At 66.6% G+C, this 55,339-nt stretch carries 52 protein-coding genes and 2 pseudogenes; 20 read left to right on the top strand and 34 right to left on the bottom strand.

What is annotated here, in order from left to right:
• Positions 1–27 precede the first annotated feature (27 nt).
• The gene (locus tag OEJ37_RS27505; RefSeq protein ID WP_263347458.1) at positions 28–513 is read right to left on the bottom strand and encodes a GNAT family N-acetyltransferase; all 486 of its coding nucleotides are present in this window, start codon (positions 511–513) and stop codon (positions 28–30) included.
• A 232-nt stretch (positions 514–745) separates the two neighbouring features.
• Entirely contained in the window at positions 746–1,396 is a 651-nt protein-coding gene (gene ribA, locus OEJ37_RS27500) for a GTP cyclohydrolase II (protein WP_152857376.1), read from the bottom strand.
• 176 nt (positions 1,397–1,572) lie between these two features.
• Here ribA and OEJ37_RS27495 point away from each other — a divergent pair, with 176 nt between their 5' ends.
• The gene (locus OEJ37_RS27495; RefSeq protein WP_152857377.1) at positions 1,573–2,034 is read left to right on the top strand and encodes a CBS domain-containing protein; all 462 of its coding nucleotides are present in this window, start codon (positions 1,573–1,575) and stop codon (positions 2,032–2,034) included.
• Between the two features lie 157 nt (positions 2,035–2,191).
• Here the strand turns inward: OEJ37_RS27495 and OEJ37_RS27490 are convergent, their stop codons facing one another.
• Positions 2,192–2,521, bottom strand: a complete 330-nt coding sequence (locus OEJ37_RS27490; protein ID WP_174421126.1) for a DUF4148 domain-containing protein — start codon at positions 2,519–2,521, stop codon at positions 2,192–2,194.
• A 512-nt stretch (positions 2,522–3,033) separates the two neighbouring features.
• Here OEJ37_RS27490 and OEJ37_RS27485 point away from each other — a divergent pair.
• Positions 3,034–3,432, top strand: coding sequence for a GreA/GreB family elongation factor (locus OEJ37_RS27485; protein WP_006486027.1), 399 nt, complete (start codon positions 3,034–3,036; stop codon positions 3,430–3,432).
• A gap of 175 nt (positions 3,433–3,607) precedes the next feature.
• Here OEJ37_RS27485 and OEJ37_RS27480 read toward each other — a convergent pair whose 3' ends face one another.
• Positions 3,608–4,726: a porin gene (locus OEJ37_RS27480; protein WP_174421127.1), complete on the bottom strand. Its 1,119-nt coding sequence runs from the start codon at positions 4,724–4,726 to the stop codon at positions 3,608–3,610.
• A 611-nt stretch (positions 4,727–5,337) separates the two neighbouring features.
• Here OEJ37_RS27480 and OEJ37_RS27475 point away from each other — a divergent pair.
• On the top strand, positions 5,338–5,709 hold the full coding sequence (locus tag OEJ37_RS27475; RefSeq protein ID WP_263347445.1) for a hypothetical protein: 372 nt from the start codon (positions 5,338–5,340) through the stop codon (positions 5,707–5,709).
• A 516-nt stretch (positions 5,710–6,225) separates the two neighbouring features.
• Here the strand turns inward: OEJ37_RS27475 and OEJ37_RS27470 are convergent.
• Positions 6,226–6,522 (bottom strand): annotated as a pseudogene (locus tag OEJ37_RS27470) (winged helix-turn-helix transcriptional regulator); the annotation flags it as partial.
• Positions 6,523–6,540: 18 nt separating this feature from the next.
• On the opposite strand from OEJ37_RS27470, the gene OEJ37_RS27465 reads away from it, so the two are divergent.
• Positions 6,541–7,035: an amidohydrolase family protein gene (locus OEJ37_RS27465; RefSeq protein ID WP_411859291.1), complete on the top strand. Its 495-nt coding sequence runs from the start codon at positions 6,541–6,543 to the stop codon at positions 7,033–7,035.
• A 19-nt stretch (positions 7,036–7,054) separates the two neighbouring features.
• Here OEJ37_RS27465 and OEJ37_RS27460 read toward each other — a convergent pair whose 3' ends face one another.
• The 7 genes and pseudogenes from OEJ37_RS27460 to OEJ37_RS27435 form a co-directional block, all read right to left on the bottom strand.
• Positions 7,055–7,666, bottom strand: a complete 612-nt coding sequence (locus OEJ37_RS27460) for a cysteine hydrolase family protein (RefSeq protein ID WP_263347442.1) — start codon at positions 7,664–7,666, stop codon at positions 7,055–7,057.
• Between the two features lie 247 nt (positions 7,667–7,913).
• Positions 7,914–8,130 (bottom strand): annotated as a pseudogene (locus OEJ37_RS34960) (MFS transporter); the annotation flags it as partial.
• A gap of 391 nt (positions 8,131–8,521) precedes the next feature.
• The gene (locus OEJ37_RS27455) at positions 8,522–9,169 is read right to left on the bottom strand and encodes a glutathione S-transferase family protein (protein ID WP_263347439.1); all 648 of its coding nucleotides are present in this window, start codon (positions 9,167–9,169) and stop codon (positions 8,522–8,524) included.
• A 226-nt stretch (positions 9,170–9,395) separates the two neighbouring features.
• Positions 9,396–9,851 (bottom strand): MarR family winged helix-turn-helix transcriptional regulator, encoded by a 456-nt coding sequence (locus OEJ37_RS27450; protein WP_175918209.1) that lies wholly within the window; start codon positions 9,849–9,851, stop codon positions 9,396–9,398.
• 129 nt (positions 9,852–9,980) lie between these two features.
• Complete coding sequence (locus OEJ37_RS27445; protein ID WP_263347435.1) at positions 9,981–11,480, bottom strand: efflux transporter outer membrane subunit; 1,500 nt, start codon at positions 11,478–11,480, stop codon at positions 9,981–9,983.
• A complete protein-coding gene (locus tag OEJ37_RS27440) occupies positions 11,477–14,650 on the bottom strand; it encodes an efflux RND transporter permease subunit (RefSeq protein WP_263347433.1) in 3,174 nt (1,057 codons plus the stop codon). The genes OEJ37_RS27445 and OEJ37_RS27440 overlap by 4 nt, the downstream gene beginning before the upstream one ends.
• A 13-nt stretch (positions 14,651–14,663) precedes the next feature.
• Positions 14,664–15,890: an efflux RND transporter periplasmic adaptor subunit gene (locus OEJ37_RS27435; RefSeq protein ID WP_263347430.1), complete on the bottom strand. Its 1,227-nt coding sequence runs from the start codon at positions 15,888–15,890 to the stop codon at positions 14,664–14,666.
• Between the two features lie 80 nt (positions 15,891–15,970).
• Here OEJ37_RS27435 and soxR point away from each other — a divergent pair, with 80 nt between their 5' ends.
• Entirely contained in the window at positions 15,971–16,450 is a 480-nt protein-coding gene (gene soxR, locus OEJ37_RS27430; RefSeq protein ID WP_096473925.1) for a redox-sensitive transcriptional activator SoxR, read from the top strand.
• Between the two features lie 98 nt (positions 16,451–16,548).
• On the opposite strand, the gene OEJ37_RS27425 is transcribed toward soxR, so the two are convergent.
• Entirely contained in the window at positions 16,549–17,202 is a 654-nt protein-coding gene (locus tag OEJ37_RS27425; RefSeq protein ID WP_174421136.1) for a TetR/AcrR family transcriptional regulator, read from the bottom strand.
• 149 nt (positions 17,203–17,351) lie between these two features.
• Between OEJ37_RS27425 and OEJ37_RS27420 the strand changes: the two genes are divergently transcribed.
• Together OEJ37_RS27420 and OEJ37_RS27415 are read left to right on the top strand one after the other, a co-directional pair.
• Entirely contained in the window at positions 17,352–18,644 is a 1,293-nt protein-coding gene (locus OEJ37_RS27420; RefSeq protein WP_263347426.1) for an NAD(P)/FAD-dependent oxidoreductase, read from the top strand.
• Between the two features lie 44 nt (positions 18,645–18,688).
• Positions 18,689–19,078 (top strand): DUF3331 domain-containing protein, encoded by a 390-nt coding sequence (locus tag OEJ37_RS27415; RefSeq protein WP_174421138.1) that lies wholly within the window; start codon positions 18,689–18,691, stop codon positions 19,076–19,078.
• 2 nt (positions 19,079–19,080) lie between these two features.
• Here OEJ37_RS27415 and OEJ37_RS27410 read toward each other — a convergent pair whose 3' ends face one another.
• Together OEJ37_RS27410 and ggt are read right to left on the bottom strand one after the other, a co-directional pair.
• Entirely contained in the window at positions 19,081–20,409 is a 1,329-nt protein-coding gene (locus OEJ37_RS27410; protein ID WP_174421139.1) for a dicarboxylate/amino acid:cation symporter, read from the bottom strand.
• Between the two features lie 203 nt (positions 20,410–20,612).
• The gene (gene ggt, locus OEJ37_RS27405) at positions 20,613–22,364 is read right to left on the bottom strand and encodes a gamma-glutamyltransferase (protein ID WP_175918217.1); all 1,752 of its coding nucleotides are present in this window, start codon (positions 22,362–22,364) and stop codon (positions 20,613–20,615) included.
• Between the two features lie 361 nt (positions 22,365–22,725).
• Here ggt and OEJ37_RS27400 point away from each other — a divergent pair, with 361 nt between their 5' ends.
• On the top strand, positions 22,726–23,604 hold the full coding sequence (locus OEJ37_RS27400) for a MurR/RpiR family transcriptional regulator (RefSeq protein WP_263347419.1): 879 nt from the start codon (positions 22,726–22,728) through the stop codon (positions 23,602–23,604).
• Between the two features lie 27 nt (positions 23,605–23,631).
• On the opposite strand, the gene OEJ37_RS27395 is transcribed toward OEJ37_RS27400, so the two are convergent.
• From OEJ37_RS27395 to OEJ37_RS27385, 3 genes are all read right to left on the bottom strand, one after another.
• Positions 23,632–24,978 (bottom strand): nitrate/sulfonate/bicarbonate ABC transporter ATP-binding protein, encoded by a 1,347-nt coding sequence (locus tag OEJ37_RS27395; protein WP_263347417.1) that lies wholly within the window; start codon positions 24,976–24,978, stop codon positions 23,632–23,634.
• 11 nt (positions 24,979–24,989) lie between these two features.
• The gene (locus OEJ37_RS27390; protein ID WP_263347413.1) at positions 24,990–26,744 is read right to left on the bottom strand and encodes an ABC transporter permease; all 1,755 of its coding nucleotides are present in this window, start codon (positions 26,742–26,744) and stop codon (positions 24,990–24,992) included.
• 81 nt (positions 26,745–26,825) lie between these two features.
• Positions 26,826–28,415 carry an inorganic phosphate transporter gene (locus OEJ37_RS27385; protein WP_263347408.1) on the bottom strand — a complete coding sequence of 530 codons (1,590 nt, stop codon included), beginning with the start codon at positions 28,413–28,415 and terminating at the stop codon, positions 26,826–26,828.
• A gap of 257 nt (positions 28,416–28,672) precedes the next feature.
• On the opposite strand from OEJ37_RS27385, the gene OEJ37_RS27380 reads away from it, so the two are divergent.
• The 4 genes from OEJ37_RS27380 to OEJ37_RS27365 all read left to right on the top strand — a co-directional run bounded on the left by OEJ37_RS27380 (position 28,673) and on the right by OEJ37_RS27365 (position 31,795).
• Entirely contained in the window at positions 28,673–29,617 is a 945-nt protein-coding gene (locus OEJ37_RS27380; protein WP_174420779.1) for a metallophosphoesterase family protein, read from the top strand.
• A 19-nt stretch (positions 29,618–29,636) separates the two neighbouring features.
• The gene (locus OEJ37_RS27375) at positions 29,637–29,978 is read left to right on the top strand and encodes a cupredoxin domain-containing protein (RefSeq protein WP_174420778.1); all 342 of its coding nucleotides are present in this window, start codon (positions 29,637–29,639) and stop codon (positions 29,976–29,978) included.
• 94 nt (positions 29,979–30,072) lie between these two features.
• On the top strand, positions 30,073–30,534 hold the full coding sequence (locus OEJ37_RS27370) for a cupin domain-containing protein (protein WP_174420777.1): 462 nt from the start codon (positions 30,073–30,075) through the stop codon (positions 30,532–30,534).
• A 121-nt stretch (positions 30,535–30,655) separates the two neighbouring features.
• Entirely contained in the window at positions 30,656–31,795 is a 1,140-nt protein-coding gene (locus OEJ37_RS27365; RefSeq protein ID WP_263347405.1) for a patatin-like phospholipase family protein, read from the top strand.
• Between the two features lie 39 nt (positions 31,796–31,834).
• Here the strand turns inward: OEJ37_RS27365 and OEJ37_RS27360 are convergent, their stop codons facing one another.
• Positions 31,835–32,989 (bottom strand): alpha/beta hydrolase, encoded by a 1,155-nt coding sequence (locus tag OEJ37_RS27360; RefSeq protein WP_263347403.1) that lies wholly within the window; start codon positions 32,987–32,989, stop codon positions 31,835–31,837.
• Between the two features lie 85 nt (positions 32,990–33,074).
• Positions 33,075–33,785, bottom strand: coding sequence for an HAD family hydrolase (locus OEJ37_RS27355; RefSeq protein ID WP_263347400.1), 711 nt, complete (start codon positions 33,783–33,785; stop codon positions 33,075–33,077).
• Positions 33,786–34,340: 555 nt separating this feature from the next.
• Here OEJ37_RS27355 and OEJ37_RS27350 point away from each other — a divergent pair.
• The 3 genes from OEJ37_RS27350 to OEJ37_RS27340 all read left to right on the top strand — a co-directional run bounded on the left by OEJ37_RS27350 (position 34,341) and on the right by OEJ37_RS27340 (position 37,317).
• On the top strand, positions 34,341–34,934 hold the full coding sequence (locus OEJ37_RS27350; protein ID WP_174420772.1) for a pyridoxamine 5'-phosphate oxidase family protein: 594 nt from the start codon (positions 34,341–34,343) through the stop codon (positions 34,932–34,934).
• A gap of 152 nt (positions 34,935–35,086) precedes the next feature.
• A complete protein-coding gene (locus tag OEJ37_RS27345; protein ID WP_263347398.1) occupies positions 35,087–36,613 on the top strand; it encodes a phytoene desaturase family protein in 1,527 nt (508 codons plus the stop codon).
• Between the two features lie 245 nt (positions 36,614–36,858).
• Positions 36,859–37,317, top strand: a complete 459-nt coding sequence (locus tag OEJ37_RS27340) for an MEKHLA domain-containing protein (RefSeq protein WP_263347396.1) — start codon at positions 36,859–36,861, stop codon at positions 37,315–37,317.
• 5 nt (positions 37,318–37,322) lie between these two features.
• Here OEJ37_RS27340 and OEJ37_RS27335 read toward each other — a convergent pair whose 3' ends face one another.
• On the bottom strand, positions 37,323–37,622 hold the full coding sequence (locus OEJ37_RS27335; protein ID WP_263347393.1) for a hypothetical protein: 300 nt from the start codon (positions 37,620–37,622) through the stop codon (positions 37,323–37,325).
• Here OEJ37_RS27335 and OEJ37_RS27330 point away from each other — a divergent pair.
• Together OEJ37_RS27330 and OEJ37_RS27325 are read left to right on the top strand one after the other, a co-directional pair.
• Positions 37,603–37,911 carry an ArsR/SmtB family transcription factor gene (locus OEJ37_RS27330; protein WP_034180436.1) on the top strand — a complete coding sequence of 103 codons (309 nt, stop codon included), beginning with the start codon at positions 37,603–37,605 and terminating at the stop codon, positions 37,909–37,911. The two genes, OEJ37_RS27335 and OEJ37_RS27330, sit on opposite strands and share 20 nt — an antisense overlap.
• An 81-nt stretch (positions 37,912–37,992) precedes the next feature.
• The gene (locus tag OEJ37_RS27325) at positions 37,993–39,054 is read left to right on the top strand and encodes an alkene reductase (RefSeq protein WP_263347390.1); all 1,062 of its coding nucleotides are present in this window, start codon (positions 37,993–37,995) and stop codon (positions 39,052–39,054) included.
• A gap of 18 nt (positions 39,055–39,072) precedes the next feature.
• Here OEJ37_RS27325 and OEJ37_RS27320 read toward each other — a convergent pair whose 3' ends face one another.
• Positions 39,073–39,600, bottom strand: a complete 528-nt coding sequence (locus OEJ37_RS27320) for a GNAT family N-acetyltransferase (RefSeq protein ID WP_263347387.1) — start codon at positions 39,598–39,600, stop codon at positions 39,073–39,075.
• Between the two features lie 87 nt (positions 39,601–39,687).
• On the opposite strand from OEJ37_RS27320, the gene OEJ37_RS27315 reads away from it, so the two are divergent.
• The gene (locus OEJ37_RS27315; RefSeq protein ID WP_174420767.1) at positions 39,688–40,299 is read left to right on the top strand and encodes a LysE family translocator; all 612 of its coding nucleotides are present in this window, start codon (positions 39,688–39,690) and stop codon (positions 40,297–40,299) included.
• Positions 40,300–40,338: 39 nt separating this feature from the next.
• Entirely contained in the window at positions 40,339–40,677 is a 339-nt protein-coding gene (locus tag OEJ37_RS27310) for a hypothetical protein (RefSeq protein WP_263347383.1), read from the top strand.
• A gap of 58 nt (positions 40,678–40,735) precedes the next feature.
• Here the strand turns inward: OEJ37_RS27310 and OEJ37_RS27305 are convergent, their stop codons facing one another.
• Positions 40,736–41,653: a phosphatidylinositol-specific phospholipase C gene (locus OEJ37_RS27305; protein ID WP_263347381.1), complete on the bottom strand. Its 918-nt coding sequence runs from the start codon at positions 41,651–41,653 to the stop codon at positions 40,736–40,738.
• Between the two features lie 6 nt (positions 41,654–41,659).
• On the opposite strand from OEJ37_RS27305, the gene OEJ37_RS27300 reads away from it, so the two are divergent.
• Entirely contained in the window at positions 41,660–42,682 is a 1,023-nt protein-coding gene (locus OEJ37_RS27300; RefSeq protein ID WP_263347378.1) for a LacI family DNA-binding transcriptional regulator, read from the top strand.
• A gap of 32 nt (positions 42,683–42,714) precedes the next feature.
• Here the strand turns inward: OEJ37_RS27300 and OEJ37_RS27295 are convergent, their stop codons facing one another.
• The 11 genes from OEJ37_RS27295 to OEJ37_RS27245 form a co-directional block, all read right to left on the bottom strand.
• The gene (locus tag OEJ37_RS27295; protein WP_263347376.1) at positions 42,715–43,575 is read right to left on the bottom strand and encodes a carbohydrate ABC transporter permease; all 861 of its coding nucleotides are present in this window, start codon (positions 43,573–43,575) and stop codon (positions 42,715–42,717) included.
• Positions 43,572–44,441, bottom strand: a complete 870-nt coding sequence (locus OEJ37_RS27290; protein WP_174420762.1) for a carbohydrate ABC transporter permease — start codon at positions 44,439–44,441, stop codon at positions 43,572–43,574. Before OEJ37_RS27290 ends, OEJ37_RS27295 begins: the two co-directional genes overlap by 4 nt.
• A 34-nt stretch (positions 44,442–44,475) precedes the next feature.
• The gene (locus OEJ37_RS27285; RefSeq protein WP_175918247.1) at positions 44,476–45,714 is read right to left on the bottom strand and encodes an ABC transporter substrate-binding protein; all 1,239 of its coding nucleotides are present in this window, start codon (positions 45,712–45,714) and stop codon (positions 44,476–44,478) included.
• A gap of 196 nt (positions 45,715–45,910) precedes the next feature.
• Positions 45,911–47,119, bottom strand: coding sequence for a porin (locus OEJ37_RS27280; RefSeq protein WP_174420760.1), 1,209 nt, complete (start codon positions 47,117–47,119; stop codon positions 45,911–45,913).
• A 166-nt stretch (positions 47,120–47,285) separates the two neighbouring features.
• Positions 47,286–48,224 (bottom strand): helix-turn-helix domain-containing protein, encoded by a 939-nt coding sequence (locus OEJ37_RS27275; protein ID WP_152865212.1) that lies wholly within the window; start codon positions 48,222–48,224, stop codon positions 47,286–47,288.
• A 68-nt stretch (positions 48,225–48,292) separates the two neighbouring features.
• On the bottom strand, positions 48,293–48,880 hold the full coding sequence (locus OEJ37_RS27270; RefSeq protein ID WP_263347371.1) for a DUF3156 family protein: 588 nt from the start codon (positions 48,878–48,880) through the stop codon (positions 48,293–48,295).
• Positions 48,877–50,379, bottom strand: coding sequence for an APC family permease (locus OEJ37_RS27265; protein WP_263347369.1), 1,503 nt, complete (start codon positions 50,377–50,379; stop codon positions 48,877–48,879). Before OEJ37_RS27265 ends, OEJ37_RS27270 begins: the two co-directional genes overlap by 4 nt.
• Before the next feature lie 261 nt (positions 50,380–50,640).
• Positions 50,641–51,981: an aspartate aminotransferase family protein gene (locus OEJ37_RS27260; protein WP_175946861.1), complete on the bottom strand. Its 1,341-nt coding sequence runs from the start codon at positions 51,979–51,981 to the stop codon at positions 50,641–50,643.
• A 63-nt stretch (positions 51,982–52,044) separates the two neighbouring features.
• On the bottom strand, positions 52,045–53,547 hold the full coding sequence (locus tag OEJ37_RS27255; RefSeq protein ID WP_263347364.1) for an aldehyde dehydrogenase family protein: 1,503 nt from the start codon (positions 53,545–53,547) through the stop codon (positions 52,045–52,047).
• Between the two features lie 223 nt (positions 53,548–53,770).
• A complete protein-coding gene (locus OEJ37_RS27250; protein ID WP_263347362.1) occupies positions 53,771–54,433 on the bottom strand; it encodes a hypothetical protein in 663 nt (220 codons plus the stop codon).
• A gap of 51 nt (positions 54,434–54,484) precedes the next feature.
• Positions 54,485–55,225, bottom strand: a complete 741-nt coding sequence (locus OEJ37_RS27245) for a response regulator transcription factor (RefSeq protein WP_263347360.1) — start codon at positions 55,223–55,225, stop codon at positions 54,485–54,487.
• Positions 55,226–55,339 lie beyond the last annotated feature (114 nt).

The raw sequence follows: 55,339 nt of genomic DNA, 5'->3' as shown, positions 1-55,339 counted from the left end.
AGCTGACTGGCACGCGCACGTAAGCCGTTACGCGCCGGCGTCGCCACCGGGGCGCGTGACATACACGACGTGCCGCCGCAGCGCATGCCCTTCCGGTAACGCGGGATGATCGAAATCGCGCGCGGGTTGGCGCCGCATGCCGAGCCGCTGCATCACGTGTTGCGATCGCAGGTTGGTATCGGCCGTCCACGCGAAAATCTCGCCGAGCCCGATCCGGTCGAATCCGTCAGCCAATGCCGCGGCCGCCGCTTCGGCAATATAACCATGCCCCCATGCGTGACGCGCCTGCCGCCACACGATCTCGACGCGCGGCGCCATCGGATGCGTTGCGCGCGCTTCGTACGACAAGCCGCAGAGTCCGATCAGCATCGCGTCGGCGCGACGCACGACCGCCCACGCCCCGTAACCGTACGCATCGAAATGCGCTTCGAAGCGCGCGATGACGTCGTTCGCCTCGTCGACGAACATCGGGCCGCGCGCGAGCCACGCGGTCACGTCCGGATGCGCATGCATCGCCGCAGCGCGCCCGCATCCGCCGGTCGCCAGCGACGCAGCGTCAGGCGTTCGGTTTCCATCTTCAGTGGCGTGGTCATGGGTGACGCGGATCTACGGGCGGCGACGCAACGCAGGTAACGTCACGAACCCGGAGGCAGAACAGATGAAGGGGAAATCGAGATCGTCGCGTCAGCCAACGACGATCGGAAGAACGAACAACGAGAAACGGGCGCCGGTGCGCCCGCTGTGATTACTCGTTTTCCTCGAAGTAGTGCCCGAACTTCGTCTGCTTCGTGCGGATATAACGCTCGTTTTCCTCGCGCACGGGCACCGCGAGCGCCACGCGCTCACAGACGGGAATGCCGTGCTTCGCGAGCGTGTCGAACTTCTTCGGGTTGTTGCTCATCAGGCGCACCGACGTCACGCCGAGGATCCGGAGGATCGAGGCGGCCGAGTCGTATTCGCGGGCGTCGTCGGGCAGGCCGAGGTCGAGGTTCGCCTCGACGGTGTCGCGCCCCTGCTCCTGCAGCGCGTATGCGCGGATCTTGTTGCTCAGGCCGATCCCGCGCCCCTCATGGCCGCGCAAATAAAGCAGCACGCCGCGGTCTTCGGCCGCGATGTAGCGCAACGCGAGATCGAGCTGCTCGCCGCAATCGCAGCGGTACGAGCCAAACACGTCGCCGGTCAGGCATTCGGAATGCAGCCGCGTCAGCACGGACTGCTCGCCGGTCACGTCGCCCATCACGAGCGCGAGATGTTCGGCATCGCTGCCCGATACGCGGAATGCGTACGACGTGAACGTGCCGTAGCGCGTAGGCAGCGACGCGGTGGCGACGAGCGTCACGCACTCGTCGGCCCGGCCATTGCCCTGCGTGGGCGATTGGGGACGCGAAGACATCATGAATTCAATCGAAACGTTCTGGAATGTAGGAGTTGTGTGGATAGTGCGTGACCGGAGTTTACCGCTAATCTGGAAACGTCATGCGACTGCCGCCGCCGGCCCGGCTATACTGGGCCCATCGGGTGACGCGCATCACGCCTGCCTTCCCTGCATCGACCTGCACACGGAGAAAGCGAATGAGCACGACTGTCGCGCAGATTCTCAAGGCCAAGCCGGATTCGGGCCGCACCATCTATACCGTCAAGAAGACCGATCTCGTCTATGACGCCATCAAGCTGATGGCGGAAAAGGGCATCGGCGCTTTGCTGGTCGTGGAAGGCGACGACATCGCAGGCATCGTCACCGAGCGCGACTACGCGCGCAAGATCGTCCTGCAGGACCGCTCATCGAAGGCCACCCGCGTCGAGGAAATCATGACGGCGAAGGTGCGCTACGTCGAGCCGTCGCAATCCACCGACGAGTGCATGGCGCTGATGACCGAGCACCGGATGCGCCACTTGCCCGTCCTCGACGGCGGCAAGCTGATCGGCCTCATCTCGATCGGCGACCTCGTGAAGAGCGTGATTGCCGATCAGCAGTTCACGATCAGCCAGCTCGAACACTATATCCACGGCACGCCCGCGGTTACGTCCGTCTGACCCGCTCCAGCAAAAAAGGCCCAAACGCGTAAGCGTCTGGGCGGAAAGCCGCCGGAATGCGGCGACGGAGGTTCTGCTCCTGCGGGCGAACGACGCGCGCGGACGGCGCGCGTCTCGTCGATTGAGCGGTGCGCTCGGGCAGACCGGGGACGTTCGCTTAGTTGCCGAAGTAGACCGAGTTCACGGGATTCGGTGCTTCCCGCGTCATGCGACGGCCAGCTTGTCCGGCACCCGTCGCCACCGCACCGTAGCCGCTCGTATCGGCCTGCGCAAGCATCGGCTGGTTCGGCTGTATCCGTTGTTCGGCCGCCTGGATATCGCTCGGATATTGCGAATCGCTCGCCAGCGGCTTGTAGCCGTTCTGTTCGAGTTGCACCAGTTCGGCCTTGACCTGGTCGCGGGTCAGCCCTTGGTCGGACTGTGCAAAAGATGCGATCGGGGCGGCAAGGACGGATGCGGCGATGGCTGCGTAGATGATCGACTTCATGATTTACCTCCGGGTTATGTTCTCTTTTGACGTCGCCTCGGCAGGACTGTCTGAAGCGATTGAATCCAGTGTAGTTCTCGCCACCCCAAGGGGAAACCCTTAGTTTCAACATACAGCGTTGCGATTTTGGAAAATATCGCCCACTGTTTATGGACCACGGCATTGTCACTTGCTTCATCTGTACAACAATCGCTGACGAAACGCCAACAGCCGAATCACATATCCCGAAGGTTGTGTTGTAAAATCGTAAGGTTTTATTCGCCAGTCGATATTCCATCCACCATGTACGCGCTCACGCCCCTCTCGGTTTCGCCGTCCGGCCCGGCCGGCGCGCGCGCGCGCGCCGGCCATCCGGCGCATCCACTCGCTCGACGCACGGCCCAGGCGCCGCTCGCCCCTGCCCGGCGCCTGATCTGACGGCTCGGTCTCCTCCCGGAGCCAGGTCAGACAGGCTCCGGGCGATCCTCATAGGCACGCCACGCCTGCCCCTGCCGATCATTTGGAGAACTTCCATGAAACAACGCCTTTACCAGTTGACCGAACTCGACGTCGCTCGCCTCGAGAAGCACGCCGAGCACAACCCGCGATTCCAGACGATGCTCGACACGCTGCTCGAGCGCGCCGACATCGTCCAACCCGACGCCATCAAGGCGAACGTCGTCACGATGAACTCGCAGATCACACTGCTCGACGAAGCGACCCAGGAACAAGCCACCTGGACAATTGTTTATCCGGACGCCGCCAATCTCGAACTCGGCCGCCTGAACGTCTTCTCGCCCGTCGGCATGGCTCTGCTGGGTACGCAGCGCGGCCAGATGGTCAAGGTGATGCAGCCGAGCGGCGCCGAAAAGCTGATGAAGGTCGCCGCAATCGTGTTCCAGCCGGAAGCCAACGGCGAATACACGCGCTGAGCCACCTGCCGGTGGCACCGCGCCCTAACGGCCGCGCAACGAAAAAGCGAGGCACCGGCCTCGCTTTTTTGCATCCGGCCGATTTGAATCACCGACGTTACATTCCACAGACGAAAAAAAGGCGCCCGAAGGCGCCTTTTTTGATGCTGCGAAGCGGGTTACCCCGCCGTCACGCTTAGAAGCGGTGACGCAGACCAACCGTTGCTGCGGTTTGGTTGATCGACGAGCTCGGCAGGTTGTTGTTGAAGCTGTCGCCGTTGTAGATCGATGCGCCAATGCCGTTCTTCGCTGCACGCTGGTACACAGCTTGTGCGTAGACGTCCGTGCGCTTCGACAGTGCGTAGTCAGCTTGCAGGCCGAACTGGTTCCAGTGCGTGCTGCCGTTGTTGATCTTCGCGTTCGTGTACGTGTAAGCAGCACCCAGGCCGAGAGCCGGCGTCAGGTTGTACTTTGCGTTGACTTCGTAGTTGTCAGTGCGCAGCGTGCCCAGACCGACTGCATTGTTGTCGAGACGCGCTTGCGTCCATGCAGCGCCGACTTGTGCCGGACCGAATGCATAACCAGCAGCAGCACCGTACGTGCGGACGCGGCCTTGGCTAGCGATGCCACCGATCGCCGACGACGTCGCGCCGTTTGCGTTCGTACCGTCACCCAGGTTCGCTTGCGAGTATGCAGCAGCCAGCTTCAGACCTTGGAACTGGTATGCAGCACCCGCGCTGTACGCACGGTTGTTGCCGAAGTTCGTGTTGTTCGAGAACGAGTACGTGCCGCCGAATTGCAGGCCAGCGTAGTTCGCGCTCGTGAACTTGATCGTGTTGTTCGCTGCGACATCGCCAGTCGTGCTCAGACGGTCGAGGTTCAGCGGGTGCGCGAAGTACGTGCCGCCCCACGAACCCGTTGCCGTCAGCGGCGCCAGGTAGTCTTGCGTTGCGTCATACTGCTTACCCAGCGTGACCGTGCCGTACTGGCTCGACAGGCCGACGAAAGCTTGGCGGTTGAACATGCCGCCGTTGTTGCCCAGCTTGCCGTTACCGATGCCGAAGCCGCTTTCCAACGTGAAGATTGCCTTCAGGCCGCCACCCAGGTCTTCCGAGCCACGCAGGCCGAAACGGCTCTGGTCAATGCCCGAACCCATCGCCCAACGCGACTTGCCAGCTTGACCCAGTGCCGGTTGGACGTTGCTCGTGTAGGTGATGCCTGCGTCCAGCACGCCGTACAGCGTGACGCTGCTTTGCGCGTGAGCGACGGTAGCGAACGATGCTGCAGCTGCTGCAACGATCAGAGTCTTGTTCATTCGTGGAGCTCCCTTCTAAAAAGAGGCAGGTCTCGCGACCTTGTTTCATAAACGGTCTCAACCGCCCGGGAACGCCATCGGTCCTGCTGGCCGCGCCCGGATAGTTGCCCGTTTGGGAACCGTGAGTTTAGGGGTGTACCCTAGGGGCGCGATCCGCAAATAAAGAAATAAGCTTTTCCAGAACTAGAAATAATGAAACTGGGGCCGCGTTATAAGTATTTGTTTTGATGTCTTTTTTTGACTTCTTGACGAGGGCTTTTTGGAGGCTTTCATCGCACCATTCTTTCATGTCGCCGTCTTGACGGTTGCATAGAAACAACAAACTGGTTCGGTAGAGCACCCAAAATCGGCAATTTTTACCCATTTCAGCGTCGGACACTGCGCTTCGATCGTCTAAAACGTGTCAGTCGCCCAGCAAGCAGGGTGCGACACCCGTGCAGCGGACAATGTCCATCAGTCAGCCCGCGGAAACGGAAAGGTCGCTCTTCGCCGGCCGGCGGCCCAGCCGTGTGGCGTGACGCGCGGTAACAGCCTTAACCGCCCGCGTAACCCGGCCTGCGTACCGGCAGGCTAATGTAAGGCAGCCCCTCCAATACAGAACAGGACACGCCATGAATCGACGCTCATTGCTGCGCGCCATCGGATTGACCGCCGCTTTCGTCGGCACCGGCTTGCTCCGCGCGGCGTCGGCCCAGCCCGCGCCGCCCGTATACCGGCCGTCCGGCCCGAACCGCGTGCCCGGCGGGCCGCCGTATGCCGACCGCCCGGGCTTCGGGCCGCCGGCGGCACGGCACGACCGCCGCCCGCCGCCACCGCGGCCGCACGGCTATATATGGACCGACGGTTACTGGCGCTGGCAGCGCGGCCGCTATATATGGATGTCCGGCCGCTGGGTCGCACGGCGCCCCGGGCGTCGGTGGGTGCCCGGCTACTGGCGCCGCCAGGGGCAGGTGTGGGTCTACGTCGACGGTTCGTGGCGATAGGCGGCTACCCGGCTCCGGCCCGTGGCGGCCCCCAGGAGCCGGACGGCCTGCGAACCCGCGTCGTTCGGCTCCGGAATCATGGTGCCCGGCAGGCGCACGCGCGACTGCTGCGCAGCTCGCCCCTTCTCCGGAACGATCCCGACCGCCAACGCCGATGCGTGGGCGTCTATCCAATCAGGCAACGTCGCCAGGCAATATGCCCGCCGATCTCCGGCGCGTCATCGTGTATCGACCGGATTCCCGCCACGCTCTTGTCGTGCACGTCGCATGCCGCGCAACAGACGACCGAATGTTTCGGTCGCCCCGATGCCAGGCCCATCATCCGGACGCGGTGTCGCAAGCGCATCGCCGCATTCGCGACGAACGCGGCAAAGCATCGTCAAGCCGTCCATTCCGGCCAAATCATTCGGATAACGAAATCATGCAATGCCGATGCGAATGCATCGACCCTTCGTCACCCCATCGCGCTCCGTCTGCAACCTCCCGACAATCGACATAACGACGCGTGCACCCCGCTCAGCGCCCGCCGCCCTCCTGCTCCCGCGCACGACGGCGCGCGGTGCAGATCGCGCGATGATGTTCGTCGGCCCACCGGATCATCGCCTGCATCGGTGTCAGGAACGAACGCCCGAGGTCGGTCAGCGGATATTCGACCCGCGGCGGCACTTCGGCGAACAGTGTGCGATTGACGAAGCCATCCTGCTCGAGCCGCTTGGGCGTGCGCGACAGCATCTGGTTCGACACATCGCCGATCGCGCGGCCGAGTTCGTTGAAACGCATTGTCCCGCCGGACAGCGCCTCGAGCACCCGCAGCTCGTCGATCCGGCCGACATGGGCCGCTTCAACCGGCTCGGCGCGATCGCGAACGTGCGGACACTGTGGCCGGCCGCACGCGAAGAGCAGCAGCTCCACCGCGACTTGCTCGGCGACGAGCGCGCCGCGCGCAATTACCCGTTCCGCAGCATGCGCAACGCGGGCATGATGCTCGTGGCCGGTTCGGACTGGTCGGTCAGCACGATGGACCCGATGCAGATCATCCGGACAGGCGTCACGCACCTGCCGATCGACCAGCCCGACAGCCCGCCGTGGAATCCGCACGAGCGCCTCGACCTGCTGACGATGCTCGAGGCCAATACGGTGAATAGCGCGTACGCGCTGCGTTTCGACAACTGCACGGGCTCGCTCGAAGCAGGCAAGTACGCGAGCTTCGCGATCCTCGACCGCAATCCGTTCGCGCACCCGGTCGAGACCTTCGCGCGGACCCGCGTGATCGAGACGTGCTTCCGCGGCGAAATCGTGTACGCCGCGCCGGGCTGGGCGGACTGAAGGACGAACCGGGCGGCCGTCAGGCGACGTCGAGCGCCAGCACCTGAGCGGTGGTCAGCACATCGCCGAACGTGTCGGACAGCGCGGCCAGCGTCGCGCGATGGAGGTCGCGGTGCGGCACCGTGCCGCCGTCCGCGACGTCGAGATCGCGTGTTGCGCATGCGTCGTCGACGACGATCACCTCATAACCGAGCGGCACCGCATCGCGGGCCGCGCCGGCGACGCACGCATGCGTCATCAGGCCGGTGACGATCAGCGTGTCGACGCCGGCCGCCTTCAGGCGCGCATCGATGTCCGTGGTCGGGAACACGCTCACTGACGTCTTCTTCACGACCGTGTGGTGCGGCGCCGGCTGCAGGTCCGTGTGAAAGCGGAAGCCGTCGCTGCCGTCGGCGAAGATCGGGCTGTCTGCCGTATCGACGTGCTGAACGTGAAACACCGGAATGCCCGCACGGTCCGCGAACGCGATCACGCGCTGCGCGTTGTCGAGCGCGCGCGGTCCTTCCGGAATCGGCAGGCGGCCGCTGAAATATTCGTTCTGGAAATCGATCACCAGCAGCGCGGTGCGGGCGGCGGCGATCGACGTCGGCGCCGTCGCGCCGGCCAGGGTACGGATGGTCGGATGTTGCATGGGGTCACACTCCCGGTTGGCTCATTGAACGGAACGGCGCGCCGGGCCTGCCGGCGCCGCCGGACGCGGCCCGGGGTCTCCCCGGTCGCGAGGCGCCAGTGTCGGGCCGTGCGGCTTTGCGCGACAGCCGCGCGCGGGACAACGTCCGACAGGATCGGGCCAACATGCGCGCGGCCGACGACGACAGCGCAGCCGTTCGCGCGCCCGGCCGCGAGCGCCCGTACGCGACCATCATCACCAAACTGAGTACGAAGGCCGCGTGCAGATCGCTGAAGATCGCGGACATCATCGGGCAGACGAGCCCGAACCCCATCGCGTCGATCGCGATGGCGGGCGGGCAGACAGGGGCCGAGCGACGGGTAGTCGAGCCGGGACATGGCGACCTTCCGGACGGAGTGGATGATCGCCCAAACGTAATGACCGGGCAGCGGCCGCAGCAGGCCGCCGCCTGCGATGCCGGACATCGGCTGTGCCGATCCCCTGCATGCCGCCCGCGCCGATCGCTCGCCGGCACGGGCGACGGCCCCCCGCCGCTACCTGGCGCTCAGCGGTTCGCTCTGGAATTGCCTGCGCGCGAGCACGCACGGCGCGATGCATCGGGAATGCGCTCGAAACCGAACGACTCGACCTGCGTAATCCTGCCTTCACTCATTTGTCTCCAACTCCTCTGGTGCGCCTGTACGGCCCGTGGTTGCGGCCATACGACACATCGTCATCGATTTTCGGCCGCTCTAACCCGGATCGAGCCGCGCAAATATCACGCATTCGAGACGTTTACGGCGAATGAGAACAATGTTTCCCGGCGGGCGAGCGGCCGGTTCCCGCGCCGCCCGTGCGGCGCGGACGATGCATCCGTCAGTGCGCCGGCACTGCGGCCGGCGCGCGGCAAGCGGCCAGGCCCCGCTGAACGGCCGGCCGTGCGGCGATGTCGGCGAGCCAGCGCTCGACGTGCGGGTAATCGGTAACGTCGAGATCGAGCTCGGCCGCCGAGCGCAGCCACGGAAACGCGGCGATGTCGGCGATCGAGTATCGCGACGATGCGAGATACGCCGATTCCGACAATCGGCCGTTCACGACCCCATAGAGACGCCGCGCTTCGTTCCGATAGCGGTCGATCGCTTCCGCATTGACCGTCTTCGACGCATGCAGGAACCACCAGAGCTGGCCGAGCATCGGCCCGATCCCGCCGATCTGGAAGTGCAGCCATTGCTGGACCGCCGTGCGCTCGGCCAGCGTTTCGGGATGCAGACAGCCTGTCGTCGCGGCGAGATAGCCGAGGATCGCGCCGGATTCGAACACGGCCAGCCCGGTGTCGTGGTCGACGATGGCCGGAATCTTGCCGTTCGGGTTGATCGCGAGAAACGCCGGGCTGCGCTGCTCGCCGGCGGACAGGTTCACGTGCACGAGGTCGTGCGCGAGCCCGGCCTCTTCCAGATAGATCGCGATCTTGTGCCCGTTCGGCGTGTCGGCCGTATAGAACGTGAGGGATTGCGTCGATGTCATGTCGGTCCTTGTCATCCGGTTATCATTGCAACTGCAATCGTTGCAATTGCAATCCTACGCCGGGACCGAGGGCTCCGGTACATGCCAGCACTCGAAGGAGGGATATGCAGACTGTGCGATCCGGGGCAGGCCGGCGCGCGACAGCGAGCGCAAATCCGGCGGTGCGGTGCGAGCCGCACCGGCGATGCACCGGCATGCGCGCGGCCGACGCGCGAGCCGGCCGCCGCTACTTCGCGTCGGCCGTCGCTTCACGCGCCGCGGCGGTCGCGCGATCGAGCGCGGCGGCCATCGCCACCTGCTCCTTGCCGGTGAACTGCCCGAGAAAGAGGTCCGAGACCGTCGACTGGTACACCTTCCACATCTTCTTGCGCAGGGCCCGCCCCTTGTCGGTGATGCTCGCATACGCGGCGCGGCCGTCGTCCGCCGAACGTGCGCGCGTGACGAGCCCCTCCTGTTCGAGCCGGTCGACGAGCCGCGTGAGGTTGTAGCGCTCGATCGCGAGCACGTCGGCGAGTTCGTGCATGCGGCGCGTGCCGTCGAGCCCGCTTTCGAGCCCCCACAACGCGTCGTACCACGCATACGCTGGCAGGCCGGCATCCGCGAGGCGGCGCTCGATCTCGCGAATCATCGTCCGGTGCGCGCGGACGAACGAGAACCACAGATCGGGTTCGGGTGCGCTCATGTCAGGTCGTTCCTTTCGTTTAATTGCAGTTGCAATTAAATCTTACCTCGATACGGTTCCCCTCCACATGTAGTCGCGCACCGCGCGGCAGGCACGACTGTTCCGGCCTGCCGCGCCGCGCTGCCCGCTCTACTGCCCCGACTGCGCAAGCGGCCCTTGCGCGCGTTGCGCCGTTCCCGACGGCCAGCCGCCCGCGAGCGCCTTGTACAGCGCGATCGTCGATGCCGCGCTGCGCGTGCGCGCATCGGCCGCCGCATCCTGCGCCTGCAGCAGCGTCCGTTGCGCGTCGAGCACTTCGTAGTAGTCGATCGCGCCGGCCGAGAAGCGCGTCTGAGCGAGCTGCGCGGCGCGCGCGCTGTCGTCCGCGGCACGCACGAGATGAGCCGTTTCGTCACGCGTACGGGCGACACGCAGCAGCGCGTTCTCCGTTTCCTCCAGCGCACCAAGCACGGTCTGCCGGTACTGCGCGAGCTGGCCGGCCGCTTCCGCGTCACTCGCGGCGATCCGTGCCCGCACGCGGCCGACGTCGAGGAACGACCAGTCGACGCCGAGCGCGATCAGGTTCGTGTCGCTGCCCGCGCGGAAGAACCCGTAGCTGCTCGTCGCGCTGCCGAGCAACCCCGACAGCGTGAAGCGCGGAAACAGGTCGGCCGTCGCGACGCCGACGCGCGCGGTCGCCGCGTGCAGCCGCGCCTCGGCAGCCGCGACATCGGGGCGCCGGCGCAGCAGGTCGCCCGGCGTGCCGGGATCGACGTCGGCGGCAAGCGCCGGCAGCGGCACGGGTGTGCCCGCCGAAGCGACAGCCTTCGGGAGATCGAACCGGCCGATCAGCGCATCCGGCGTCTGCCCGGTCAGCACCGCGAGCCGGTGCTCGTCGACGCCGATCGCGGCTTCGTACACGGCAATCCGCGACGTCGTCGATTCGTACTGCGCCCGCGCACGCGCCGCATCGAGTTCGGAACCGCGCCCCGCGCCGACGCGCGCATTGATCAGCGCGAGCGTCTGCTTCTGGTTGTCGGCGTTATCGCGCGCGATCCGCAACCGCTCCTGCGAGCCGCGCAGATCGACGTACGTGCTCGCGACCTCGCCGGCGATCGCAACGCGCACCGCGCGCACGTCCGCCGCACTGGCAGCCGTTTCCGCACGCTGCGACTCGATCGAGCGGCGCACGCGGCCGAACAGGTCGAGCTCCCATGCCGCATTGATCCCGACGCTGGATATCGGCGTATCGCGCTGGCTGCGCGGCGCGCCGAACGCCTGATCCTTGCTCGTCAGTTGATGGCCGATCTGGCCGCTCGCGGTAATCGTCGGATAGCGGTCGAACGTCGCCTGCGACAGCAGCGCGTTCGACGCGTCGTAGCGCGACACGGCGACGTGCAGGTCCTGGTTCGCCGCGAGCGCCGTATCGATCAACTGCGTCAGCGTCGGATCGCCGAAGCCGCGCCAGAACTCGGCATCGGCATCGGCCGACGCGTCGGGCGGCATATCGGACCGCGTATCGGACGGCTGCGCGTCGCGCGCGAACCGCGCGGCCGTGGCCGTATCGGGCCGCTTGAAATCGGGGCCGACCGCGCACGCGGCCAGCGTCACCGACATCGCGAGCGCGGAAAGACGGAAAGCGGCGCTCATCGGTTTTCTCCTTCGAGGGTGCCGTGCTGTTCGCTCCAGACGGCCGGCGTGCCGCCCGCGAGCTTGCGGATCGCCACGTAGAACACAGGTGTCAGGAACAGCCCGAACAGCGTGACGCCCAGCATTCCCGCGAACACGGTGACGCCGGTGGCCGCGCGCACTTCGCTGCCCGCGCCGCTGCCGATCAGCAGCGGCACCGAGCCGGCGATGAATGCGACCGACGTCATCACGATCGGGCGCAGCCGCAGCTTGCATGCCTCGAGCGCGGCTTCGATCACGCCCTTGCCCTGGATTTCGAGCTCGCGTGCGAACTCGACGATCAGGATCGCGTTCTTGCACGCGAGCCCCATCAGCACGACCAGACCGACCTGCACGAACACGTTGTTGTCACCGCCCGACAGCCACACGCCGAACAGCGCCGCGCACATGCAAACCGGCACGATCAGGATCACCGCGAGCGGCAGCGTCCAGCTCTCGTACAGCGATGCGAGCACGAGGAACACGAGCATCACCGCGAGCGGGAACACGACGATCGCCGCGTTGCTTTGCGTGACCTGCTGGTAGCTGAGGTCGGTCCATTCGAGCGTGATGCCGGGCGGCAGCACCTCCTTCGCGATCTGCTGGAGCTTCGCGATCGCCTGCGACGACGACATCACCTTCGGATCGGCGTCGCCGATCAGGTCGGCGGCCGGATAGCCGTTGTAGCGGACGACCGGGTCGGGCCCGTACGCGGGCCCCACCGTCACCATCGAGCCGATCGGCACCATCTCGCCCTTCGCGTTGCGCGTGCGCAGGTTCGCGATGTCGGCGGCCGTCTGCCGGTGACCGGCATCGGCCTGCGCCATCACGCGATACACGCGGCCGAACACGTTGAAGTCGTTCACGTACATCGAACCGAGATAAACCTGCAGCGTGTTGAACAGGTCGGTCAGCGCGACGCCCTGCGCCTTCGCCTTCAGCCGGTCGACCTTCACCTCGAGTTGCGGGATGTTCGCCTGGTACGAGCTGACGGGGTAGCTCATCCCCGGCGTCTTCGCGACCGCAGCCTGGAACGCGGTGAGCGCGTTCTGCAGCGCCCCGTAGCCGAGCCCGCCGCGATCCTCCAGATACAGCGAGTAGCCGGAACCGTTGCCGAGGCCCTGGATCGGCGGCGGCATCAGCGCATAGGTGATGCCGCCGCCGACGGCCGCGAAGCGCGCGTTCAGGTCCGCGTTGATCTGCGCGGCGCTGCGGTGACGCTGGTCGAACGGCTTCAGGATCACGTACGAGTTCGTGATGTTCGGCGTGTTCACGCCCTGCAGCGCATTCAGCCCCGCAAACGCCGGCACCATCTCGACGCCGTCGGTGCCGAGCGCGATCTTCGTCATCTGCTCGGTCACCGCGCTGGTGCGCGCGAGCGACGCGCCTTCCGGCAGCTTCGCGCCCGCGAACAGGTACAGCTTGTCCTGCACGGGGATGAAGCCGCCCGGCACCGCGTTGAACAACAGCGCGGTGGCCGCGAGCAGCGCCGCGTAGACCGCGAACACCACGCCGCGCCGTTTCAGCGTACCCGCGACGACACCGTGATAGCGGTCGGAACTGCGCTCGAAGAAGCGGTTGAACGGATGGAACAGCCACCCGAACGCACGGTCGAGCGCGCGCGTGAGCGCATCCTTCGGCGCGCCGTGCGGGCGCAGCAGCTTCGCGGCAAGCGCGGGCGACAGCGTCAGCGAGTTGATCGCGGAGATCACCGTCGAGATCGCGATCGTCACCGCGAACTGCCTGTAGAACTGGCCCGTGACGCCCGACATGAACGCCATCGGCACGAACACCGCGCACAGCACGAGCGCGATCGCGACGATCGGCCCCGACACCTCGCGCATCGCCTGGTGCGCGGCATCGCGCGGGCTCAGCCCCTGCGCGATGTTGCGCTCGACGTTCTCGACGACGACGATCGCATCGTCGACGACGATCCCGATCGCGAGCACGAGCCCGAACAGCGTCAGCGTGTTGATCGAATAGCCGAGCAGATGGAGAAACGCGAACGTGCCGACCACCGACACGGGCACCGCGACGAGCGGGATGATCGACGCGCGCCAGGTCTGCAGGAACAGGATCACGACGAGCACGACCAGCACGACGGCCTCGATCAGCGTGTGCTGCACCGCGCGGATCGATTCGCGCACGAACACGGTCGGGTCCCACACGGGGCGGTACGCGACGCCGGGCGGGAAACGCTTCGACAGTTCGTCGAGCTTCGCATAGACGGCCTTCGCGACGTCGAGCGCGTTCGCGCCCGGCGACAGGAAGATGCCGACCACGGCCGAATGCCTGTCGTTGAAATACGAGCGCAGCGTGTAGTCGCCCGCGCCGAGCTCGATGCGCGCGACGTCGGACAGCTTCACGACCTGGCCGTCGTCGCCGTTGCGCAGCACGATGTCGCTGAATTCCTGCACCGTGCGCAGGCGGCCGCGCACGTTGATCGACACGAGGAAGTCGTTCGCCTTCGGCGACGGCTCCGCGCCGAGCTGGCCCGCCGACACCTGCACGTTCTGCTCGCGCACGGCCGCGATCACGTCGCTCGCGGTCAGCCCGCGCGACGCGAGCCGGTTCGGGTCGAGCCACAGCCGCATCGCGTAATCGCCCGAGCCGTACACGCCGACGTCGCCGATGCCGGTGAGCCGCGACAGCTCGTCCTTCACGCGCAGCGTCAGGTAGTTGCGCAGGTACAGCGAATCGCGGCTGTTGTCCGGTGAGTAGAGGCTCACGTACATCAGCGGCGTCGGCGACTGCTTCTGCGTCGTCACGCCGTACTGGCGCACCTCGTCGGGCAGGCGCGACAGCGCCTGGCTCACGCGGTTCTGCACGCGCACGGCGGCCGTGTCGGGATCGACGCCCTGCAGGAACGTGACGACGACCTGCAGGCTGCCGTCCGACCCGGCGACCGACTTCATGTACATGATGCCTTCGACGCCGTTGATCGCTTCTTCCAGCGGTTCGGCGACCGATTCGGCGATTTCCTTCGGGTTCGCGCCCGGGTACGTCGCACGCACGACGACGCTCGGCGGCACGACTTCCGGGTATTCGCCGGCCGGCAGCATCGGAATCGAGATCAGGCCGATCGCGAAGATGACGATCGACAGCACGACCGCGAAGATCGGCCGGTCGATGAAGAATCGGGAGAAATCCATTATCTGTCTCCCGTCATTGCGCGGCGGGCACGCCGGCGTCGGCCACAGCCTGCGTGCTGCCGCCCGTGCCCGTGCCACTGCCATTGCCGGAACCGGCATCGGCGCGTGCGGGCAGCGCCTTCGGCTTCACCTGCGCACCCGGATAGTAGATCCGCTGCACGCCGTCGACCACCACGCGGTCGCCCGCCTGCAGCCCCTTCTCGACGATCCGCTCGCCCTCGAGCTCGCGGCCGATCGTCACGTCGCGCCGCAGTGCCTTGTCGCCGGGGCCGATCACGTACACGTACTTGCGGTCCTGGTCGGTGAGCACGGCCTTGTCGTCGACGAGCAGCGCATCCTGGTCGCGGCCGCTGACGAGCTGCACACGCGCATACAGGCCCGGCGTGAACGTGTGGTCAGCGTTCGGCAGCCGCACGCGCGCGCGGATCGTGCCGGTTTGCGGATCGAGCCGGTTGTCGAGGAAGTCGACGGTGCCCGCGTGCGGGAAGCCCGTCTCGTTCGCGAGGCCCACGCGCACCGGATCGGCGCCGATCGCGCGATGCTTCGGATCGGCACGCCGCGCGTTGTAGCGCAGGTAGCTCTGCTCATCGCAGTCGAAATACACATAGACGGGATCCTGCGACACGACGGTCGTCAGCAGCGTGTCGTCCGCGCGCGCGAGGTTGCCGGCGGTCGCTACCGCGCGGCCGACACGGCCCGCGATCGGCGCGCGCACTTCGGTGAAGCCGAGATTGAGTTTGGCATCGGCGACGGCCGCGTCGGCCGCCTGCAGGTCCGCACGCGCCTGCTCGGCGGTGGCACGCGCATTGTCGAGTTCTTCCTGCGACGTCGCATGCGCATCGATCAGCGTCTGCACGCGCTTGAGCTGCACGTTCGCGAGGCTCGCGGCCGCGCGGGCCCGCTGCTGCTGCGCGTTCGCGCGGTCGAGCGCGATCCGGTACGGGCGCGGGTCGATCTCGAACAGCAGCGCGCCCTGCGCGACGAGATCGCCCTCCTTGTACGCGACGCGCTGCAGATAGCCGCTCACGCGCGGCCGCAATTCGACCGCGTCGACCGCCTCGACGCGTCCATTGAATTCGTCAGCGAGGCGAACCGTGCGCGGCGCGACCGTTGCGACGCCGACTTCGGGTAGGGGATGGGCCGACGATTCGCCTTTGCCGTCGTGACAGCCCGACAACGCCAGCAACAGGGCACAGGTCGCACCCAAAGGCGACGTCCTGCGTAGGGATAAGGAGAACATGATGCCTCGCAACGGGTTAAACTGCCGCGTAGCATAAAAGTTGAAGTTAACTTCAAGTCAAGCTTTTCCCGGAGAACACCATGGGTACCCCGGAAGAACCGAAATGGCCGCTGATGTCGATCCGCGAAGTGGCCGCGCGCAGCGGCGTGCCGGCGTCGACACTGCGGTTCTACGAGACGCGCGGGCTCATCAAGTCGCACCGGAACGGCTCGAGCCATCGCCACTATTCGCGCGCGGTGCTGCGGCTGATCGCGTTCATCGTGTTCGCGCAGAAGATCGGCTATTCGCTCGACGAGATCGCCGAACAGCTCGTCAGCCTGCCCGAGGACACCGCGCCGAGCAACAAGGACTGGCAGCGACTGTCGCGCGGCTGGAAGCAGCGCGTCGCGAGCCGGATCGAGGAGTTGCAGCGGCTCTACATCAACCTCGACGAGTGCATCGGCTGCGGTTGCCTGTCGCTGAAGCGCTGCAAGCTGACCAACCCGGAAGACCGCGCGGGCCGCAACGGGCCCGGTGCGCGGCGCTGGCTCGGTGACAAGCCGCCGACGGACCTCGAATGATGCGCGGGCCGGATGCGGCGCGTAATGGCGCGAGGAACGCTGTGAGCGAACTGGGGCTGGTTGCCGCGACGTGACCGCGCGCATCGTGCGCGCGGCGCTCAGTCGCCGATGATGTTGAGCGCGGCGGCGAGCACGGCCTGCTTGAACGCGTCCCGCTGAGTCGGCAGCGACGTGAACGCCAGCATCATGTGGCTGTACGACACCGTCGTGCCGATCGCGCTCGCGATCATGAAGAACAGCACGTTCGGATCGACCGCGCGGATCGCGCCGGCCTGCACGGCGTCCGACAGCAGCGGGAACATCACGTCGTGATACGGCCGCACGAGCCGCTCCTGCAGCCGGTCGAGCCGCCCGCCCACCTCGGTCGCCGCGGTCGAGAAGAACATGCCGATGTCGGGCTCGTCGAATTCGTGATCGACGCACAGCTCGAGCGCGCGCCGCACGCGATCGCGATGCGGCAATGACGACGTACGCAATGCACGCAGCGCGTCGAACATCGGCGTCGCCAGGTCGACGATCTGCTCGACGACGGCCAGCCACAACGTTTCCTTCGTACCGAAATGATGGGCGATCAGCGCCGCGTCGACGCCCAGCTCGCGCGCGACTTCGCGCACGCTCGTCGCGTCGTAACCCCGCTTCGCGAACGTGCGGCGCGCGGCCCGCAATATCACGTCCGGACCGACGGACGCACCCGCCAGCGGCCGCCCGCGCGTACGCCGCTTCGACGGCGCGCGCTCAGTGACTTCAGCCACGTTTTCCTGCTCCCCTTGAATGGTTCGAATGCCCGTGTTCGGGCCCCGGCTTCACGTCGCCGGAACCGGGTTGCCTGCCCCGCTCGCGTTGACACGCGAAGCCGGGAAGCGCTAGGATCATACCTTATTCATCACGCGATGATTTATCCATGACACCCCCTACACGCATCGTCATCGTCGGTGGCGGGATCGCCGGGCTGCAGCTCGCGACCCGCCTGGGCGAGCGCCTCGGCCGGTCCGGGCGTGCGCAGGTCACCGTCGTCGACCGCAGTCCGACCCACATCTGGAAGCCGATGCTGCACACGATCGCGGCCGGCACGCGCGACGTCCAGCAGCAACAGGTGATCTTCCTCGCCCATGCACGCGACCACGGCTACACGTACCAGCCCGGCGAACTGAAGGGGCTCGATCGTGCGCGCCGCCGCGTGCAGCTCGGCGAGATCCGCTCGCAGGACGGCGACGTGGTGATCGAGGCCCGCGAACTCGACTACGACGTGCTAATCGTCGCGCTCGGCAGCCAGGCCAACGATTTCGGCGTGCCGGGTGTACGCGAGCACTGCTATTTCATCGACAGCCAGCAGCAGGCCGAGACCTTCAACGAAGCGTTGCGGATGCGCGTGTTTCGCAGCATCGCGCGCGACGAGCCATTTCGCGTCGCGATCGTCGGCGCGGGCGCGACAGGCGTGGAACTCGCGGCGGAGCTGAGCCGGTTGCTGGAAGTGGCGCAGGCGTATGGCGACGCGACGGTGCGCGAACGGCTGCGGCTGACGCTGCTCGAAAGCGGCCCGCGCATCCTCGCCGCGTTTCCGCCGAGGATTTCCGCGTCGGCGCAGCGGCGGCTCGAACAGATCGGTTTTCACGTGCTGACGTCGACGCGCGTTACGTCGGCCGACGCGAACGGTTTCCACTACGGTGACGGTTCGTACGCCGAAGCAGACCTGATGGTCTGGGCGGCCGGCGTGAAGGCGCCCGATTTCATGCAGGCGCTGGGCGGGCTCGACACGAACCGCGCGAACCAGATCGTCGTCGGGCCCACGCTGCAGGCAACCGGCGACGAGCACGTGTTCGCGATCGGCGATTGCGCGAGCCTGCTGCCCGACGGCCATGAACGGCCGCTGCCGCCGACAGCGCAGGTCGCGACGCAGCAGGCCGAGCATCTCGCGAAGCACCTGCCCGCGTGGCTCGACGGCAAGCCGATGCCGCCGTTCGCGTTCCACGATTTCGGCGCGCTCGTGTCGATCAGCGACTACGACGCATTCGGCACGCTCGGGCAGTTCGGATTCTTCCGCGGCGGCTTCATCCAGGGGCGCTTCGCGCAGTTCAGCCACCTGATGCTCTACCGGCGGCACCAGCAGGCGCTGCACGGTTTCTCCAAGGCGACCCTGCTGTGGATCGCCGAACGGATCAACGGCTGCGTGCAGCCGCGCATCCGCCTGTCGTGATGCCGCGCGTCGCGGTGTCGCGTAACGTTTCGAGGAAACCTGACATGAACGACAGTGCAGCGCCCTGGCTCATGACCGTCGCCGCGATCGGCAGCTTCGACATGCCGTCCTTGTCGTGGGGCATGCCGCGACGACGCGGCGTCACGCGCGACCGGCTGCCGTCGTGGGACGCGACGAGCCGGCCGACCATCAGCGTGCTCGAACGGCCCACGGCCGACACCGTGATGATTTCGTGGTGCGACGCATGCACCGGGCATTACGGCTACCAGAAGTGGCGGCTGTTCACGACGCGCAAGCGCGGCGTCTGCGCACTGTCGGGGCGGTCGATCGAGATCGGCGACAGCGTCTATGCGCCGCAATTGCTCGGCTCGACGCCGGGCAATGCCGCCGCGATGGTGCTGGCCGCGTGCATCGACGAAGCCTGCACCGCTTGAGGTCAGCTCGACGCAGCCTGACCGGCGCCGTAGGCCGGATCGCTGTTCTGTCGTTCCAGTTCGGCATCGAGATGCGCGGCATGCACCTCCGCCTCTGCTTCCGACATCAGCTCGCCTTCCCACTTCGCGACCACCGCGCTGGCGATCGAATTGCCCACCGCGTTCGTGGCCGAGCGCCCCATGTCGAGGAACGTGTCGACGCCGAGAATCAGCAGCAGCCCGGCTTCCGGGATATTGAACTGGTGCAGCGTCGCCGCGATCACGACGAGCGATGCGCGCGGCACGCCGGCCATTCCCTTCGACGTCAGCATCAGGATCAGCAGCATCGTGACCTGCGTGCCGAGCGACAGGTGGATGTTGTAGGCCTGCGCGATGAACAGCGACGCGAACGTGCAGTACATCATCGAGCCGTCGAGGTTGAACGAATAGCCCATCGGCATCACGAAGCTCGCGATCTTGCGCCGCACGCCGAAACGGTCGAGCGCGTCGAGGATCTTCGGATACGCGGCCTCGGAGCTCGCGGTCGCAAACGACAGCATGAACGCTTCCTTGATCAGCAGGAGCAGCTTGAACACGCGGCGGCCGAGGAACAGCAGCCCGGCGGCGACGAGCGTGGCCCACAGCAGCACGAGGCTCATGTAGAAGTCGCCCATGAACACCGCGAACTTCAGCAGGATCGACAGCCCGTTGATCGCGACGGTCGACGCCATCGCGGCCATAACCGCGAGCGGCGCGAGCTTCATCACGTAGCCGGTGATCTTGAGCATCACGTGCGACAACTGGTCGATCGCGGCGACGAGGATCTTGCCGCGCTCGCCGAGCGCCGCCAGCGCAACGCCGAAGAACAGCGAGAACACGACGATCTGCAGGATCTCGTTGTTCGCCATCGCCTCGGCGAACGACTTCGGCACCATGTGGCCGACGAAATCCTTCAGCGTGAACTTGGACGTCGCAAGATGCGCGGACGCGCCGATGTCCGGCAGCGGCAGGCCGAGGTTCTCGCCGGGCCGCAGCAGGTTCGCCATCAGCAGCCCGAGCAGCAGCGAGATCAGCGACGCGGTGACGAACCAGCCGAGCGCCTTCACGAACACGCGCCCGACGGACGACGCATCGCCCATGTGCGCAATGCCGACGACGAGCGTCGAGAACACCAGCGGGCCGATCACCATCTTGATCAGCCGCAGGAACACATCGGACACGAGCGAGATGTAGCCGGCGATTTCCGCTGCCGACTGCTTGTCGGGAAGCTGCGTGAAGATCAGGTAGCCGATGAAGATGCCGGCCGCCATCGCGAGCAGGATCCAGCCTGCCGCAGACATTCGTTTGTTCATAACGGGATTCGTCGCACGGTGAAGAGGTTGACGGAAGAAAGGCGCGCATCGGGGCACGTGTGTGGCAAGCCGGTCGTGCGCGGAATGCCGCGCACAGGCGCCGATCGGACTTGCGGATGTCCGCGAACGGACGCGCTGCCGCCGTCAGGGCATTCGCGGAAACTCGAACGCCGGCGGCAGCGGTTCGGCATGATGCGATCGGGTCAGTAGCCGATCGCCGATCCGGCCGGACGGCGCGGATCGTTGTAGCCGTAGATGAAGCCGACGCGCACGTTGCCCGACACGGACGAGTCGTTCCCGGAACTCTGGCGGCTCGCCGCTTCGGTGCCCGGCAGGCCGACCATGATCAGCTCGGCCGCGCCCCACGGCGTCTGCTCGACCATCTTGTAGCCCATGTTGCGCAGGATCGCGAGCGTGTCCGGCGACAGGCCGTAGGTTTCGTAGTAGACCTCGTCGGGCAGCCACTGGTGGTGGATGCGCGGCGCGGCGACCGCGTCCTGCGGCGTCATCCCGTAGTCGATCACGTTCAGCACGGTCTGCAGCGTGATCGTGATGATGCGCGATCCGCCCGGCGAACCGACCACCATGAACACCTTGCCGTCCTTCGTCACGATGGTCGGCGCCATCGACGACAGCGGGCGCTTGCCCGGCGCGATCGAGTTGCGCGTGCCCTGCACGAGGCCGAACAGGTTCTGCGCGCCGACCTTCGTGGTGAAGTCGTCCATTTCGTCGTTCAGGAAGAAGCCCGTGCCCGGCGCGATGACCACGGCCCCGAAGCGGCCGTTGACCGTATAGGTCGTCGATACCGCATTGCCGTCATGGTCGATGATCGAGTAATGCGTCGTTTCCGGCTTCTCGTGCACGCCGACACCGGGCTGCACGTCGACCGACGGCGTCGCCGTATCGGCATGGATGCTCTTGCGGATTTGCGCCGCGTATTCCTTGCTCGTCAGCTTCGCGATCGGGTTGTCGATGAAGTTCGGATCGCCGAGCAGCGTGTTGCGGTCCTCGTACGCGTGCCGCATCGCTTCGGTCATATAGTGGACCGATGCCGCGGAGTGATAGCCCAGCTTGCGCAGGTCATACCCTTCGAGGATGTTCAGCGTCTCGCACATCGTCACGCCGCCCGAGCTCGGCGGCGGCGCCGACACGAACTCGTAGCCGCGGTACGTGCACTTCAGCGGGGCCATGTCCTCGGCCCGATAGGACGCGAAATCGGCCGCCGTGATCAGGCCGCCCGCCCGCTTCGACGCCGCCTCGACGATCTTCGGGATCTCGCCGTGATAGAACGCGTCGGGCCCGTGCTCCGCGATCCGCTCCAGCGTACGGGCCAGGTCCTTCTGCACCAGTCGGTCGCCCGGCTGCAGCGGCGTGCCGTCGGGCCGCAGGAAGATGCGCGCCGCGTCCGGGTCCTTCTTGAAGCGCTCGATCGTCGTGTCGAGGATGTCCGTATCGCCGCGCGTCAGGATGAAGCCGTCGCGCGCGAGCCGGATCGCCGGCGCCATCACCTGCTTGCGCGTCAGCTTGCCGTATTTGCGCTGCGCGAGATCGAGGCCGGCGACCGTGCCCGGCACGCCGACGGCGCGATAGCCGTACAGGCTTTCGCCCGGGCGGACGTTGCCCGACGCGTCGAGATACATGTTCGCCGTCGCCGCGGCCGGCGCAGTCTCGCGGAAGTTGATGAAGCGGTCGCGGCCGTCGGCCAGGTGCACGGTCATAAAGCCGCCGCCGCCGATATTGCCGCAGCATGAATTGGTCACCGCCTGCGCATAACCGACCGCCACCGCCGCGTCCACCGCGTTGCCGCCTTCCTTCAGGATGTCGACACCGATCTGCGACGCGAAGTGCTGCGACGACACGACCATGCCGTTCTTCGCTTCAACCGCGGGGTCCGAAGCGGCGAACGCGCACACGCTCAATGCCGACAACAGGGTGAGTACGACGAGCCGCCTCATGACGGAATCCTCCAGACAAATAACCGGGCCATGCCGGGATGCGCCGCCGCGACATCGCGCGCCAACGCTGCCAATCCGGCATGTAATAAACGGTACATTCCGGCGAGGCCGCGATCATAGCACTCGCTTTTTCGCGCAAAAACCTAGGGTTAGTACTGAAATTTAAACGAATGCACGCGGAAACGCTTCCCGTGAAATGTTCGTTTCATTACATTGGTGGGCAAACCACATGGCCGAGCGATGCGTCCCTCTAATTTCGGCCCGCGCGCGGCCCGCCGCACGTCGATCGGCTAACATGCGTGGAGTCCCGGCAGACGCACGTCTGCCGTTTGTCATTCAGATAAGAGAGTTGGAGTGCCCGATGGGGACGAGCATCAGGGCGTTGCTGTTATCCCAGATGGATAGCTTCACGCCGTCGGAACAGAAGGTTGCGCATGCGTTGCTGGATCGCTATCCGAGCCTCGGCCTCGGGCCGATCGCGAGCTTCGCGAAGCAGGCTGAAGTCAGCGATCCGACCGTGTTTCGTTTTGTCGTCAGGATCGGCTTTCCGAACTACTCGTCGTTCCAGCAGGCGCTGTACGGCGAGATCGACACCGCGATGAATTCACCGCTCGCGCGGATGGATGCGTTCCACTCCGAAGCGGGCATGCGCGACAGCCATTCGGCGATTTTCCAGCGGCTGTCCGAATCGCTGGCGACCACGATCGAAGGGCTCGACGCGGCTGCGTTCGACGCAGCCGTGACGCTGCTGGCCGACCCGGACGTGCGCATCTTCTGCGGCGGCGGGCGCTACACGGCGCCGCTCGCGTCGCTGTTTTCGTTCACGCTGGCCTATGCGCGCCCGCATGTGCAGTACGTCGAACCGAACGTGAATCTCGCGTCGGTCGCACTGACCGACATGGGGCGCGACGACGTGCTCGTCATCTTCGACTTTCGCCGCTACCAGAAGGACAGCATCCGCTTCGCGCAGGCCGCGCACCGGCTCGGCACGCGGATCCTGCTGATCACCGACGAATGGATGTCGCCGATCGGCGCGTTCGCGGAGATCGTGCTGCGGATCCAGGGGCGCCCTTTCGCGATGCTGCAGACCAACGTGCCGGCGCTGGCGCTCGCCGAAGCGCTGGTGATCGGCGTGACGAACCGGTTGCCGGAGCTGGCGCGGCAGCGGATGGAGAAGATCGAGCATCTCAGTACCGGCGGGATCGATCTGGACGCCAACCAGCGCGATTTGCCCGAATGACGATCGCTCGCCATTCGGGCACGGGCATCAGCTCTCGACATCCTCGAGACTGAACACTTCGGTCTTGTCGTTATACGAAAAAACTTCGCCGTAACGCCCCCAGTCGATCACCGCGTCGAGCGTTTCCTCGGCCGCTTCGTCCGACAGGAAATCCTCGAGCTCCTGCTCGAAGCGCACGCGCGGCGCGCGATGGCCCGGACGCTCGTTCAGCACCTTCCTGATCCGCGCGGCGAGCGGCACGTGCTTCAGCAGGTGATCCGCGAACATCAGCTTGCGCTCCTGCGTGCCGAATTCCGCGAACACGCGTGCGGGCGGCGTCAGGAACACATCGCCTTCCCGCACGTCCGCGAAACCGAGGTACTGCAGCACTTCGGCAATCGGAAACAGCTCGTCGACTTCCAGATGCAGCGTGCGCGCGATTTCCGGCATGTCGGCACGGCCGTGGTACGGCGCCATCGCGAGCGTTTCGATCAGGCCGGCCATCAGGTTGGTCGACACCTGCGGCAGCCAGCTGCCGAGTTCGAGCCCCTTCTTCGTCGCCTCGTTGGTCTGGCGCGCGGTCATCTTCGCGTAGATGTCGTCGACGAGCTTGCGGAAATCGGTGTCGAGCCGGTTGCGCGGATGCTTGAACGGCACCTTGATCTCGGCGATCACGCGGCCCGGGTTCGACGACAGCACGAGAATCCGGTCGCACATGAACACGGCTTCCTCGATGTTGTGCGTGACGATCAGCACCGACTTGATCGGCATCCGCCCTTGCGTCCACAGGTCGAGCAGGTCGGTACGCAGCGTCTCGGCCGTCAGCACGTCGAGCGCCGAGAACGGCTCGTCCATCAACAGGATCGTCGGATCGACGACGAGCGCGCGCGCAAAACCCACGCGCTGGCGCATGCCGCCCGACAGCTCGCGCGGGTACGCGTTCTCGAAACCGTCGAGACCGATCAGGTCGATCGCGGCGAGTGCGCGCTCGCGCCGCTCGCGCGCGCCGACGCCGAGCGCTTCGAGGCCGGCTTCAACGTTCTGCAACACGGTGAGCCACGGGAACAGCGCAAACGTCTGGAACACCATCGCGACGCCTTCGGCCGGGCCGCGCAGCGGCTGGCCGAGATAAGTCACTTCACCGCCGGTCGGCTCGATCAGGCCGGCGATGATCCGCAGCAGCGTTGACTTGCCCGAGCCGGAGCGGCCGAGCAGCCCGACGATCTCGCCTTCGCGCAGCGACAGGTTCGCGTCGTCGAGCACGAGCAGTTCGCCCTGCGACTTGTTGAAGCCGCGGCAGACTTGATCGACGCGCAGGATTTCCTCGCCGAGGCGCGGCGGCTGAAGCGGCTGGGACGGTTTGACAGGGGCGTTGATAACGGTCGAATTTTGCATCGCGCTTACTCTCAATCGAGACGGAGCCGGGATTCCGCATAGGCGTACATCGGACGCCACAGCAGACGGTTGAACAGGGTAACGAACAGGGACATCACCGCGATGCCGAGGATGATCTTCGGGAAATCGCCGGCGGCGGTCATCTGCGCGATGTATGCGCCGAGGCCGTGCGCGACGACCTTCGTGTCGCCCCACTGCACGAATTCGGACACGATGCTCGCGTTCCACGCGCCGCCCGACGCGGTGATCGCGCCCGTCACGTAGTACGGGAAGATGCCGGGCAGGATCGCCTGCCGCCACCACTGCCAGCCGCGAATGCGGAAATTCTTCGTCGCTTCCTTGTAGTCGTTCGGATAGGACATCGCACCGGCAATCACGTTGAACAGGATGTACCACTGCGTGCCGAGCACGATCAGCGGCGACAGCCAGATGTCCGCATTCAGGTGGAAGCGAACGATCACGATCACGAACACCGGGAACAGCAGGTTCGCCGGGAACGCGGCGAGGAACTGCGCGAGCGGCTGGATCTTCTCGGCCAGCGCGGGGCGCAGGCCGATCAGCACGCCGAGCGGCACCCAGATCACCGACGCGATCGCGATCAGCACCATCACGCGCAGCAGCGTGATGAGCCCGAGCACGAGCACGTGCCCGACCTCGCCCATCGTCACGCCGGTCGCGACGAAGCTGACGACGCGCCACACGACGTACACCGTCAGCAGGATCACGAACACGCCCCACACGATGTCGCCGATGCGCGACGAGCCGCGCGCCGACGCGCCGCGCGTGCGCGTGCCCTTCAGCGACGGCAGGCGCAGCGGAATCCGCGCGGCCTGCGACAGCAGCCAGCCGGCCGGCACGAGCAACTGGTGGATCAGGTGCGTACGACGCATCATGTCGAGCAGCCAGGATTGCGGTGCATCGCCCGACGCGGTGTTCTCCATCCGGAACTTGTCGGCCCACGCGACGAGCGGACGAAACAGGAACTGGTCATAAGCCAGGATCACGACCGACATTGCGACGATCACCCAGCCGACCGCGCCGATATTCTTGTCCGAAATCGCCTGCGCCAGATACGCGCCGATCCCCGGCAGCGTGATCGTCTGGTTGCCGACCGTGATGGCCTCCGACGCGACGACGAAGAACCAGCCGCCCGACATCGACATCATCATGTTCCAGATCAGCCCCGGCATCGAGAACGGCACCTCGAGCTTCCAGAAGCGCTGCCACGTCGTCAGGTGAAAGCCGCGCGACACTTCGCTCAGGTCGCGCGGCACCGTGCGCAGCGACTGGTAGAAGCTGAACGTCATGTTCCACGCCTGGCTCGTGAAGATCGCGAAGATCGCCGCGAGCTCGGCGCCGAGCACGCGGCTCGGGAACAGCGCGAGGAAGAACGTGACCGTAAACGAGATAAAGCCGAGCACCGGCACCGACTGCAGGATGTCGAGGATCGGGATCAGCACCATGCCCGCGCGACGGCTCTTGGCCGCGAGCGTGCCGTAGACGAGCGTAAACACGAGCGACGCGACCATTGCCGCGAGCATCCGCAGCGTGGTGCGCAACGCGTATTCGGGCAGATTCGACGGATCGAGCGAGATCTTCTGCGTCTGCAGCACGCCGATCGGCGCCATCGTCTGATGGAAGCCGACGATCGCCATCGCCAGCAGGCAGATGATCAGCGGAAACGCGATGGCATCCCAGCGGTTGGGGAGCACGCGCCACGCCGAGGCGTTCGCGGTGCGATTCGGATCGAAGAACCTGATATCCATCGGTAGCGTCTTGTGTTGAATTGAAATTCGATGGGGCCGGCCGCATGCCGCGCGGCCGGGCGGCGCACCCGCTAGCGCCGGTCAGAACAGCCCGTGCAGCGCCCAGTACAGGGCGGCCGACAGCGCGATCGATGCGGGCAACGTCAGTACCCACGCGAGCACGAGGTTGCGCACCGTGTCCCAGCGCAGACCCGCGCCGCTCGCGGTCATCGTGCCGGCCACGCCCGACGCGAGCACGTGCGTGGTCGATACCGGCAGCCCGTATGCATCGGCCATCCCGATCGTCAGCATCGCGACGGCCTCGGCCGACGCACCCTGCCCGTACGTGAGGTGCGACTTGCCGATCTTCTCGCCGACCGTCACGACGATCCGCTTCCAGCCGACCATCGTGCCAAGGCCGAGCGCGATCGCAACCGCGACCTTGACCCACGTCGGGATGAATTTCGTCGCGCGATCCATCTGCTTCTTGAACGCATCGAGCGCGCTCGCGTCCTCGACCGGGAACGCCGGCGCCTTCGCCTTCTCCATCAGGCGAATTGCCTCGGACGCGACGTACATGTTGTTGCGCACGTTGTCGACGAGGTTCTGCGGCACGCTCGAAATGCCGCCCGCCTGCGCGACCTGGTCGGCGATCGTGTCGACAAGCTTGCCCAGCGCGGGAATCGTCGCGGGCGTCAGCTTGCGCGTGCGTACGTACGCCTCGACGTCGGCGCGCGGGTTGACGGACTGCACGGCCGGGTCCGCGTATTTGACGAGCGTCGTCGACGCGTGGCGCGCGACCGCGACGAACGTGCTCGTCTGATCCGGCGTCACGGCCTTGTTCAGTGCGTATGCGGTCGGCATCACGCCGATCAGGATCAGCATGATCAGGCCCATGCCCTTCTGCCCGTCGTTCGAGCCGTGCGCGAACGACACGCCCGTACAGGTGAGAATCAGCAGCAGGCGAATCCAGAACGGCGGCGGCTTGTTGCCCTTCGGCTCCTGGTACAGCGCCGGCACGCGCACCAGCGCCTTCAGCAGCAGCAGCACCAGTGCGGACAGCACGAAGCCGATCAGCGGCGAGAACAGCAGCGCCTTGCCGACACCGAGCGCCTGGTTCCAGTCGACGCCGCTCGTGCCCGACGGGCCGCTGACGATCTGGTTCATCAGACCGACGCCGATGATCGAGCCGACCAGCGTGTGCGAGCTCGACGACGGCAGCCCGAAATACCAGGTCGCGAGGTTCCACGTGACGGCCGCGATCAGCAGCGCGAACACCATCGCGAAGCCGGCACCGCTGCCGACCTGCAGGATCAGCTCGACGGGCAGCAACTGCACGATGCCAAATGCGACGGCACCGCTCGACACGAGCACGCCGAACAGGTTCCAGAGGCCCGACCAGACGACCGCCAGGTGCGGGTCGAGCGAATGCGTGTAGATGACGGTCGCGACCGCGTTCGCGGTGTCGTGAAAGCCGTTCACGAACTCGAAGCCGAGCGCGATCAGCAGCGCGACGACGAGCAGCAGGAACGGCAGGACCGAACTTTCCCGGACCGGACTGAGGTCGGCGCTCAGGTGAATCGCGATATAGACGATGCCGCAGGCAATGATCAGAAAAAACAGCGCGAAGCTGAGGGTGCGGGTGCGCTGGCTGGCCGCGCCGCTGGTTTCCGTTGCCGCGAGATTCGGCATGAAGGGGGCTCCGGAGAGGTGACTCGGTGTCGCAGGCTATCGGGCGGCCATGACGCAAATATGACGTATCGATTACAGGACATTAACAAGTCATCGTTCGGCATCCCGACGGCCGCCTTTCGGGCCGCCGGCACCGGTTGCCGAATTCAAACATCGCGGGAATAAAACCGTCGCAGCACCGGTATGGCACACGAAGGCGCCGGTTTATTCCAGGACGACCCGGCCGTCCCGTTTCGTCATACGATTGCGAGGCTCCCATGTCTTCATCGAATCCCACCCGCCCGTCGCGCCGCAAGGCCCTGCAGTGCATGGCCTTCGGCGGCCTCGGCACGCTGTTTACGCTGTCGGGCGGCATCCTGACGCCGTTCGACCTCGCGCTCGCGCAAACCGGCGACGCGCGCCCGGCCGACGCGGGCCGGCCGCTGTTCGTGCAGATCAGCGATACGCACATCGGCTTCAACAAGGATGCCAACCCCGACGTGTCGGCCACGCTGCGGCAGACGATCGAACTCGTCAACGGGATGCCGGCGATGCCCGCGCTGGCCATCCATACCGGCGACATCACGCACCTGTCCAAGCCGGAGGAGTTCGACCATGCATCGCAACTGCTGTCCGCGCTGCGCGTGCCGGAACTGCACACGGTGCCCGGCGAGCACGACGTCACCGACGGTTCGGGTGCCGAATATTTCGGCCGGTTCGGCAAGGCGTCGGACAACCGCGGCTATTACAGCTTCGATCACGCGGGCGTGCACTTCATCGGCCTCGTCAACGTGATGCATTTCAAGCCGAACGGGCTCGGCAGCTTCGGCGACGACCAGCTCGCGTGGCTCGCGCAGGATCTGAAGGGCCGCTCGTCGAGCACGCCGATCGTCGTGTTCTCGCACATGCCGATGTGGACCATCTACGAGCCGTGGGGCTGGGGCACCGGCGACGCACCGCAGACGATGGCGATGCTGCGCCGCTTCGGCTCGGTCACCGTGCTGAACGGGCACATCCACCAGATCGTGTCGAAGGTCGAGGGCAACATCACCTTCCACACCGCGCGCTCGACCGCGTTCCCGCAGCCGACGGCCGGCAACGGCCCGGGCCCCGTACCGCTCACGGTGCCGCGCGACCAGTTGCCGAAGATGCTCGGCGTGACGACGGTGGAGTTCGCCGGCCACCCGGCCGCGTCGGCACTGCACGACGCGACGCTGGCCTGATTTACATAAGGAGACCGACATGACCCGCTTCAAGCAACCAAAAATCATCGCGGCGCTGATCCTGTGCGCGGCCGCCGCCGGCACGCCGCTCACCGCGTTCGCGCAGGGCCCGGACGGCCCGCTGGTCACGATCCACAACTTCATGTTTTCGCCGATGTCGACCACGATCAAGGCCGGCACGACGGTTACCTGGAAGAACCTCGACGGGGAGCCGCACACCGTCGTCAACGACGCGGGCATCTTTCATTCGAAGGCGCTCGACCAGGACGAGACATACTCGTTCCGCTTCGACAAGCCGGGCGTCTACAAGGTGTTCTGCGGGATTCACCCGTACATGAAGGAGACGATCACCGTCGAATGACGCGGCCCGCCACGAAACGCGCGGACGAACGGCAGGCGGCGGCCGCCTACAATGGCAACCGTCCCATTCGCCCGCGTGGCAGACGGAGCCGCCCATGCCCAGGATCGACCTCAGCGCCGTGCCCGAACGCCGCGGCAGCGGCTATCCGCGGCCGTTCGACGGCCCGTGCGCGCAGCGCATCCGCCAGCGCCTCGGCGACGCCGGCGGGCTGCGCGATTTCGGCGTCAACCTGATGCGCGTGCCGCCGGGCGGCTGGTCGAGCCAGCGCCACTGGCATTCCGACGAAGACGAATTCGTGTACGTGCTCGAAGGCGAACTCGTGATGATCGAGGACGGCGGCGAGACCGTGCTGCGCGCGGGCGACTGCGCGGCGTTTCCGAAAGGCTCGGGCAACGGCCATCACCTGATCAACCGGTCGGACGCGGTCGCCGTCTATCTCGAGGTCGGCTCGCGCTCGCCTGACGACGTGATCACCTGCCCCGACATCGACATGATGAGCCCGAGCCGCGACGGCCGGTTCCTGCACAAGGACGGCACGCCATACCCGGACGCGTGACGCCGCCCGCACGGCGGGCGCATGCCAGCCGATGCGCGTCAGGCGATCCCGCGCCGCCGATCGCCTACACTGAATCGAACTGTTCGGATCCGACCCACCGTCACACGCAGCGAGGCAAGTCATGACCGCGAGCCAGCCGGCACGAATGGACCTCCCCGGGCAAGTCGTGCTCGTGCTCCAGGGCGGCGGCGCACTGGGCGCGTACCAGCTCGGCGTATTCCAGGCGATGGACGAGGCCGGCATCCGGCCCGACTGGGTGGTCGGCACGTCGATCGGCGCGATCAACGCGGCGCTGATCGCCGGGAATCCGCCGGAACGGCGCTACGAGAAGCTGTCGGCATTCTGGCAGCGCGTGACCGAGCGGACCCGTTTCGACGTCTCGCCGCTGCTGCCCGGCTGGGACAAGACGCTGGCCGAGCTGATGATCATCGGCGGCGGCATCACGGGCTTCTTCCAGCCCAATCCGGCATCGTGGCTCGGCCCGATGGTCCGCCTCGGCGTCGATCGCGCGTCGTACTACCGGATCGCGCCGCTGCGCGACACGCTCGCGTCGTTGATCGACCACGACCTGCTGAACGCGGGCCACCCGCGCCTGACCGTCAGCGCGGTCAATGCGTGCACGGGCACGATGCGCTATTTCGATTCGCGCGACACGCACCTGGGAATCGACCACATCATGAGTTCGGGCGCGCTGCCGCCCGCGTTCCCGGCGATACGGATCGACGGCGAGCCGTACTGGGATGGCGGCGTGTATTCGAATACGCCGGTCGAGGTCGTGCTCGACGACAACCCGCGCCGGAGCTCGATCATCTTCTCGGTGCAGATGTGGAATCCGGCCGGCCCCGAGCCCGAGAGCATCTGGCAGGTGGCGGAACGGCAGAAGGACATCCAGTACGCGAGCCGCACCGACAGCCACATCGCGCGCCAGCAGCAGATCCACCGACTGCGCCACGTGATCCGCGAGCTGGTCCGGCACGTGCCGGAAGCCGAACGCGCGTCGCCGGCCGTGCACCGGCTCGCCGCGTGGGGATGCGAGACCACGATGCACCTGATCAAGCTCGCGGCACCGCGGCTCGACGGCGACAATCAGTTGAAGGACATCGATTTCACGCCCGCCGGCATCGCGGCCCGCCGGCAGGCCGGCTACGACGCCGCGAAACGGGCGATCGCCGCCCGTCCGTGGAACCTGCCGATGGACCCGACGGAAGGATTGGCGGTATTCGATCCGGACGCGCCGCCGGTTGCTGAAAAACCGGCATGACGCGCGGCGCCGCACCGCGCGCCGATCGCAACGGCGCGATCAGGTGGGCGCGGCCGGCGCGGTTCCGGCGACGACCGGACACGATTGCGGCAACGCCTGGCCGAACAGCACGGCCAGCCCGCACGCCGACGTGAACATCCCGAGACTGTCGTGCCCGACGCCCGGCACTTCGACGACCTGCTGCGCGAGATCGTCCGGATGCCGCTTCCTCAGGTAATCGAAATAGGCGAGCCCGCGCGCGAGCCGGTACGGCCCTTGCGCCATCGCCGCGCACGAGCGGTCGATGAAATGCGTGTACGGGTTCGTGTCGGCCTGCCCGAGCAGATACACGACATGGCGCGCGACGTAGCGCGTTTCGAGTTCGCGCACGTCCTGCGACGCGACGTAAGGCGGCGCCGACTTCAACCCGTATTTCCATTCCGTCGCGCTAGGGCACGCACCGCCCGCGATTGCCTGTGCGTCCGGCCGTTCGTCGTCGAAATACAGGTAGCTCGACGGGTTCGCGACCACATAGCGCACGGCGATGCCTGCCTGCACCAGCGCGTCGCCTTCGTGCCCGGCCACCACATAACGCTGCAGCAATTGCGCGCCGGCCGAATGACCGATCACGACCACGGTCGACAGCGCGGGGTACAGGCTGCGATCGGCGAAATGCGCGAGCAACGCATCGAGCGCGGCGAACGAACTGATCGGGCCCGGCTGGCGGGCCGGTTCGCCGCCCTTCCATCCTTCCTGGGTCCAGGCCAGCGTCTGCACGGGAAGCGAGAACGCGCGCGTATCGGCGCGCGTCAGGAACTGCGGGGCGACGACCATCGTGCTCTGCCCGGCCACGCCGGCCTTCTCGACGACCTTGAGCCCCGACGCGTAGTACGCGTCGGCATTCCGCAGCGTGCCGTGAATCACGATGAACACGCGCGTGACGTCAGGCGCGGCCGTGTCGAGCGGATGATCGGCGTAGATGGGCAACACTGCGCTGCCCTGCGGCGTAGCGACGGCCACGCGCTGGTCGGCGACGGCCTTGACCGGGGCCTCGAGACGTTCGCGCTGCGTGGCGGCATCGGCCGGACGTGCACCGCCCAGCACGCCGATTGCGGCACAGGCTGCCGCGAACGGAATCGCGTATGACAGGGTTCGGACGGCCGGCAGCACGCGCGAGAGCCGGATTCTTGCAAAGGCGACGGAAATGAGCGACATGGTGACGGACCTGGATGCGGATATGACTTTAACGGCGATGGTCGCAGAATCCGTCGCGCGCTGCCGACCCGTTGCGGAAAGCGGTTCAGTCGGCCGGTTTTGCACCACGTTCGGCGTCGACGCGGGCTTCACCCGAAGCACGCTGCATTCGCCGCACGATCGCGGCCAGTTCGCCGATATGCGCGGTCACCGCCTGCTTGCCCGCGCGCGCCCATGCGTCGAACGACGTCATCCCGCTCACCGCGCCGACAAACGACACGCCGGCGCGCTCGGCCGCCTGCGCGTCCACCGCATGGTCACCCACGTAGATCGCCGCGGCAGCAGGCAGACCAAGCCGCGCGAGCGCCGTCACAAGCCCTTCCGGGTCGGGCTTGTGACGCTGCACGTCCTCCCCGCCGATCAGCACGTCGACCAGCGACTGCAATCCGTTCAGCGCGAGGATCGCCTCGATCCGATAACGAAACTTCGACGAAACGATCGCGACCTCGAGACCCTGCTCGCGCAGACGCGCGAGCAGCGGCGGGACTTCAGGGTAGATGCGGGTGCCGTGCACCATGATCTCGTCGGCGCGCACCACGAAGTGCCGCGCGAACGCGTCGGCCCGCTCCGGGTCGGTTTCGCCTGTCAACGAACGGAACATCTCGTGCAGCGGCAGTCCGATCACGGCGCCGATCTGCGCAGGCGTCGCGCCGGCGGCGCCAAGCTGGTGCAACGCGTACTCCGTGCATTCGATTATCGCGGCGGACGAATCCGCCAGCGTCAGATCGAAGTCGAATATGACGGCCCGAACAGGCATGAAAGATCTCCTCAAACAAGAAGGGCCGGCGCGCGACGCGCAGACCGTTGCACAGCATAGGCAAAGAGGTCAGCGAACGGTTGCATATCGAGGCGCAGACGTCCGTACTAAAGCACGTGTGCTTCAAGTATGCGTCGCCACTGCGAACCCACACCCTCGATCACCACACCGATGCCGGCGCAGCCATTACCGGGCGGCTGCGGTCGGAACGGGCGGTATGTCGAGCGACGACCCGAAAGCGCTCGACAGGCTGCGCGCGCAGCTCGGTGAATCAAGAAGGCGACGTGATTGGCTCCCGGCTTGCAGCGCGCACGGAAAATCAGGCCGGCACCTCCGATGCATGTTGCCACAATAATGCACGTCGTATACATTTGCATGTAGTGCACTTCTTCGTCTGTGGGGTGTCGCTCGGCTTGGTTGCAGTGTTCGCTCTTGGCGCAGGCCTGCACGTCGCCACGTACCTTACCTCCATGGAGGCGAGCATCGGAATACTGTCGTCCGGTAGATCGATGTCGTGAAAGCGACTTCGAGAACTGACGACGTATCGAGATCGAGGTGCAGGGACATGCGCCACCTGACCTTTTTCCACCGAGTTTCCCCGGTTTTCCGGGGCTTCCTGAAACGCTGTCGCACATCATCATGAATGCAAGCGAACTCTTTCAACAAGCAACTGAAATCGCCAGTCATTGCGCCTTCTGTTTCGTCTCTTCGAACGACGCGTCCGGTCAGATCAACTCCAGAGTCGTCGAGGTTCTGGAGATCGGGAAGGACCTCACGATTCGTTTCATGACCGACTCGAGAACGCGCAAAGCGTTGGAGATTCGCCAGGGGAAGACGGTCAGTCTGTCTTTCCTCAGCATGGCTGACCGAGGATACGTCACGATCGGGACCGTCCCGACAGTCTCCGCGGAGACTGCGCTGAAGCAACGCATCTGGAAAGAATCACTGCGCACCTGGTTCCCCAACGGGCCTGACGATCCTTATGTAGTGACCGTTACCTGTGAGCCCACCTGGGTTGAACTGTGGTCGCGCATGCGGAGGGTTGCGCCTGATCCGCTGGGCCTCAACTCGGTCCGGCTGACTCGGAACGATGGCGGTTGGCACGCCCGGCATACGTTCCCGACCGATGGCGAACCGGTGCATCCTTGACCGCCCTCTCGACGCGGCGAGCTACGCGTCGATCGCTGCCCCGTGGCGGCAAGTCGTGTTCGCTGGCGTTCGATGCGGTCGAGACTTGCCGCAACTTCACCTTTTATGCACGATACGCAATATTGCTCATCGTGCAAATCACGAGAGATCGTATGACGCGCAATGGCAAGGAACCCGTCTTCGTGATCGGCGCAGGCTTGTCCGGCCTGGCTGCCGCGCTGACGCTGGCACGCAATGACAGACCCGTCGTCGTACTGGAGGCCTCGGACGAGGCCGGCGGCTGCTGCTCCACCACGACGGCCAACAGGTTCACATTCAATAACGGTGCGATGTATGTCGCGGTGCCCTCGCTCATTCGCGCGTCGTTCCGGCGCTTTGGCCTCGACTTCGATCGCGAGATTCCGATGGTAGCCATTGAACGGCCTCACGTTACGCATCTGGAGAATGGTACGGCCATTCATCTATCCAGTGCCGGCACGTCATATGTGGAAGGCGACAAGGAGGATACACGGACACAGCAACTGCGTGACGGCCTTGGCAGGCTCCAACAGCAATGGGGCCCTGTCTACCGCACGCTGGTTGATGAAGTTCTGCCGCAGGAGCCTTCGCTTCTACGGACGTTAAGCAAACTGTGGCGTTACCTGCCCCGCATGAACGGGCATGTCAGCCACCTGATCGCGTCGCACTTCGCCGATGCGGACCTGCAGGCGGCTGTTGCATCGACACTGCTCTACACCGGGCAACCGCCCGATCGCCTTCCGGCAACGCAGATCATCGGCCTGCTGGCCATGCTGGAGGAGGGATTCCATTTGCCTCGCGCAGGTATGGGCGCCATCAGCTCCGTGATGGCACGCGAACTGTCCAGACGGTCGGTGCCGATCAGGTTCGGTGCCCATGTACGCGAAATCCTCGTGGAGAACGGGGCCGCCCGGGGCATCGTTCTTGCCGACGGCGAGCGCATCTCGACCGATTGCGTCGTGGCGACGTGTTCAGGTTTCGAAGTGGTCCGCCACCTGTTGCCCGCCCACGCCGTACCTCGGCGGCTAGCGCACAAGGCCCGAGCGGCACCGCTCTCGCATCGCGCGATTTCAATCCAGATCGGCTGCTCCGGTGCCGTGCTGCCAAGCGCCTTCATTACCAATCATGTTCCCCCGATGTCGCAACAGGCGGCCATGCATGTATCGACGCCCGGCGTTCCTCGCTGGCTCGCCTACACCTGTCCGTCACAGGTGCTGCCGGGGCTTGCGCCAAACGGCAAGGCAGTATTGGAACTGTATGCGCCAGCAACGGGAATCCATTCCGCATCGAAATGGACGAGCGCGATGACGCAGGCCGTGGTCGGCGACTATCTCGACGCGATACAGGCCCATCTCCCCGGCCTTTGCCTGGAAAACGTCCGTGTATCGGATCCGCAGGATTTCGCGCGCGGACGGCATCTATACGAAGGAGCGCTCTACGGCATTGCGCCGGGCACCATGCCCGACAAGTTCTTTCCGCATCGGACCGGGCTGCGCGGCCTCTATCTAGGAGGACAAACGACGTTCCCGGGGTATGGCGTACCCACGGCAATTTTCTCCGGCGTCCAGGCCGCAGAAGCGGCCGTGAAGGACATGCGCGGGCATGCGCGGGGCGCCTTGCATGACCTCAGGCAGGTCGATCCACTGAAACGGAAAGCTTGAGCAGTATCTTCATCCGGGCGTTTTCAAATGATCCGGGAAATTGAGTGACGGCCCGCACACTCATGCTTGCGAGCACCGAATACCTGTTTCGCATCGGCGCGCTGCCTCTCACACTCATGTTCGGCGCTTCGCTCCCGGCTGCCATGTTCGGAATGACGTACCCGCATGATCCGGCACGATGCGCCGCGCCGAATGAAGCTGCTGTATCGTAACGGCTTCCGATAATCCCGGGTGCGATGTGCCAGATGATTCCGTTCTTTCGCAATCCAGCCTTCTACCAGTTGCTTGCCGACAGCCATGCTCGACTGCTCGGTCGCCCGCTCGTGCCGGCCACCATTCCCGAAAATGACGCAACCGAGTGGCTCTATGAGAGCGCCCCGTTCGCAGTGCTTGCACACAACACCGACCCCGATCCGCTTTTTATCTATGCCAACAAGGCCGCGCAGCGCCGATTCGGATATGACTGGGATGAAATCACCCGGCTTCCGTCCCGGCTCTCTGCCGAAGCGCCGAATCGCGAAGAACGCCAGCAATTCCTCGCACGCGTACAGCGGCTTGGTTACGAGACCGGATACAAAGGGGTTCGCATCACGAAATCCGGCCAGCGCTTCATGATCGAGGAAGCAACACTGTGGCAACTTCTCGACGCGGACGGCGGATTACATGGCCAGGCAGTCGTCATTCCCCGTACACGCGACATCTGATTGCATTACCCGCGGTCCGCGCGAGACAACGTAATGCCGGAATTGGTTGCGTCCACCAACCGGAGAAGAAGCACCTGCAGCGCCGGATCACCCGGCGCATCGTGATCGAGGGTCAGCTCTGCGTTGCCTCGTAGCATGCGCAGGTCAACTTCCCGCGACGATAGCGGATCGTCGGCAGCTATCGCCCCCATAGCCAGCAGGGCTTTCAAACATATCGTCAAATCCCGATATATGATTCGCCCATCGACGATACCCGTCTGCCCGACCGAAACACCTGCTCCATCCATGCCGACCGAAATCGACATCGACGCGATCCTGAAAGCGCTCTCGAACCCCGTGCGCCGTGAAATCCTCAACTGGCTGAAAACACCGGGCGAGCATTTTCCGGCGCAGACGCTGCCGTACGACCACGGCGTCTGCGCGGGGCAGATCGACGCGCGCTGCGGGCTGTCGCAGTCGACCGTTTCCGCGCACCTCGCGACGCTGCAGCGCGCGGGGCTCGTGACGTCGACGCGGATCGGCCAGTGGGCTTTCTTCCGGCGCAACGAGGCCGTCATCGACGCATTTCACGACGCTTTGCGCCGCGATCTCTAGCCAACCGGCCGTATCGGCCACGCGGGCCCGCGTTGCGCATGACGCGACGGCGCGCCCGCCTTTCGTAAGAGGTTATCTGCCATGCCCACGCTGTTCGATCCCGTTACCCTCGGCGACCTGACCCTGCCGAACCGCATCGTGATGGCGCCGCTCACCCGCTCCCGGGCGGGCGCGACGCGCGTGCCGAACGCATTGATGGCCCGCTATTACGCCGAGCGCGCATCGGCCGGCCTGATCATTACCGAGGCGACCTCGGTCACGCCGCAGGGCGTCGGTTACGCGGACACGCCCGGCATCTGGTCCGATGAGCAGGTCGAAGGCTGGAAGCAGGTGACGCAGGCCGTGCACGCGGCCGGCGGACGCATCGTGCTGCAACTCTGGCACGTCGGCCGGATCTCCGATCCGGTGTTCCTGAACGGCGACCTGCCGGTCGCGCCGAGCGCGATCGCCGCGGGCGGCCACGTAAGCCTCGTGCGTCCGCAGCGTCCGTACGTGACGCCGCGCGCGCTCGAACTCGACGAAATCCCGGGCATCGTCGCCGCGTACCGCAAGGGCGCCGAAAACGCGAAGGCGGCCGGCTTCGACGGCGTCGAGATCCACGGCGCGAACGGCTACCTGCTCGACCAGTTCCTGCAGGACAGCACCAATCGCCGCACCGATGCCTACGGCGGCCCGATCGAGAACCGCGCGCGCCTGCTGCTCGAAGTGGTCGACGCGGCGATCGACGTATGGGGCGCCGGCCGTGTCGGCGTGCACCTCGCGCCGCGCGGCGACGCGCACACGATGGGCGATTCCGATCCGGCGGCAACGTTCGGCTATGTCGCACGCGAGCTCGGCCGCCGCAAGATCGCGTTCATCTTCACGCGCGAATCGTATTCGGGCGACCACTTGAGCCCGCGCCTGAAGGAAGCGTTCGGCGGCCCGCTGATCGCGAACGAGCAGTTCACGCTCGACACCGCGCAGGCCGCACTCGCGAGCGGCAACGCCGACGCAATCGCATGGGGCAAGCTGTTCATCGCGAACCCCGACCTGCCGCGCCGCCTCGAACTCGGCGCGCCGCTGAACAAGCCGGTGCCGGAGACGTTCTACGCGGAAGGCGAAACGGGCTACACCGACTACCCGGCGCTGAGCGACGCGGCCTGACGGCCGGGCAGCACGTGTTCAGGCGCGCACGGCCGCGCGCATGAACACGCGCTGCGTCTCGTCGAGCCCACGCGCGACGTGATGCGCGCGGACCGCGCGCAGCGTGTCGTCGAGCGATGCGTCGTCGATGATCCGGAAACCTAGACGCGCGTAGTACGGCGCGTTCCACGGTGCATCGCGGAACGTCGACAGCACGACCTGCGCGATACCCAGCTGCACCGCGCGCGCCGTCACCTGTTCGATCAGGCGCGCGCCGATCCGCTGTCCGGCATGCGACGGCGCGACATCCAGTTCCTCCAGATACAGCCGCTGCGCATCGAGCAGCCGGTAGAACGCAAACCCGACGCACGCGCCCTGCGCATCGACCGCGACAAGCGCGCGGCCGTCGTCGATGCGCGCAAGCACGTCGGCCGTATCGGTCGGCTCGCCATCGGCGATGTCGGTCATGCCGATCTCGCGAAACCGCTGCGCGGCGGCGACTTCCACGGCGGCCATCGCGGCCGCGTCTTCCCGCGTGGCGGGACGGATCAGGATCGATGCAGTCATGACGGCAATTCAGGCAGGCAGTCTGGAACGGCCGTCACTATAATCGAAACTTCATACGTTTCGAACGCCCCACCCACGAGGTCCGTCATGACGTTGTCCGCGCTCGCCGTCTTCGCCTTCGCCCTGCTCGTCACCGCCGGCACGCCCGGCCCGAGCGTCGCCGCGCTTGTCGCGCGCGTGCTGACGAACGGCGTGCGAGACGTGCTGCCGTTCCTCGCGGCGATGTGGCTCGGCGAAGCGCTGTGGCTCACGCTCGCGGTCGCGGGGCTGTCCGCGTTCGCGCGCACGTTCGAGACGGGCCTGATCGTGCTGAAGCTGCTCGGCGTCGCGTACCTGCTGTTCCTCGCGTGGAAGATGTGGACCGCGCCGACCGGGACGGGCGCGGACGACCTGCCGCGCGGCCAGTCGCCGTGGCGCATGTTCGTCGCCGGCATGCTGGTCACGCTCGGCAACCCGAAGATCATGCTGTTCTATCTCGCGCTGCTGCCGACCATTGTCGACCTCACGCACGTGGGCGCTCTCGCGTGGGCCGAACTGGTCGGCACGATGCTCGCGGTGCTGATCCTCGCCGACTGCTTCTGGTCGCTGCTCGCGGTGCGTGCGCGGGCTTTTCTCACTTCGGCGCGCGCGAAACGGATCGCGAACCGCACGAGCGCGACCGCAATGGCCGGTGCGGCAGTGGCGATCGCGACGCGATAGCCCGCCGATCCCGCGCCACACCGCCCCCTGCCGCCCGCCATGTCGCAACTCGGGAAGATTCCTGCCGCACTCGCCGCGCAATCGATTTCCCGTCGCGAGATCGTGCTTCCGCTCGACGTCGCGCTCGAATGCATCGATTATTGCGAGCGTCATCGCATTCCGATCTACGGGTGGGAAGGCTGGGTTCTGACTGCCGACGGACGAGTCGGACATGGCAGCGCGCCGCAGGGCACCGTGAGTCTTGAAGACTTACCGCTTGAAGATGCCGCCGCGTTCTGCCGCAGCACGATGGTGTCCGACGCACAGGCGTGGCGCGACGAGTACCCCGAAACGACCGACCGGCTCCATTTCTGCATCACGATCGGCAACGCGCGCTGATCGTCGTAAGCGTGCAATCGCGCCGGCACCCGACCGGCGATCCGCAACGGCAATCCGATTATTGCCCCCGTAGGGATTCACCATGAAAACCTGGCGCATGGTCGTTGCACTCGATCAGCGCGCGCACCAGCGCCCAATCGTCGTCATCGCAGAAATCAAGCAGCATCGCACCACACGAACCGCGCTGCTCGCGCAATCGTTCGGCCAGCCGCGCATGAATGCCCTGCACCCGGCCGTCGCCGTGCGCGACCACCGACGGATTCGCTCCCATCCCCGTCCCGCTGCAGAAGTTGATCGCCCAGCGGCCGCTTTCCGGTGTCGGCAGGTGCGTGAGGAGCGCGTCGATCGCGCGCCACTTCCAGCCGATCGACGCGGCCACCGGCACACGGTATTCGTCCTGGATCACGAATGCACCGTCGGGATGATCGATCGTGAACGTCGCGTTGTCGGGCCACGCGGTCAGGTCGATACCGAGCGGCCGGCCGCTGCGAAAACGCCGCAGCAGCACGACCGCGCCGCGCACGTCGCCGAGCACGGGCAGCGTGGCGCCGACATGCCAGCGCAACCGCGGGTGCCGCGCGCAATGCGCATCGAACGTCGCATCGAAACTGCGCGTGCACGCGTGCGCCGGCCATTCGTCCTTCACCGACATCACGATGCATTCGCGCGGATGCGCATCGAGAAAGCGCGTACAAGTTGCCAGCACATCGTCGATCGTCATGCCGAGCGCGACGCCGCCGTGATGGATGTCGAACGCGTCGCGCACGTGCCGGCAGCGGATGTCGAGCAGCCGCACGCCGTGCGCGAGCTGCGCATCAAGCGTTGCGCGCTGCGTGCGCACGAGCCGATCGTCGACCGTATACGCACAGGTGTCATGGCTGCCCGGTAGGGTCAGCGTATGCAGTAGCCGCGCATCGTCGAGCGCCGACATCCAGTCGGCGAGCGGCGTGCACGTATCGTGGCTCGAACGGATCATGACTCAATGAATGACAAGGAAAGAAAACCGTGGGTAACGGCGTCGGATGTCGCGGCGCGCGCCGGTGTATCGCGCTCCGCGGTGTCGCGCGCGTTCTCGCCGACGGCGAGCATCGCGCCGCAAACGCGCGAACGCGTAATGGTCGCCGCGCGTGCGCTCGGCTACCAGGTCAACCTGATCGCGCGCGACATGATCACGCAGCGCAGCAGCATGATCGGCGTCGTGACGGCCGGCTTCGAGAATCCGTTTCGTGCACGGCTGCTGTCGGACCTGATGGCCGCACTCGGGCAGCGCGCGCTCACACCGCTCGTGACCAATGCGGAAGATCCGCGCCAGGTCCGGCAGTCGCTGGAACAACTGCTCAGCTACCGGATCGCGGGCCTCGTGATGACTTCCGCGTCGCCGCCGCTGTCGGTGGCGCAGCAGTATCTCGAACACCGGATCCCCGTCGTGATGATCAACCGCGACGCGAACCTGCCGGGCGCGGATGTCGTCGTCAGCGACAACGCGGCGGGCGCCGTCCATGCGGCTCAGCGGCTCGTGCGGGCCGGCGCGCGCCGGCTCGCGTTCGTCGGGCCGCGCGGCGCGAGCTACAGCGCGCAGGCGCGCGCCGCGGCGTTCGAGCAGGCAATCGGGCGCGGCGACGCATTCGACGCGACGCTCGCGCGCGTGCTCGACACGCCGTCCGACACGCATGCATGCGGGATCGACGCCGCACGGCAACTGTTCGCGTCCGGCGAGCGGCCCGACGGCGTGTTCTGTTCGTCCGACCTGCTCGCGCTCGGCGTGATCGACGCCGCGCGCCGCGAATTCGGGTTGCGCGTGCCGGACGACCTGCGCGTGATCGGCTTCGACGACATCCCGGCCGCCGAATACGACGCCTATCGGCTGACGACGCTCCGGCAAGACACGCGCGGCCTCGCGCACGCTGCGATCGACCTGCTCGCCGACCGGATGCAGACGTTCGACGGCCCGTCGCGCACGCGTGTCGTGCCGGTCACGCAGGTGGTGCGGCATAGCTGCGCATGACACGGTGAAATCGGGCGCGGCGTTGCCGCGCGTCACTTCAACCCGCCCGCGAACCCGCGCAACAGGTAGCGCTGCACATAGCCGGCCACGGCCAGCGTGGGCAGCGACGCCATCAGTCCCGCGCTCATCAGGTCGCCCCAGTCGATGCCGTTCTCCGTCACATAACCGGCAATCGCAAGCGGCAGCGTGAAGCGGCTCGGCGTCGACACGAACAGCAGCGCGATCAGGAACTCGTTCCATGCGGCGATGAACACGAAGATCGCGGTCGCGATCAGCCCCGGCGCGCACAGCGGCAGCACGATCTGCACGAGCCGCCGCGCGAGCCCCGCACCGTCGATGCAGGCCGCCTCCTCGTATTCGACCGGCACGTCGCGCACGAACGCGAGCAGCATCCAGATCGCCATAGGCAACGCGTAGATCTGATACGCGAGCATCAGGCCGAGCGTCGAATCGAGCAGGTGCAGCCGCTTCGCGAGCGCGAACAGCGGCACCGCGATCGTGATCGGTGGCATCAGCTTCAACGCCAGTACCAGCACCAGGAACAGCAAATCGAGCCGTGCCGGGAACCGCAGCCGCACGAGCGCATACGCGGCCGGAAATGCGAGCGCCAGCGCGAGCAGCGTCGTGCCGAATCCGACCAGCAGCGAATTGAAGAGCGGCGCGCCGATGCCGTTGGACCACACCGACGCGAAATGCTCGACGGTCGGCGCGGCCGGCCAGATCCGCAACGGATGATCGAGGCGCTCGAGCGTCGGCATGAACGCCGCGCCGGCCATCCACAGACATGGCAGCAGCAACAGCGCGAGCGCGGCGATGCGCAGCGCCCACGGCACCGCGCGACCGAATGCGGCGCCCGTTCGCGCGCGTGAGATGCCCGCGGGTTGCGCCGTCATGCGCGCCGCTTGCGAACCGTCTGCCATACATACCCCGAGACCAGCAGCGCGGACGCCGCGAGCATCAGCACCGACGCGGCACTCGCCGGACCGACGTTGAAGAAGCGGAAGCCCGTGTCGTAGATATAGGTCGACAGCGTCTGCGTGGCGTTGCCGGGGCCACCGCCCGTCAGCGCATAGACCTTGTCGAACAGCTTGAACGTGTCGATCGAGCGCAGCAGCAGCGCGAGGCCGATCTGCGGCGCCGCGAGCGGCAGCGTGATGTCGCGCAGGCACTGCCACTCGCTCGCGCCGTCGGTGCGCGCGGCTTCGTACAGTTCGCCGGGAATCGACTGCAGCCCGGCCAGCACGATCAGGAACGCCATCGGCGTCCACTGCCATACGTCGACGAGCGCGAGCGACCACAGCGCGAGATGCGGATCGGACAGCCAGCGCACGCCTTCGACGCCGAACGCCGCAAGAAGCGCATTCAGGAAGCCGTCGAAGTTGAGCCAGTTGCGCCAGATCGCCGAGCACACGAGCGTGGACAGCATCATCGGCAGGATCGCGAGCGGCAGCGCAATGCGCCGCCCCGGAAACGCGCGCACGAACAGCAGCGCGAGGCCGAAGCCGAGTGCGACCTCGGCAAGCGACGCGACGATCGTGAAGCGCAGCGTATTGCCGAAACCGGCCGCGAACGCGTCGTCGCCGAGCACCGCGCGATAGTTCGCGAGCCCCGCGAACGCGCGGCGGCCGGCCGCGTAGTCGACCCGGCAGAACGAGTCGATCAGCACCTGCGCGACCGGATACAGCGCGAGCGCGGCGAGCACCAGCAGTGCAGGACCGAGCAGCGCAACGAACGGCAGGCTGCGGCCGAAGGTTTTCATGCGCGGGTTCCGGGTGACATATCGAGGCGAGCCGTCACTTGCCGGCCGCGGCCATCGCCTGTGCGATCTTCTGCTGTGCCTGGCGCAGCGCGGCGTCGGGCGCCGACTGCCCGGTCAGCGCGAGCTGGAGCTGGTCGCCGAGAATACTCTCGACCTGCTGCCAATCCTTCACGCGCGGCCGCGCACGGCCGGCCTCGAGCGCCTTCAGTTGATCGGGATACCAGCGGTACTGGCGCACCAGCGCCGGATCGGCGAACACGCTGCGACGGGTCGGCGGAATGCCGATTCCGGCGAGGCGCGTCTGCGTGTCGCGGGCGGTCAGGTAAGCCAGGAAGTCCTGTGCGAGCTTCGCGTGCGGCGCATCCTTCGGAATGCCCATCTGCCAGATGCCGAGCATCGGCGCGGGGCCGGCGGTCTGCCCCGGCGGCGGCTGCAGCGCAATTTGCCCGACCACGCGCGACTGCTTCGGATCGTCGAGCGCCGGCACCCACGCGGGCCACACCTCGATCGACTGCGCGGCCGTGCCGCGCTGCAGCGCATCGCGCACTTCCGCCGCGCCGTACACGTCGACGTCCTTCGGTGCGGACGCCTTCAGCGCGAGGAACGTCTTCAGCGCGGCCTGCGCCTCGCGCGAATCGATCGTCACGTTGCCGGCATGGTCGAACACGTCGCCGCCGTACGCCCACAGGATCGGCAGGAAGCCCGTCACGACCGGATTGCCCTTCGTGCCGCGAAACACGACGCCCGACACGCTCTTGTCCGCACCGCCGACCGTCTGCGCGATCTTCAGCACGTCGTCCCAGTTGCGCGGCGGCTGCAGCTTGTATTTCGCGAGCAGGTCCTTGCGATACGCGAACATCTCGACATTGCCGACGATCGGCAGCGCGTACAGCGCGCCGGCTGCGTTGCGGCCGAGCGCGACGGCGGACGGCACGAGATCGGCGTCCGCGAGCGACGCCGGCAGCGGCTTCAGCCAGCCGTTGCCGATGAATTCGGGCGCCCACGTGTCGTCCATCATCACGAGGTCGTACGCGCCGGTGCCTTCGCGCATCGACAGCTTGAGTTTCTGGTACAGGTTCGCGTTCGGCAGCTTGAGCAGCTCAATCTCGGTGCCGGGGTGCAGTTTGTTGAAGCCGGCGACGGCGTCGGCCAGCCCCTTGCCGTAGATGTCGTCGCGGCCTGCGATGACGAGGTCCGCGGCAACAGCGTGCGTGGCGGCGAAGGACAGCGCAAGGGCGGCGGACAGCACGCGCAGGCGGCTCAGCAAGGTCATGGGGTCTCTCTCGTTCGGCGTGGTGGCGGGACAACTGGGCGTTGCACACGTGTGCAACGCGGGCGACGCTTCCGGCTGCCTGAAGCGAACGCCATTGTTCACGCCGATCGTTAAGAATTTATGGCACGCGGCGGAAGAGGCGGCCGCCGTGCCCCGCTGCCCCGCTGCCCCGCCCCGCTTGCCGCCTCGGCCCCCGTCAGAAGTTCACGCGGATCCCGGCCATCACCGCCAGTTGCCGGCTCGAATTGCTGTTCGCGAGCACCGGGATCTGCGCGTAGTTCGCCGCGTTGCCGTTCGCGTCGGTGCCGAGCCCAGCGCCGCTCGCGATCTGGCCGATCGCGACCGCATACAGCGCCGTGCGCTTCGACAGGCTGTAGTTCGTGCCGACATTCAGCTGGTGAAAACGCGTCGTGCCGCGCCCGTCGGTGTGCGCGGCATTGAAGATGTACGCGACGCCGCCCTGCAACGCGGGCGTGAACATGTACGTGACGTTCAGCTCGCCGATGTCGAACGTGAACGCCTGCGTGCGCGGCTGCGCGGCGGTCGACAAATAGCGGCTGTCACCGAGGCGCGTATGCGTGTAGGTGAGCGCGACCGTCGCCGCGCCGAGCGTCACCGAGCCGCCCGCGCCGAACGCGCGCATCGAGCCGGCGTCCTGCAGCAGGCAGTACATCGCGCCCGGGTTGCTGCACGCGAAATCGCCGATATAGCCGCTCGCGCCGCCGAGCGCCGCGTCGAGCGGCTGATGCAGGTCGAGGTAGCCGACCGAGAACGCCACCGGCGCGCGCGTGTACGTCGCGGCCACCGCATAACCGCGTTTCGCGGAAAAGTCGCCGGCCTGCCCGCCGAAGCTGAACGTGCCGCCGAACGTGAGGCCGTTGAAATCGGCGCTGGTGAACTTCACCGCGTTGTTGAAATTGAACGCGGCGTTCAGGTTGTCGACGTCGCCGAGATGCGACCCGTACGGCGTCGCCCAGTTGTTGCTCGACACATAGGCGCCGAGCATGTCGGTGTACGAGTCGTATTGCCGGCCGAGGCCGAGCGTGCCGATCCCGTCCTGGCGCAGCCCGACCCACGCCTGCCGGCTGAATGCGGTGCCGCCCTGCAGCGCCTGCCCGTTCGCGGACAGGAACTGCTGTTCGAGCGTGAACACCGCATCGAGCCCGCCGCCGAGCGGCTCGGCGCCCTGGAACCCAAAGCGGGACGGCACAAGGTTGCCGCCGCCCATCTGCCACGCATGGCCGCCGCCCGTGCTGCCGTCGGCGCGCGTGAACTGCTGGTTTGTCGAGTAGATGACACCGGTGTCCACGGTGCCGTACAGCGTCACGCTGCCCGAGGTCTGCGCATGCGCGTGCATGCAACCCAGCGTAGCCGCGGCCGCGGCCAGTCGTCGTCCGATCTTCATGTCCCGTCCTCTGGTGTCGTCGATTCGCAGTGCAAACCGATGGTGTTGTCGATATGGGTGACGGGACTCTATCCAGCGAAAATTCAGGACCTCTATCGCAAATCGGCAAACGGTGGATCGCGCCGCCCGCGACGGTGCCCGACGGCGCCGTCGCGGTACGCGTGCGTCAGTCGGGACGCGTCGTCTGGGAAGGCAGCTCGCCGAACAGGTCGCGATACTCGCGCGCGAAATAGCCGAGATGCGTAAAACCCCAGCTCGCGGCGGCCTCGCCGATGCCGAGCTGCTGCACGGACGTCGTGCGCAGCATGCGCCGCACCGCGTTCAGCCGGATCGTGCGCAGATAGCCGACCGGCGTGACGTCGGCAACGCGCTGGAAGCTGGTTTGCAGCGTGCGGCGGCTGCAGCGCAGCGCGCGGCACAGCTCGAGCACGGTGACGGGTTCTTCGGGCCGGTCGCGCAGATGCTTCTCGCAGCGGCTCACGATATCGCTGTAGGTAGCATGCGTGATGTCGCGGCGCTCGACGCCGATGCCCTGTTCGAGCGCATCGAGAAACATGCCGAGCATCGCATCGCGAAACATCTTGCGGGTGGCCGCGTATTCGAGGTGGCCCGGGTTGTGCTGCGCATCGTCGATCAGCGACGACAGCCGCACGCCGAGCGCGACACCCTGCGCGTCGGACAGCCGCGTCACGTGCCGCAGCTTGCGCGCGCCGGCCGCGCCGAATTCGGCCTCGCACAGCTCGTCGACCATGTCGGACGCCGCGCTGATCCCGACGAGCCCCATCCCTTCCGGCGTATGGAATTCGAAATCCTCGCCGGCGCGCAGCGCGAGCAACGCATAGCCGTCGACCGGCTGGCCCTGGAACGTGCCCGCGAGCGGCACGGACAGCGGCACCGCGAGCGACGTGCGCCCGGCCGGCGCGAGCCCGGTTTGCGCGACGCGCCGGTTGGTCGTTTCGCGGAAGAAGTGGAAATCGTCGTACAGCACCTGCGTGACCGTGCCCCTGAAGCGGCCCGGCGTCATCTGGCGGTAGACCTGATGCCAGCCCGCGATCGCGAGCCCGTGGTCGTGCACGTCTTCGTGCGAGCGTGACTGGAACAACATCGGCGCCTCCGGTAAAACCCTGATTCCTGAATGCGACCGAGGCGTTCGCCCCGCCGCAACGCCACAGCTTACCCGCGCAAAAACCTGCGCAGTGCCGTTTCGAATGCAAGACAGGCCGCCGACAACGCAGCAGCCTGCTCACCGGTCAGCCGAACGTAGCGTCGAAACGACGGCATCCGGTTCACGACCTCGCTGCCGCCGAACGGCACGATCGCGAGCGTCCAGCGGCCGTCGCGCGCGTCGACCGCGCAGTCGGTCAGGTGCAGCGGCCGCAGCGCGTCGGCCAGCGACGGCTCTGCGACCAGCGCAGCCACCGTATCGACGAATCCGGAGTCGCATTCCGGCGCGGGTATCGCATCGATGCCCGTGCGGCGCAGCCAGCCGGTCTGCCGCACGCGCGCGCGGCCCTGCGCGGCCGGGCCGCATACGGTCACCGCCACCTTCACGCTGACCGTATGCATCAGGAGCTGGCGCTCGACGTGCTCTTCGACGTTTACGCACACGCCGTTCGGTAGCCTTACCGTCGGACTGCCCACACCATCGGTATCGCGCACGGCATGCAGGTCGGCGAGCACGCGCGCGGCGATCGCGCCGGGCCGGTGGCCGGGCGGCGGCGCATCGGGCGCCGCGCGCCACCGGGCGAGCGCGGCCTTCACGATGCGACGTGCTCGTTGCGCAGCACTTCCTCGACCGGCACCGGCTTGAACGGATGCCGGCGCTGCACGACCAGCGTCCAGAACAGCGCGTACAGCGCGGTAAGCCCGAGCATCGCGCCGAACGGCACGTAGATGTCGCGCGCGTTCATGCCGGGCGGCGTGATGTACCAGATCGCGAGCACGATGCCGACGCTCGACACGATCTGCGGCAGCGGGAACAGCGGCGAACGGTACGGGCGCGGCAGGTCCGGGCGGCGGATGCGCAGCATCACGACCGACGCGGTGACGAGCAGGTACGCGGTGCCCCACGCGCAGGTCGCGGCGAGCACGAGGTGCAGGATGCTGTCGAGATTGCCGTTGATCAGCCATGCATGGAAGATCGGCACGACCGCCGCCGCGACGATGCCGACCACCGGCGTCTTGAAGCGCGGATGCAGGTACGCGAAGCAGCGCGGCAGCGCGCCGTCGATCGCCATCCCGTACAGGATGCGCGGCAGCCCGGCCATCAGCGTGTTGATCGTGGCGGCGCCCGCGAACAGGAATGCGATGCCGAACCAGATGCGGCCGAACGGGCCGAGCACCTGCAGCGCGAACGCGGGAATCGCGCCCGGCGTGTCGAGCAGGTGCGTGAGGCCGTCGGGGCTCACGGGCACGTTCGCGACCTGGCGGCGGATCGCGGCGCCGTACAGGAACATGCAGATCGCGACGCCGACGAGGCCGATCGTCATCGCACGCGGGATCGTGCGGCCCGGCGCTTTCATTTCCGGCGCGAGCGGCGTGACGAACTCGCAGCCGACGAACATGAACATCGCCATCCCGACCAGCGACAGCACGGCCGGCACCGACGTGCCGACTTCCGAGCCGCCGAACCAGCCGTCGAGGTGCACGGCCGGCGCGGCCGCGAGCCCGAGGATCCCGAAGATCATCAGCGACAGCCACATGCCGGCCGTCAGCACGATCTCGAGCTTGCTGAACACCTTGATGCCGATGATGTTGGTGATCGCGAACGTGATTACGAGGCCGACGCCGACGAGCCAGGAGCTGTTGTGCTTCTCGAACGCGGCGTTCAGCGATTCGAAATTGACGAGCGCCATGATGCCGCTCAGGATCGTCTCCGCCGTGCCGGCGAACACGTGCACGAGGAAATACGCGGAAATCGTGCCGGTGATCGCCCAGAAGCGGCCCAGCCCGCACGACAGGTAATCGTAAACCGAGCCGGCCGTCGGCAGCATCGCGGCGGCTTCGGAGAACGTGGTCGCCTGCGCCTGCATCATCACGAACGCGATGATCATCGCGACCGCGAACGCCCAGCCGCCCATCCCGAAGCCCGACGTCGCGGTGAGGATCACCGGGCTTGCCATGATGAGGCCGACGGCGCTCGCCAGCGCGGTCGGAAAGCCGACCGCGCCCACCTTCAGCGCCGTGCCGCCGCCCGCTTCGGCCGGCGTGCCGGCGGACGTATCGCCCGCGGCGCCGGTAACTCCCGACCATCCCGACATCTTTGTCTCCTTCGTTTGTCGACCGGTGCCGGCGCTTCGGCCCGTGCTCCAGTCGCATGCTTCACGATCGGCCCGGGGGCGGCGCTTCAGCGCTTCGGCACCCGGGTCTCCTGTCGATCACACTTGATCCGATGTCGAAAAAATACGCAGGCAAAATAATCCGGTCATAGCGCAAATCGGCAAACCGGCGGCGGCGGCGACGGCCAGGCCCCCCGCCGCCGGTTTGCGGTCACGCGCTCATGCCGTCATGCCCTCCTGCCGTCACGCGAACGGCACGGCCTCGAAGCCCGCCGCGAGCGCGTCGACGATCCGGTCGAGCTGTTCGCGCTGGATCACGAGCGGCGGCGACAGGATGATCTTCGTGCCGACCGGCCGCACCAGCACGCCGTTCTCGCGCGCGACTTCCGCGACCGCGTTCGCATAACCGGACAGCGGGTCGATCGGCTCGCGCGTCGCTTTGTTCGCGACGAGGTCGAGCGCGAGCATCAGCCCCTTGCCGCGCACCTCGCCGACCGACGCGAAGCGTTCCGCGAACGGCTGCAGCGCTTCGAGCAGATACGCGCCCTGCTTCGCCGCATTCGCCGGCAGGTCTTCCTTCACGACGATGTCGAGGCTCGCGATCGCGGCCGCGCACGCGACCGGGTGGCCCGCATACGTGTAGCCGTGCATGATCGCGCCGCCGAAGTCCGCATTCGCGGCGAACGCGTCCTCGATCCGCGCGTTCACGACCGTCGCCCCGAGCGGTACGTAGCCCGACGAGATCCCCTTCGCAAGACACATGATGTCCGGGCGCACGCCCCAGCCGCGGCTGCCGAACATGCTGCCGCTGCGGCCAAAGCCCGTCACGACCTCGTCGGCGATCAGCAGTACGCCGTAGCGATCGCACACCTCGCGCACGAGCGGCCAGTAGTTGGCCGGCGGCACGATCACGCCGCCCGCGCCCTGGATCGGCTCCGCGATGAACGCGGCAACCGTGTCGGGGCTCTGGAACTGGATCTCGCGCTCGAGCATTTCCGCGCAGATCCGGCCGAGTTCCTCCGGATCCTGCGTGAACGGGTTGCGATACAGCCACGGCGTCTCGACATGGAAGCAGCCGGGCAGGTTCGGCTCGTAGTTGCGGCGGAACACCGTGTTGCCGTTCACCGACGCGCCGCCGAAGTGCGTGCCGTGATAACCCTGCTTCAGCGAGATGAACTTCGTACGATCGGCCTGGCCGCGCACCTTCCAGTACTGGCGCGCGATCTTCAGCGCGGTCTCGATCGCGTCGGAGCCGCCCGAGCTGTACAACACGCGGCGCATCCCTTCCGGTTCGAGCATGTCGATCACCTTCTTCGACAGCTCTTCCGCGCGCGGATGCGAGATCCCGTCGAACAGCTGGAAGTATTCGAGCTCGTCGAGCTGGCGCACGATCGCGTCCTTCACTTCCTTGCGGTTGTGGCCGACGTTCACGTTCCACAGGCCCGCGACGCCGTCGACGAGCTTTCGGCCCTGTTCGTCGAACACGTAGCAGCCGTCGCCGCGCACGATGCGGATCGGCTTGCGCTGCTTCATTTCGTTCGGGTGCACCATCGGGTGCCAGAATTTCGCTTCGTTGTAGCTCATTGCAGTCTCCACTGTCGGATCGTTTGAACCTGGGTCGTTCGGGTTCGAGGTTCGCGCCGCGCGTCAGTGCGCGATGCAGACGGATTTGGTTTCGGTGAAGCCTTCGATCGCGTACTGGCCGAACTCGCGGCCGATGCCCGATTGCTTGTAGCCGCCGAACGGCATCGACGGATCGAGCGGGATATGGCAGTTCACCCACACGGTGCCGGCTTCGATCTGCGGCACGAGGTTCATCACGCACTTCAGGTCGTTGCTCCAGATGCTCGCGGCGAGGCCGTACGGCGACGCGTTCGCGAGGCGCACGGCGTCGGCCGCGTCGTCGAACGGCACGACGACGATCACCGGGCCGAACACCTCGTCGCGCACGATCGCGCTGTCCGGATGCGGATCGGCGATCACGGCCGGCTTCACGAAATAGCCGGGCAGGTCGTCGGCCGGCGTGCCGCCCGCGAGAAACGTGAGGCCGGCGCGGCGCGCGCCTTCGATGTGCTGGACGACCTTGTCGCGATGGTGCGCGGAGACGAGCGGGTTGATCTGCGCGGTCGTGTCGAGGCCCGCGCCGAGCTTCATCGACTGCGCGACGCCCGCGAGGCCGTCCGCGAGCTGCGCGAACTTGCTGCGATGCACGTAGATACGCGACGCGGCCGCGCACACCTGCCCCTGGTTGAAGAACGCGCCGGCGGCGACGCCGTCGAGCGCCTGCGCGACGTCGATGTCGTCGAGCATCACGATCGGGTTCTTGCCGCCGAGTTCGAGCGAGAAGCGCGTCATGTTCTGCACGGCGGCCGCGCCGACCAGCTTGCCGGTCGCGGTCGAGCCGGTGAACGAGATCTTCGCGATCGACGGGTGGCTCGCGAGCGCGGCGCCGCACGTGCGGCCGCCCGTGACGACGTTGAACGCGCCGGGCGGCACGCCGGCTTCGCGCGCGAGTTCGGCGAGGCGCAGCGCGGTGAGCGGCGTTTCCGGCGACGGCTTCAGCACGATCGTGCAGCCGGCCGCGAGCGCGGGAATCAGCTTCCACACCGCGATCATCAGCGGGAAATTCCACGGCACGATCGCGGCGACCACGCCGACGGGCTCCTTGCGCGTATAGGCCGTATAGCGCGTGCCTGGCGGGAACGGGATCGACACGTCGAGCGTCTGGCCGGTAATCTTGGTCGCCCAGCCGGCCATGTAGCGCACGTATTCGACGCTTGCGCCGACCTCGATCGCGCGCGACACGTGGATCGACTTGCCCTGGTTCAGCGTTTCGAGCTGCGCGAGCGTTTCGGCGTCGCGTTCGATCAGGTCGGCGAGTTTCAGCAGGATGCGTTCGCGGTCGGCCGGACGCAGGCCGCTCCACACGCGCGTGTCGAACGCGTGCTTCGCGCTGGCGACCGCGCGGTCGACGTCGTGCTCGTCGGCATCCGCGACCGTTGCGAGCCGCTCGGCCGTCGCGGGGTCGTACACGTCGAGCCGCGCAACCGCGTGCGCGGGCTGCATTTCACCGTCGATGAAGAGGCCGAAATCGCGCGCAACGAAGGTGCGCACGGTGTCGCTGACGGCGACGAAGTTCGTGTTGCTCATGGGCGTCTCGAGGATTGTCGTGGCTGGACCGCGTGCGCGTGGGCACGCGGGCGTCGGACCACTGTATCGACGAGGGATCGCGCTCGGTGAGCGCAAATTGGCAGCGCGTGGGGGAAACGGCGGTGTGCGCCGGAGACGACAGGGCAGACGCGGGGGACGCGCTGAATGGGGATGAACGACCCGTCGGCGTATTCAGTCAGCCGGTATTCGAGTCAATTGGCGGTCAGCCGCTGACGTCCATGCAGCTCGCGGGCCCGACCAGTTCGTTTTCCTTTGCATCGCCCGACGTGAACAGGCAGAAGCCGGCGCCGATCTCGCTTTCGAATTTCATCAGGAAGTCCGGCCGCCCGTCGCGATCGAGATCGCCCGCCCATATCAGCGACGCGCGGAACGGCGGCGTGCTGCCGCCGAAGTCATGCAGGACCGAGCGCTTGCCGCCACCTTCGGCAATCACCGAACCGGATGCGGTGTGGCGCAGATCGTACTGGCGGCCGTGAAAACCGAAACGCAGCGGTCTGACGCCGGGTTCGATCGTCGTTCCGTCGTTCTGGAACGCCAGATTCGCCGCGTCGACCCTGCCCTTCCTGAGCGGTTTGCAATGAAACAGCGCAATGGCTTTTTTCAGGTCGGACGTGATGTCGACTGCCTCGTCGTCCGGCTGCGTCGGTTCGAACCGGATGCGTGCCGGCGCGAGCGTCCAGCGGTTCCCGTCCGGTGCCAGTCCGAGCCAGCCGTCGCCCGGATAGTCACCGGCATGACCGACGTCGTCGGTGGAAATCCGGGTCGGTTGCAGCACGATGCAGGCGTCGTGGTCGCTGTCTTGCGCGAAGGCCGTGGCGGAACCCAACGAGACGAGCAACGCGGCCAGCAGTGATTTGGTATTCATGAATCCGCGATCGCGAAAGGTTCGATATCCGGACCGCGATTATCCGCTGAATCACAGGAACAGCGCCCCGACCAGCTCGGTGCGATTCGACACGCCGAGCTTGCGGTACATGCGCATCAGGTGCGTCTTGACGGTCGGTTGGCCGAGCGCGAGATCGCGCGCGATCTCCTTGTTCGAGCGGCCGTCGCGCACGAGGCGCGCGATCTGTTCCTCGCGATAGGTCAGCCGTTCCTCGCAGCCGATCCGGTGAATCCCGCGCCGCGTGCGCAGCAGCGGGCTCAGCGCGGCTTCGACGACAGGCTGCAGCCGCGCGAGCGCATCGATCTCGCCCGGCGCGAACCGGCCCGCCGTGCTATTTCCAGCCACACCGCCGATCGCTTCACCCATCCCGAAGCGCAGCAACGAAAACGCACCGACCGTGCGGCCCGCGTCGCGCAACCAGATCTCGACGACGTCCGCCACATCGTGCCGCCGCAGGAAACGGGTCCAGTACGCGGACGCCTCGCGCCTTTCGTCAGGCAATTGGGAAGCGAGCGTGACGACCGCGCATTCCCCTGCCGCGCAACGCGACGGATGCAGCGGATCGAGCATCCTGTAGCGCGCGACATAGGTGCGATGCATCGACTCCGGCATCCCGAACAGTTCGAAATCGGCCGGTTCGCCGCTCTGGTCGAGCCGGTAGAACACGATCGCGGACGGGCTCGCGAACGCGTCGAACGCGTCCACGCACGCGCGCAGCGCGCGTTGCCAGTCGGCGGCGCCCTGGTCGGCGGGAACGGATGGGGTCGGCATGGTGGAATCGGCTGGCGGGCGAACGCGTCGAAGTTCGGGCCAGCCTACCGGCGCCGAAAAGCGCCGGTGAGCGCAAATCGGCAAATCGTCCCGGTTCGGCGGATTCGGCCGGTG

Source organism: Burkholderia sp. BKH01 (assembly GCF_025685725.1).
GTDB classification, from domain to species: domain Bacteria; phylum Pseudomonadota; class Gammaproteobacteria; order Burkholderiales; family Burkholderiaceae; genus Burkholderia; species Burkholderia pyrrocinia_C.
Note: the sequence above shows the minus strand (reverse complement) of the source record. Positions and strands in the feature narration are given on the sequence as shown.

What these genes read in the sequence shown, in the direction of transcription:
- OEJ37_RS27505 (WP_263347458.1), bottom strand. Translation starts at nt 513, where the DNA reads ATGCATGCGCATCCGGACGTGACCGCGTGGCTCGCGCGCGGCCCGATG.
- ribA (WP_152857376.1), bottom strand. Translation starts at nt 1,396, where the DNA reads ATGATGTCTTCGCGTCCCCAATCGCCCACGCAGGGCAATGGCCGGGCC.
- OEJ37_RS27495 (WP_152857377.1), top strand. Translation starts at nt 1,573, where the DNA reads ATGAGCACGACTGTCGCGCAGATTCTCAAGGCCAAGCCGGATTCGGGC.
- OEJ37_RS27490 (WP_174421126.1), bottom strand. Translation starts at nt 2,521, where the DNA reads ATGAAGTCGATCATCTACGCAGCCATCGCCGCATCCGTCCTTGCCGCC.
- OEJ37_RS27485 (WP_006486027.1), top strand. Translation starts at nt 3,034, where the DNA reads ATGAAACAACGCCTTTACCAGTTGACCGAACTCGACGTCGCTCGCCTC.
- OEJ37_RS27480 (WP_174421127.1), bottom strand. Translation starts at nt 4,726, where the DNA reads ATGAACAAGACTCTGATCGTTGCAGCAGCTGCAGCATCGTTCGCTACC.
- OEJ37_RS27475 (WP_263347445.1), top strand. Translation starts at nt 5,338, where the DNA reads ATGAATCGACGCTCATTGCTGCGCGCCATCGGATTGACCGCCGCTTTC.
- OEJ37_RS27465 (WP_411859291.1), top strand. Translation starts at nt 6,541, where the DNA reads ATGGGCCGCTTCAACCGGCTCGGCGCGATCGCGAACGTGCGGACACTG.
- OEJ37_RS27460 (WP_263347442.1), bottom strand. Translation starts at nt 7,666, where the DNA reads ATGCAACATCCGACCATCCGTACCCTGGCCGGCGCGACGGCGCCGACG.
- OEJ37_RS27455 (WP_263347439.1), bottom strand. Translation starts at nt 9,169, where the DNA reads ATGACATCGACGCAATCCCTCACGTTCTATACGGCCGACACGCCGAAC.
- OEJ37_RS27450 (WP_175918209.1), bottom strand. Translation starts at nt 9,851, where the DNA reads ATGAGCGCACCCGAACCCGATCTGTGGTTCTCGTTCGTCCGCGCGCAC.
- OEJ37_RS27445 (WP_263347435.1), bottom strand. Translation starts at nt 11,480, where the DNA reads ATGAGCGCCGCTTTCCGTCTTTCCGCGCTCGCGATGTCGGTGACGCTG.
- OEJ37_RS27440 (WP_263347433.1), bottom strand. Translation starts at nt 14,650, where the DNA reads ATGGATTTCTCCCGATTCTTCATCGACCGGCCGATCTTCGCGGTCGTG.
- OEJ37_RS27435 (WP_263347430.1), bottom strand. Translation starts at nt 15,890, where the DNA reads ATGTTCTCCTTATCCCTACGCAGGACGTCGCCTTTGGGTGCGACCTGT.
- soxR (WP_096473925.1), top strand. Translation starts at nt 15,971, where the DNA reads ATGGGTACCCCGGAAGAACCGAAATGGCCGCTGATGTCGATCCGCGAA.
- OEJ37_RS27420 (WP_263347426.1), top strand. Translation starts at nt 17,352, where the DNA reads ATGACACCCCCTACACGCATCGTCATCGTCGGTGGCGGGATCGCCGGG.
- OEJ37_RS27415 (WP_174421138.1), top strand. Translation starts at nt 18,689, where the DNA reads ATGAACGACAGTGCAGCGCCCTGGCTCATGACCGTCGCCGCGATCGGC.
- OEJ37_RS27410 (WP_174421139.1), bottom strand. Translation starts at nt 20,409, where the DNA reads ATGAACAAACGAATGTCTGCGGCAGGCTGGATCCTGCTCGCGATGGCG.
- ggt (WP_175918217.1), bottom strand. Translation starts at nt 22,364, where the DNA reads ATGAGGCGGCTCGTCGTACTCACCCTGTTGTCGGCATTGAGCGTGTGC.
- OEJ37_RS27400 (WP_263347419.1), top strand. Translation starts at nt 22,726, where the DNA reads ATGGGGACGAGCATCAGGGCGTTGCTGTTATCCCAGATGGATAGCTTC.
- OEJ37_RS27395 (WP_263347417.1), bottom strand. Translation starts at nt 24,978, where the DNA reads ATGCAAAATTCGACCGTTATCAACGCCCCTGTCAAACCGTCCCAGCCG.
- OEJ37_RS27390 (WP_263347413.1), bottom strand. Translation starts at nt 26,744, where the DNA reads ATGGATATCAGGTTCTTCGATCCGAATCGCACCGCGAACGCCTCGGCG.
- OEJ37_RS27385 (WP_263347408.1), bottom strand. Translation starts at nt 28,415, where the DNA reads ATGCCGAATCTCGCGGCAACGGAAACCAGCGGCGCGGCCAGCCAGCGC.
- OEJ37_RS27380 (WP_174420779.1), top strand. Translation starts at nt 28,673, where the DNA reads ATGTCTTCATCGAATCCCACCCGCCCGTCGCGCCGCAAGGCCCTGCAG.
- OEJ37_RS27375 (WP_174420778.1), top strand. Translation starts at nt 29,637, where the DNA reads ATGACCCGCTTCAAGCAACCAAAAATCATCGCGGCGCTGATCCTGTGC.
- OEJ37_RS27370 (WP_174420777.1), top strand. Translation starts at nt 30,073, where the DNA reads ATGCCCAGGATCGACCTCAGCGCCGTGCCCGAACGCCGCGGCAGCGGC.
- OEJ37_RS27365 (WP_263347405.1), top strand. Translation starts at nt 30,656, where the DNA reads ATGACCGCGAGCCAGCCGGCACGAATGGACCTCCCCGGGCAAGTCGTG.
- OEJ37_RS27360 (WP_263347403.1), bottom strand. Translation starts at nt 32,989, where the DNA reads ATGTCGCTCATTTCCGTCGCCTTTGCAAGAATCCGGCTCTCGCGCGTG.
- OEJ37_RS27355 (WP_263347400.1), bottom strand. Translation starts at nt 33,785, where the DNA reads ATGCCTGTTCGGGCCGTCATATTCGACTTCGATCTGACGCTGGCGGAT.
- OEJ37_RS27345 (WP_263347398.1), top strand. Translation starts at nt 35,087, where the DNA reads ATGACGCGCAATGGCAAGGAACCCGTCTTCGTGATCGGCGCAGGCTTG.
- OEJ37_RS27340 (WP_263347396.1), top strand. Translation starts at nt 36,859, where the DNA reads ATGATTCCGTTCTTTCGCAATCCAGCCTTCTACCAGTTGCTTGCCGAC.
- OEJ37_RS27330 (WP_034180436.1), top strand. Translation starts at nt 37,603, where the DNA reads ATGCCGACCGAAATCGACATCGACGCGATCCTGAAAGCGCTCTCGAAC.
- OEJ37_RS27335 (WP_263347393.1), bottom strand. Translation starts at nt 37,622, where the DNA reads ATGTCGATTTCGGTCGGCATGGATGGAGCAGGTGTTTCGGTCGGGCAG.
- OEJ37_RS27325 (WP_263347390.1), top strand. Translation starts at nt 37,993, where the DNA reads ATGCCCACGCTGTTCGATCCCGTTACCCTCGGCGACCTGACCCTGCCG.
- OEJ37_RS27320 (WP_263347387.1), bottom strand. Translation starts at nt 39,600, where the DNA reads ATGACTGCATCGATCCTGATCCGTCCCGCCACGCGGGAAGACGCGGCC.
- OEJ37_RS27315 (WP_174420767.1), top strand. Translation starts at nt 39,688, where the DNA reads ATGACGTTGTCCGCGCTCGCCGTCTTCGCCTTCGCCCTGCTCGTCACC.
- OEJ37_RS27310 (WP_263347383.1), top strand. Translation starts at nt 40,339, where the DNA reads ATGTCGCAACTCGGGAAGATTCCTGCCGCACTCGCCGCGCAATCGATT.
- OEJ37_RS27305 (WP_263347381.1), bottom strand. Translation starts at nt 41,653, where the DNA reads ATGATCCGTTCGAGCCACGATACGTGCACGCCGCTCGCCGACTGGATG.
- OEJ37_RS27300 (WP_263347378.1), top strand. Translation starts at nt 41,660, where the DNA reads ATGAATGACAAGGAAAGAAAACCGTGGGTAACGGCGTCGGATGTCGCG.
- OEJ37_RS27295 (WP_263347376.1), bottom strand. Translation starts at nt 43,575, where the DNA reads ATGACGGCGCAACCCGCGGGCATCTCACGCGCGCGAACGGGCGCCGCA.
- OEJ37_RS27290 (WP_174420762.1), bottom strand. Translation starts at nt 44,441, where the DNA reads ATGAAAACCTTCGGCCGCAGCCTGCCGTTCGTTGCGCTGCTCGGTCCT.
- OEJ37_RS27285 (WP_175918247.1), bottom strand. Translation starts at nt 45,714, where the DNA reads ATGACCTTGCTGAGCCGCCTGCGCGTGCTGTCCGCCGCCCTTGCGCTG.
- OEJ37_RS27280 (WP_174420760.1), bottom strand. Translation starts at nt 47,119, where the DNA reads ATGAAGATCGGACGACGACTGGCCGCGGCCGCGGCTACGCTGGGTTGC.
- OEJ37_RS27275 (WP_152865212.1), bottom strand. Translation starts at nt 48,224, where the DNA reads ATGTTGTTCCAGTCACGCTCGCACGAAGACGTGCACGACCACGGGCTC.
- OEJ37_RS27265 (WP_263347369.1), bottom strand. Translation starts at nt 50,379, where the DNA reads ATGTCGGGATGGTCGGGAGTTACCGGCGCCGCGGGCGATACGTCCGCC.
- OEJ37_RS27260 (WP_175946861.1), bottom strand. Translation starts at nt 51,981, where the DNA reads ATGAGCTACAACGAAGCGAAATTCTGGCACCCGATGGTGCACCCGAAC.
- OEJ37_RS27255 (WP_263347364.1), bottom strand. Translation starts at nt 53,547, where the DNA reads ATGAGCAACACGAACTTCGTCGCCGTCAGCGACACCGTGCGCACCTTC.
- OEJ37_RS27250 (WP_263347362.1), bottom strand. Translation starts at nt 54,433, where the DNA reads ATGAATACCAAATCACTGCTGGCCGCGTTGCTCGTCTCGTTGGGTTCC.
- OEJ37_RS27245 (WP_263347360.1), bottom strand. Translation starts at nt 55,225, where the DNA reads ATGCCGACCCCATCCGTTCCCGCCGACCAGGGCGCCGCCGACTGGCAA.